Genomic DNA, 57,380 nt, shown 5'->3' on the forward strand with positions numbered 1-57,380 from the left:
AGCTCACGAACTTCGCCAGCCCCTTGTCCGCGCAGACCTTGGTCAAGGCTGCCGTCAAGGTCGTCTTGCCGTGGTCCACGTGCCCGATTGTCCCGATGTTCACGTGCGGCTTCCGCCGCTCAAATTTCGCCTTCGCCATACATCACGCTCCTTGTCAGGACACTGAAGGTTTGATCCCGGCGCGCATAACTTTCAACTCGCTCCGGATCGGGCTAGCTCTGCCTGGAGCCCACGACGCGGATCGAACGCGTGACCTCGTCCTTACCAAGGACGTGCTCTACCAACTGAGCTACGTGGGCGTTCCTCGTTAATCGTGAATCGCTATTTGTTAACCGCAAGACAAACCTTCCAGAAAGTTTCACTGGCCCGCTGTTTCACGTTTAACGAATAACGCCTCACGCTCCCCCATTGGAGCGGGCGGTGGGAATTGAACCCACGACAGCCAGCTTGGAAGGCTGGGACTCTACCACTGAGCTACGCCCGCCCATCGTTGAGCGCTGAGTAGTCAGTGCTGAGTTTGAACCATGATGTCCAATTCTCTCAGCACTCACTACTCGACACTCAGACCTTACCTGCATCCGGTTTTGGTGGGCAGGCAAGGATTCGAACCTTGGAAGACATAAGCCAGCAGATTTACAGTCTGCCCCCTTTGGCCACTTGGGTACCTGCCCAAACTTATGCGCGTGATTTCGTTGACACGAAGAATCATCACGATCTGCTGCTTCTGATCCTTGCAAAACAAGAGTAGGCCTGTCCACCCACAGCTCCCCCTCTCCTTTAAAAAAGGAGATAAATAATGAGCTGCGGAGACAGCTTTGTTCAGGAAACGCTCGATTCTATTGACGAAGTTGCGCGATGTCAAGCCCCGATGGCCAAATCTTCAAATTTTTTCTCTTCGGGCCGTCCTGTGAGAGGATCTTCGCGCAATTTGCCTTCGCAACATTCCCTCAGACCCATCAGAGACGCAGACCGAAAATTGAATCTAAGCCTCTGGAATAATTTCAGAATCCCGATCGCCCAGAACCGACTCACATATTTTATTCGCAGGTGGACTGCACTCTTGAGCGAGTCGCTGTGGAAGCAAGAACTTTCATGGCATCGCTGACAAGATTAGGAGGAAAACCAAGGGCGGTATCCATCAAGACCTTCGCTTCCTGCCGGGACAGTCGTGACGCAGGGGCGAGAAATCGTTTATGGGTGACTCCTCGCTCCGTCGGATCCTCCGGCTCATAATATCCGCGGAGCGTTCCTTCAAAGTCTGCCTCTTTCAAACGGCGCAGCCATTCCTCGCGTTGCTTACCTGACTTCATCACCGCACGTCCTGATCCCTTGGTAACATCGAGTTGATTCCATACCACCCACCCAATAAAAACTGCCCAGGTCTCATTGAGGGCCTCCCATGATTCGCGGTCCGTCAAGAACCGCTCCTCGGTTTCGGTCTTTCTCTGAACGATTGGCGTAATCAGTACCGTTCCATAGTGACACTGCTGTTGTGCGCGCGCAAACCTCAGGATCGGCTGTTGCTGAGACTCTGGTGACACCGATTCGGCGGCTGTAACGAGATAGTCGATGTAGGCGTGAAAGAGCTCATGATAGAGTGTCTCGATTTCCTTATGCGTCATCTGGCCGAGCGGTCGCAAGGTAGCTCCCGCTGCATTGAAGGAAAGCGATCGGTTCAGCACCATGCGATGGTCATCGAGGTGATACTCCGCTGCAAAGGTTTGCAAATCATCGAACTGGAACCGAATAAACTCCTGCGGAATTGCTCGCAAGAACCTGGTTGGTAATCCAAGCTTATCCGCTTCTCCAAGCAATTGCGCCCACATTCGTTCATAGGAGACAGCGTGGGTGTCGGCAATCACAAGCTCGGACTGCAACGCACTCATAGACACCAGCAGAACAACTGCCAGAAGCCTCCACCTCGCGGGAATTATCGAGCATCGTTTCATGGGATGAGCACTGTATACTGTATAAGGACCGAGGCATCCGATCACACCAGCCTCTGATCCGCAATTGACGCTCGTAACTAGTATCGGCTGTGATAGTCACCCCAGCCAGAGCGTTGGTCTTCCTCAACCAGTGTGAGCTGGTCAAACAGCGCCGGAGAGACATGGTCCAGGAATCGCGTGGGCTTCGACAGGAGCATGCCGCTACCTTTGTCGAAGACATTGATTGGATACGTCAGGTAGAGATACCGCTTGGCTCTCGTCACCGCTACGTAAAAGAGACGCCGTTCCTCCTCTAATTCTTCATCCGTGACGAACGAATAGGGGGAGGGGAACTTGCCATCGACGAGCCAGATCACGAACACACATTGCCATTCCAAGCCTTTCGCCGAATGGATGGTGGAGAGAACAAGCTGCTCGTCATCGCGATTAGGTGCCTCGACACTAGTCACACTTCCGTCTGGCGGTTCCAAGGCAAGATCTGAGAGAAACTCATCCACTCCCGGATAGCCTGCCGCGATGGTCTGCAAATGGTCGAGGTCCCTCGTTCTCTTGGGATAATCGTCGTACTGTTCCTTTAAGATCGGGAAATAATACTCGTAGATCTGGCTCACCTTCTCAGCTGGTCCGACATTCTGGGCCTTGGTCAAACTCTCAAGGGTGAGCGACAAACTCTTTAAGCCTGCTCCGGATCTCCCTCCGACCTCGCGAAGCACTCGGTAAGGCTCGTCTGATTTCACAAGGGCCGCGAGCAGATCCTTCACTTTCTTCGGTCCGACACCTTCGATCAGCATGAGCACGCGATGCCAACTCACCGTATCAAGAGGATTGACCACGACTCGCAGATGCGCCAACAAATCCTTCACGTGTGCCGTCTCAATGAACTTCACCCCGCCGCGCTTGACAAAAGGCAGCCCGTGGCGTGACAGCTCGATTTCCAGATCGAACGAATGAAAGCTCGAGCGAAACAGCACCGCTACTTCATCGAGAGGCACTCCTTCCTCTCGCAACTCTAGAATGCGCTGTGCGACGAATCGAGATTGCGCGTGTTCACCGGTCGCTTCCGCGAGTGCTGGAGGCGGCCCTTCAAGTTTTCTCGTAAATAGATGCTTGGTGTACTTCTCCGGCGCCGCATCGATGATCGCGTTGGCAAGATGTAAGATCGGCTGCGTGCTGCGATAGTTTTCTTCGAGTTTATAAATGACCGCTCCGGGAAAGAGAGACGGGAACTCCATAATATTCCTGAACGTCGCACCGCGGAACGCATAAATCGATTGCGAATCATCGCCAACCACCATCACGTTCTGGTGCGTGGCTGCGAGTAGGCGAATCAACTCTCCCTGCAAACGGTTTGTGTCTTGATACTCGTCGACGAGAATATACCGGTACAACGAGGCGATAGACTGTCTCGCCATATCATGCTGCATCAGCAGCTGCCGCAGCAGCACAAGTAAGTCGTCATAATCCACCAGTTGCTTCTGACGTTTGGCCGTCTGATATCCCTGCTTAAGCCGGTCCAGGTCATCAAGATGATCGGCAAAATGGCTAAACTCCTCCAGCAGGATTTCATCGAGCGGGCGCAGTGTATTTTCAGCCTTGCTAAAGATCTCGGCGATAGTCCCCTTCCGTGGAAACCGCTTGTCTTTTTCATTGAGCCCGAGCTGAGACCGGACCAGAGCGATGAGGTCCTCAGCATCACTTCGGTCGAGGATGGTAAAACCCGGCTCGAGACCGATCTGGCGACCAAATCGCCTGAGCAACGTATTGGCGACCGAGTGAAACGTGCCTCCGCAGACACGCTCGCTGCGCCCCCCGATCAGCGCTCCCACACGCTCAAGCATCTCCTGCGCGGATTTCCGGGTAAAGGTCAGTAACAGGATGCTGGCAGGATCCACACCCGAGTCGATTAAATAGGCAACGCGGTACACCAGCGTTCGAGTTTTGCCGCTGCCAGCGCCAGCGATCACGAGCGCCGGTCCGTCGCCGGCCGTCACCGCCGCATGTTGTTGGGGGTTCAACTCCGCCGCGTAGTTGATTGAAAGCCGTCGCGGTGTCGCCTCATCCGACGAACGCTTCAGTACATAGGGAGTAATATTTCGGCTCATGTCAATAATCAGGAAGTAGTCGCGCTGTATAACATACCACCCAGTGTCTTTCAACGAACAGTCGATGGACAAGGAGGAGAAGGTAGCAAATGCGGTCAGCAGCTGACGCAACAATTGATCATGGGGGCGCCCCTTGGAGACTCAAGCGGGACTTGTATATAATGATGACGTTTATCACGAGGGCGTAATGTCAGCCACAAAAAGTGCCTACAGCCCGCAACTTCGCACGATTGCCGAATTGATGCTCGCCGTGGCGGGGGAGTCCGTAACCATGATGAAACGGAATGCACCCCAACTGGCATTGAAGCTCAAGCGTCAAACCGAATGGAAAATCTATTTGGAATTCCTCAAGGTCATGTTTAATCTGACTGATCGCTTGTCAGTCCTACATGTCCCTCTCAAAGACCAACCGGAATTCATGAACGACCTGGAAGACGCCGTCGCGCTGCAGTTAAAAACCGTCCTCGAGCCCGCGTTCGCATCCGGCGCCGACCAGACAGAAATTATGCTGACCATCAGCGGAGCCGTGGCGGAGAGCCGTCAGACCTACGAGAAATATCGATTTCTGATCACCGAGGACAGGACCGCCAAAAACGATCTCTTGAAAGATTTTGGCGATCGTGTTGCTGATGTCATGGGCGCTGCGGGTGACGGGCAGGTCTCTTCTGCCGCAACACTCTGCGTCAGCGCTGTCATTCCAGCTCTTACGTCCATCTTGGCTGGCGACGCCCCGCCAACCCAAGACGCTTCGCAGGTGATTCAGAATCAGTCGTCAAGCCCAACTGAAAAGCCGGCGGCCTCGATTCCCAAAGGCCCCATCGGCAACGAAATCAAACTCGTCAGCGTGATGTCCAGCGTCGCCGGAGAAGAAGTGGAAACCCGATGGGGCCTCCATCCGCGATTCCGCCAGGATTTGAAACCGGACGAAGTCCAGCAGTTGACTAAACTGATGAACCGAGTTGCGAAAATCCTTGGCGAACGCTATGCCAGCGTGGCATTCTCCGATGAGTGGGCGTCATGGCATAAGGCCGGTCACGCCTAGTCGTACTCACCTCTGAACGTGACGCATTTCTTGTCTCACTGACACACGACAGGGAGGTTTCGTGGACAGCCAACATCAGACAGTATCTCTTCCGAACGGCTTTCCGTCCGGATTGACGCGTCTGTCGGAGCTCGCACAGAACTTATGGTGGAGTTGGACTCCTGAAGCGCGGCGGCTCTTTGAAGTGATCGACCCGACCCTCTGGGTCCTTTGTCACCACAACCCCGTCAAGCTCCTAACCGAGGTGAAGCCGGAGCGTCTCACGCAGCTAGCCGAAGATCCAAGTTATGTGCGTCAGTATTCGGCCGTGCTGAAACTGTTCGACCAGTACCACCGGAACGGACGGAGTTGGTTCAAGTCGCAGCACCCCGAGTTAGCCGATGCCACGGTCGCGTATTTCTCCGCCGAATTCGGACTCCATAGTTCTATTCCGATCTACAGCGGCGGTCTGGGAATCTTGGCGGGTGACCATTGCAAGGAGGCCAGCGACCTGGGTGTCCCACTGGTCGGAATCGGGTTTATGTACCCGCAAGGCTATTTCCGACAACGAATCACCGCGGAAGGGTGGCAAGAAGCCGCCTATGCCCCGTTCGATCGAGATGACTCGCCTATCCGTCCAGCCCTCACACCATCAGGTACTCCATGTCGAATCACCGTCGAGATGGGAGATCGAATTGTCGCGGCCATTGTCTGGAAAGTGCTCGTCGGTCGAGTCGCGCTCTATCTGATCGACACGGACGTACCGGAGAATAATCCGGAAAATCGTGCGCTCTCGGCCCGCCTATACGGAGGCGATCAAGAAATCCGGCTGTGCCAGGAAATTCTCCTGGGCATCGGAGGCGTCCGCTTACTCCGCACATTGGGGATCAACCCGACCGTTTGGCACGCCAATGAAGGCCATTCGGCGTTCTTGACGCTCGAGCGAGTGCGCGAGCTCGTCCAAAAGGGTCGGTCGCACGCCGAAGCGAGCGATACGGTTCGCCAGAGTACCGTGTTTACGACTCACACGCCGGTCCCTGCCGGCCACGATGTGTTTCCCCATCACCTGATGGATCGGTACTTCAAGGGCTATTGGGAACAGATCGGCTTGTCTCGGGATGAATTTCTCCGACTCGGGGACAGCCCGAATTCGCATCAACAAGGATTTAACATGACCGCCCTGGCAATCCGACTTTCGGCCAACGTGAACGGAGTAAGCCGTGAACATGGGCGTGTCACCCGTGAGATGTGGCAACATTTTTGGCCCGGATTGGCGATCGATCTGGTACCGATTCGGAGCGTCACCAACGGTGTTCATGCCCCCACATGGATTGCGGCGGAAGTCAGTCAGCTCTACGGGAAATACCTAGGCGTGGATTGGGTCGACAAATGCGACGACTCGGCGGTCTGGCAACGTGTATTGGATATTCCGGATCACGAACTCTGGGCCGTTCGTCAAACGATGAAGCGCAAATTGATGAGCTTCATCCGGGAACGGGCTCGAAGCGGATGGATGCAGGGACACCTGCAAGCCACGCAAGTGCTGAGCCGCGGCACTTTGCTCGACCCCGAAGCCCTCACGATCGGCTTCGCGAGACGGTTTGCCACCTACAAACGCGCCACCTTACTCTTTCGAGACCTCGAACGACTCAAACGTCTGCTGCAGAATCAGTGGCGACCCGTTCAACTCGTTTTTGCCGGCAAGGCTCATCCCGCCGATGAACCGGGACGCTATTTTATTCATGAGGTGCTGAGCTTCTGCCATGACCACAAGTTGGGAGGCCATGTCGCATTCGTGGAAGACTACGATATGCACATGGCCAAGTTCTTGGTCCAAGGCGTGGACGTGTGGCTGAACACCCCGCGATATCCGATGGAAGCCAGCGGGACAAGCGGCCAAAAGGCAGCGCTCAACGGGGTCTTACACTTCAGCGTCTTGGACGGCTGGTGGGACGAAGGCTACAACGGCGCGAACGGCTGGGCACTCGAACCCCTCACTGGAAGTCAGGACGTGCAGGCTCAGGATTCCCACGATGCGGAACAAATGTACCGTCTCTTAGAACAGGAAACGGTACCGCTGTACTATCAGCGGGATCTGGACGGAATCCCTCGTGGATGGATTCAACTCATCAAAGAAAGCCTCCGCACTGTCGCTCCTCGCTTCTGCACGAAACGGATGGTGAAGGAATACGTGAATACTCTCTACGCGTCCGCCATGGTACGCACTCCGTCGGCATGGTGAGCGACAGCCAGCCGACACCTCCCTCACCGATGCGTTTGCGGGTAGTCGTATACAGCCTGCTCTGTATTGATTTCCTCGCTGCCATCGTTTCAGCTCCCGCGTTGTACGCTGCAGACCCAGCCGTCACGGCCATAGAACGTGACGCGAACAGGGCCTTCAACAATTCGGACTACGACCTGGTTCTGGAACTGTGGCGCTCCGTTCCCGCTTCGTCACAACCTTCAAAGCCGTTTCTCCGACTCGTGTTCCAGAGTTTTCTGAAACTAGGGCATCCGGAAGACGCCTTTGTGATTTACCAACGGTTAGTTCCGTCAGACCAACCAGATGATCCCGTTCTCTTGAGGGCTGTGGCCCTCAGCATGCTCACGAGCCATGTACGTGACCCCAAAGAGCATGTGCGAATCGCTGCTTTTACGACTCTTGCAGAACTTGGCCTAAAAGAAACGCGGCCCGTGCTGGAGGACGGCCTCCTCGACACGTCGGTCATGGTACGTGCGCGTGCGGTGGAAGCCATCGGCAAAGCCGGTCTGGCCAAGACGTCCGGCCCTGTGCGCAGAGTACTTCAGGATGAGATGCCGGCCGTTCGTATTGCAGCCATGAACGCGTTGGGTGACGCAGGGGCCACGGACATCATTCCCCGTCTGATGGAAGTTGCAAGAAACGAGGACAGCCCCGAGGGTATCTTTGCCTACGCAGCGCTGTACCAACTTGGCAAACGCGATATGCTCGTGGACATCACTTCCGCTGCAACGTTACCGGACCCGGAACTCCGCATGGCGGCATTCGGGGTCCTGGGCCGGCTGAGACACCCCTCGAGTGCCGCGGTCCTGGCTCACGGGGTCTATGACCCGGAGCCGTCGGTGCGTGCCTTCGCCGCAGGCGCTCTAGGTGAATACGGAAAAGCCGATGGCGTGGCTCCTCTGACGCATGCATTAGGCGACGAAGTCGCTCGAGTGCGAGGGGTCGCCGCGGTCAGCCTAGGGCGACTGGGTGTGCGCGATACGCGTCCCTTGCTCCAGGCACTGCTTCGAGATCCGAGCATGCACGTGCGTGCCGGCGCAGTCGAAGGACTTCTTCGGCTCGAGGATACCTCCGTTTTCTTGATCGTCACCGATCTTGCTCGCCACCCCGATCCCTCAGTCCGCGCTGCGACCGCCCAGGCCTTAGGCGCGACGTCCGACAAACAGGGCTTGGCAATTCTCCAAACCCTCTTACAAGACCAGCAGCCGCAACCACGACTCGCGGCTGCAAAAGCGCTTGGGAAAGTATCCGGTACCGTGGTACCGTGGCTTAAGAGAGGGCTTCAGGATTCGGACGAAGCGGTTCGTCTGACGGTGGCTGGCAGTCTGATCCAACAGCTATCGCATACTCCAAAGCCGATGCCACGTCGTTCGTAGAAAGGAGCACCATGCTCAAGGCCTTCGCCATCATTGCGCTGGCTATCGGCTCGTTCGGAATAGGATTTTACTTCGGACAGCGCCCGGTAGGTACCTTGCAAAATACGATCTCTGACTTACAGCAGTCCATCAAAGACCTGTCGCGGAACGTCTTCGATACCACAATGGGAATCGAGCGAGACCTTCGACGACGCCAGGGTCTACTCGACACGAAAGCGCACATTGTCCAGGCAAAAGCGGATCTCGTTGACAAAAACCTCGGAGAAGCCGCCAAGGAACTGGCGGAGGCAGCCGACGGCCTGGAGAACGTCACAAAAGGAAGCAAGCAAGACGAGTCTGTCTTTGCGGTCAGAGCGTTGGTGGGTTCCCTCAGGGAAGTCAGACTGGAAATTTCGATGGGTAAAACGGTGTCGATAAAAAAACTCGACGAACTCCTGCATGAAGTCGACCGGCAGTTGAACAAATGAGGGAGTGTCGTTTATTTGGTTTATCTCGTGGCTCTGGCTTGTCTTGTTAAACCAGAAAAGCTAAACAAACCAGAGAAACCAACCAGCCCTAGGCATTGGTAGGCTGTTTTTTCCACTTTGCCAAGATTCGCTCGACTCTCATCCGAACGACCAGGTCTTGATCCTTCATTAACGGCTTAATCGCATCACGCCCCCGCTCATCGCCGATCGCTTCAAGCGCAGCCGCCGCGGTCAGTCGCGTATACCAATCGCTATCGGCCAGCATCGCAATTAACGGGTCGACGGCCTCGGCCTGCTTGATTCGGCCGAGTGCCAGCACGGCTTGTTTTCGGACGTTATCGTCCTTCTCTTTGAGTGCTTCGATCAAGCGCGGAACCGCTGGTTGGCCGACTTCGACCAAGGCGTTGGTGGCATATTCCTTGAATTCTTCATTCCTGAGTTGATGCATGAGGGGATCGAGCACACGTTCGTCACGAATTTTTCCTAAAGCGATGATCGCATATTTACGGACATCCCAGTCACGCAGCAATTTGATTAACTGCTCGACGGCCGGAGAGCCGATCTGGCCTAACGCATCGATCGCGACTTCTCGAACCTGCCAATCTCCGTCGTAGAGGGCGCGGCACAGCGGCTCTGCACACCGTTCGTCTCCCATTTCTCCCAAAGTAATGGCAGCCTCGCGACGGACAACCCAATCAGGATCCTTGAGCAGATCGATCTGAATGTCGATCTCATCCTTCGATTTTTCCTCTTCAAGCACAGCCGGTTCACCGGACCCCGCGGCGGCCTCGGGAGATGCGGTCTGCTCCCCAGTCAATTGAGCCGCAACCTGATCGGCCAATTCATCACTGGCTGTCTCCGATGACGCGGGCGTACCGTCATCGAAAAAGTCTTTCTCTTGTTCCTTAGAGGACATGCGTTGTTCCTTCATGAGTCGAGGTGACTAACCACATCGTTATCCTGCCGCCGGGGCGGCTACTTCGGAGGTCTTCCCTGTCGCATGCTTCTTTCGCAAGGCACGGGCGCGTCGTTTGCGCTGAACACGCTTTAAGCGCTTGCGCAACGTTCGGAGGGCGGCATCTCCTTCCGGCGACTTGTGCCCAGTCAATTGAGCTGCTACTTTTTTCTTGAGTCGTGCCTCATCGGATTCCGCGGTCGTCTTCTTCGCCATCCGGCTTCGAGCCTCCTTTTCCTTTGTCACGAGCCCCTAATCATGCTGTCTTGGGTGCGAATCGGCAGTCTAGTAGAGAGGTCAGCGCAGTGTCAACCTGGCTCCAACACCGGCCGTCTACTAGTCGATGATGAGCGCTGCAACTTCTGTATGAGCAGTATGGTCCGCCGCGAGGATCGCAGGAACCCGACGAAGTCGCCGTTGGATGAGAACATCACCTAACGGGAGACGAAGAGGCTGGGCGACCGATGAATCGGGACGGTTTAACGGGGTTGGGCCTAACTCATTTGAATTAGCCACGGGCTCGTCAGATTGAATTAGAAGCTTCGTGTTCAATGCTTCCTGCGCATCTGATGGGAGTAGAAGGTCCGGTCGACGGTCTCCCACAACCTCGACCTGCACGACCGATAGCCCCCCCTCGACCATGCCGAGATACACAGCAGCAGCGTGGGATAAGTCAAGGATTCGACCATTCACATAAGGACCACGGTCGTTGATCCGGACATGTACGTGTTTCCCGTTCATAAGGTTCACCACACGGACCATGCTTCCCAAGGGAAGGGTCCGGTGGGCCGCGGTCAAAGCCTCCATATCGAATAACTCTCCATTCGCCGCCTGCTTCCCATGGAACTGTTCTCCATACCAGGAGGCCACCCCACGGTCTTTTAATCCCACATCCAGTTGGACTTCACCCTTTGGTATCCATGAGCAGGCTGCGGAGACCGCCAAGGCGCTTGCAACTATGCAGAATTGGACTAACGAGACCTTTGCTGCCGCCTTCTTTCTATTTCCATTCATAGTGTTGTCCATCATTGGGGTTGAACCACCCTCGCGCTCAGTTCAGACTTTTGTCTGGATGCTCTCACCTTAAACGCTGAGCACCGGTCCAACAATACCGACCCGGTAGCCCCAACCCCTACCTTTGAATGAGTCGAAAATGAGCGCCTCTGTGGGAAAGATCACACAGATAAGAACCATAGGGGCGGGGTAAGATGCGTATGTAGTGCTTACTATATATAGGGACGCTTATCCCTTCGTCAAGAGGCAGGAAGAGGATGCTGAGCCAATCGCCTCACATACATACATAATGAACGACGAAGGCTCTTCTGCATTGATCGGCTGGCCGCGACACAGCGACTCCATTTGAGATCTTGCTCTGAGATGAGTGGTGATTGCTCGGAGGACTCAACCGGGAAAGGCCCGGCCTGTACGGTTTCGTGATCATTGTATTGACTGATTCCGGATGACTGAGTAAGATGCCAGCGGATTATACGTATATGAAGTCCCAACCTACCGCTAGCGGTCCTACGATCTAGTTAGTTATTACCCGCGCATGATCGACGTTCAGCAGGTTACCAAACGCTACGGACAACATACCGCCCTTGATCGCGTGACCTTTCGTGTAGCAAAGGGCGAAGTGCTCGCATTTCTCGGCCCTAATGGTGCCGGGAAAACGACAACCATGCGGATCTTGACCTGTTTTATGCCAGCCACCGAAGGATCGGCTAGCGTGGCGGGCTTCGATTGCGCCGACCAACCTTTCGAGGTGAAGCGTCGAATCGGGTATCTGCCGGAAACACCGCCGGTATACCAGGAGCTGACGGTCTCGGAATACCTCACCTTTGTGGGTCGATTGCGAGGCCTTGCAGGAAAGAAGCTTTCCGCCGCGATGGATCGGGAAGTTCAGCGGTTGGGACTCGGACAGGTACGATACCGCCTCATCGGAAACCTCTCTCGTGGCTACCGCCAGCGGGTCGGGCTTGCCCAAACGCTCTTGCACGATCCCGAGGTCCTCATTCTCGACGAACCAACCGTCGGTCTCGATCCGAAGCAGATCATCGAAATCCGGGAATTGATCAAGAGTTTGGCGGGATCCCATTCGGTCATCCTGAGCACCCATATCCTGCCCGAGGCCACAGCCGTCTGCCAGCGCGTGGTGATCATCAGCGGTGGCCGAATTGTTGCCGAGGACACGCCGGAGCAACTGTCCGCACGACTCCGTCACTCAGATAAGATCTCCATTACGCTGAAACATCCTTCCATTGATGTGGGTGAGCGATTCAAATCCGTTGCCGGGGTGCAAAATGTTTTCCCTGGCGGAAGTCCTGGAACATACCTCTTGGAATGCTCGCTTGATCAGGACGCGCGAGAAGAAGTGGCTCGACTGGCAGTCACGCAAGGATGGGGCCTGTTAGAGCTGAAATCGATCTCGATGACCTTAGAGGATGTCTTCCTCCAGCTGACCCGGCACGAGGACGGATTGTCACAGGACGGAGAACCGTCAACCGGCCGGCACGCCACCACGTTGGTCGAATCAATGGAACAGTCCACATGACACCGGTCGCGACCATAGTGTCGAAAGAGTTGCGGTCCTACTTCGTATCGCCCGTGGTGTACGTGGTGGGAGCAGTCTTTCTCCTGATTATCGGGCTACTGTCATACCTCTATGTCGTCTTCGCCGGAGCGCAAGCCATTCAGCTCATGCAGATGCAGGGAGGCATGGCCCAGCTTAATTTGAACGACCTGGTGTTCCGGAACCTGTTTTCCAGCATCAGATTCGTGCTGTTGCTCACCTTGCCGATTTTGACGATGCGCCTCTTTGCCGAAGAACGAAAGCTGCGGACCTTCGAGTTCCTCATGACCTCCCCCATCGGCATCAACGAGGTCGTCGCGGGAAAGTTCGTGAGCGTCTTCCTCGTCTTTCTCGGCCTCCTGGGACTCACCGGTCTGATCCCGGTCGTGTTGTCGATGTTCAGCGATTTCGACTGGTACCCCATCCTGACGGGCTATCTTGGGCTGGCCTTGCTCGGAGCTCTGTTTCTCTCGGTCGGCGTCCTCGCGTCCGCCCTAACGGAGAACCAAATCGTAGCCGCCTTCCTCAGCTTCGGCATCCTGCTCCTCTTCTGGCTCCTTGCAGGCTTGGGCTCTCTGCTCGGAGACACAGCGCTCGGCCAGACCATCTCATACCTTTCATTCATGGAACATTTCGATCATCTCGTTCGCGGCCTGATCGATACCAAGGATCTGGTGTACTTCTTCAGTGGCCTGGCTCTGATGCTGCTTCTGACCCACCGGGCAGTGGAAGCAGCGAGGTGGCGATGACCCTCAAGGACCTCCCGCTCGGCGTCGTTGGGACAGCCTTGGCTCTGGCCGGATTGGTCGCCTATAGCCTGGCACCGGACGCGCTCTGGCTCGTCACGTTGTGCGAAGGCCTGGCCCTCGTCTCTCTGATCGCTTTTGTGGTCCTCCACTTCGAGACGCTGAAAAGCTTTTCCGCCCGTCGCTCGACACGCATGGGCGCCAACAGCCTGGTGATTATCCTCCTCGTTGTTGGGATTCTTGTCATCGGGAATTTCCTGGCTGTTCGACATTCCCTTCGTTGGGATTTTTCAGAGAACCAGAATTTCACGCTCGCATCTCAAACGTACCGTGTCCTCCGAAACTTAGCCCACGACGTGAAAGTGACCGTATTTACCCGGGAGAAAGACCCAGGATTTCAGTCATACAAAGAACGCCTCGATAGCTATCGGCAAGCCAGTCCGAAACTGACCGTCGAATTTGTCGATCCTGAGCGACACCCGAAGGTAGCGCAGACCTACGGCATCACTAGGACCGATACGGCCATTTTTGAGAGCGGGAGCCAGACGGTCCGCGTGACATCGCCATCGGAAGTCGAACTCACCGGCGCATTGCTGCGGGTCTCGAAGGACAGCAAGAAACGGATCCTCTTCCTCGAAGGGCATGGCGAACGCGGACTCGACGATAAGGAACGGACCGGTTTCTCTATGGCCAAAGATGCCCTCACCAAACAAGGCTACGACGTCGGAACTCTGAGCCTCCTCCAAACCGCCGCGGTTCCGGAGAACACCGCCGTTCTCGTGCTGGCAGGTCCCCGTCGTCCCGTGACCCGTGAAGAACAAGAGCGGATTCAATCCTACGTGGATACCGGCGGTCACCTGCTCGCCCTGATCGATCCAGACTCACAGGCCGATCTCGACCCGATGCTCAAACATTGGGGGTTAGGCGTCGGCCCCGGCGTGCTCGTGGACCTGCAGGATCGATTGGCGCAAGGGGACCTCACCGCTTTGTTGGTGCGGACGTTCACGGAACACGAGATCACGCAGGACCTCACCTCCGCCGTGCTCTTCCCGTTGGCGCGGCATGTGACCTTCGATGAGCAGGTTGGAAAAGACTGGGACTACGTTCCGCTCGCAAGGACATCAGCCAATAGCTGGGCAGAAACCGATATCAAAGGCCGCGTCGTGAGTCTCAACGAGAAGGAGGACGTCAAAGGCCCCCTCCCAATGGCGGCCGCCCTTGCCCCGAAAAAACAACCGGAAGAAGGAAAGCCCAGTCCCGCGATCGTTGTCATCGGGAACTCCAGCTTCGCCGTCAACGCCTTCTTGAATTTTCCCGGCAACACGGATTTTTTTCTCCATGCAGCCGGGTGGCTCGCCGAAGAACGGGACCTCATCGCGATCAGTCCCAAGGAGCAGGGATTGCATCCGTTTATTCCGAATGCGGTCCAAGAACGAGCCCTCCTCTATCTGCAAGTGTTCCTTCTTCCGGCCGCAACGTTTCTGTGCGGCATGATGGTGTGGCGCAAGCGCCGCCGCCTATAACTCCATGCGAAACTGGCCGACTCTGGTTCTGGCACTTGTCTTCGGAGGCTTGGGCGCCTACCTCTATTTCGTTGAATTGCCCAGCAAAGAATCTCAGGAGCGTACCGCAACCGAGAGCGCAAAGCTGCTTGCCCTGGATCAGAATGAGATCACGGGGCTGACCGTGAAGACGGCCGACCGCGAAATCATCATGGTTAAGGACGTTGAAAAGGGGTGGAATATCACTGCACCTCTGCGTTCAGAGGCCGACCATCGGGCTGTAGACAATCTTCTGCGAGCGCTGGTCACCGGCAAAGTGATTCGAGTCATCGAGGACACCGCAACGGACCTTGCTCCGTTTGGACTCGATCATCCCGTGACGGTTGTCACAGCCTCAGCAGGAGCGAAACAAGACACCTTTTCAATCGGAGATAGCGGACCGCTCTCATCAACCCTGTATGTCTTACGACAGTCTGATCACAAAGTGCTGCTCACCGATATGGCGCCAAAGGATTTTGTGAATAAAACGTTGCTGACCTTTCGGCGAAAGGACATTCTGCGATTCTCGCAGAATGAGGTGGATCGCGTTCGTTTGACCTATCCCGCCACAGAAATCGTTCTGTACCACGTCGAGGAGAAACCCAAGGGTAAATGGAAGATTCGGTACCCGATCGAGGCCGAGGCCGATCAAACGGAAGTACGGACTCTGCTCTTTCGACTCGAAGACCTCAAAGCAATGGCCTTGATTGACCCGGGAGCGGAGCGGGATGGACTCGCGAAGACCCTCACCGCCCCAAAAGTTAAAATCACGCTCCACACGCCTCAAGGGGACCAGACAGTAAAGCTCTATCAGTCTGACCCGGCAAGCGGCGAAGCCATTGCGGAAACGACCGCTGAGGCCCCGCTTTATCGCATCGCTCCAACGGCCATTCGTGATCTCACCAAGGAACTATTTGCCTTCCAAGACAAGCGGCTCTTAGGCGTGGACGCGACTGACATCGCTGTTCTCTCGGTTAAAACACGCACTGAAAAGTATGTGTTGATCAACCAAACAGGCGAATGGGTCATGGAAGATCATCCCACCGAGAAGCTCGACCAGCAGACAGCCGATCTTTTCGTCAGTCGAGTGGTCAACGTGCCGGCTGAAGAACGTGTGACGAAACAGACTGGGCCGCTTGCCGCGTACGGACTTGTCGCACCGGCTGCCGAGTTCGTCGCCACAGGAAAAGACGGCAAGGTGGCCGGCAAACTCTCAGTTGGTAATCAGTCCGGTGGGTTGGCTTACGCGATCGGCCAGCGGTTTCCGGGCATCTTCCAAATCCGCGCCGATTTGCTGTCGCAAATTCCGACCGAGAACGACCTATTGGCGAAATCACCCGACAAGACCACGTCCGGTCATTGACCCCGGCCAGGAGGGTCACTGTTGCCTAGACTTTTCCAACCCCTTCCAGTATCGTAAGTTTTATGCCCCCGTAGCTCAGTTGGATAGAGCAGCGGTTTCCTAAACCGCGGGTCGTACGTTCAATTCGTATCGGGGGCACCAAACCTCCGTTTAGTCTATCCGCCACTTGCCCTGCTCCTCCGAGTCGATCATTCCCTGCAAGGCTTCAACTGTAACCGTCGTTGTAACCTTTTCCACCTCATAATATTCCGCAAGTTGCCGAGTCGCCGTCTGGAGGTCACATCGATCAACTCCGTCTCGCTCACGATATCGTACCGGTCAAAGACAATACGCCCACGATCAAAACAGCCCTAACACCGTTTCCTCTCGCACACATACCACGTCTTCCTGCTCCCGGTAATTACGTACCGCGAACCGCGGCTCTCAATGAGCGGTGCGTGATTCCGCCTACCTGAGAGTGCTCCCCGTACTGATCCGACGCAGTCGTGCAGAGAAGGCTGTCAGGCCTAGCCCTTCTTTCAGGGTAGCCCCAACAGGGAACGCGCCCGGACGATGGCGCTGGCATCCTTTGTATGTAAGCCGGAGGTCGGGACAATGACTGGGGAGAAGCAGGGATCGATCGAAGACCGCCAGGTGGATACAACGGGGAAGGACCGTCGAGGGCGCCGGTTGGCCCTGTCCTGCCGGCTGTTTGTCTTCGGTGAGGATGACTTTGAAACCGAAGGCACCCTGATGGATATTTCAACCAGTGGCTGTCGCGCTGTCTCAACCGTTCAGGTGCACCGTGGCATGATCGTCAAACTCTCGGTGTTCCTCCCGGATCACCGGTGGCCCCTTCGGGTGGAGGAGGCCATTGTGCGATGGACCAACGGTCCGGAATTCGGCGTGGAATTTACCAGTATTCGACTGGCACAACGGGAACGTCTGCGGGCACTGATCATGAAAGCCAAAATTTAGGAGGCCCTTTACAATCAAGCAGAGAGGTTCGCGATGCATATGCTGTCGACACTCACCGTCCCTGACTTTCTCCCTCACCTGGTTGGCATTTTGCTGCTGTTTTTGGTCTGGCAATACCATCAAATGCAGGTTATGGCCGGCCGCATTCAGGCGTTCGACGTTCTGGATCGATCAGGTATTCGGATGTATGTCTTTGCCACCCCGCAGCACGATCAGATCTGTGACGGCTGTCGTGCGGCCAATGGCACCGTGTTTCGGCCCACTCGGGTCGCCGAAGCGGGGTTCAGTCCGCTTGAGATCCCCTGCACTCGCTCGGGGAACTGTACGGGCGCGCTGGTCGGTCTCTACGGGGCTTGGTTAGAGGCGAGAGGTGTACTGGAACGGCTGCTCGCCGAGAAGAAGCACGGCCGAGTGAAACTCTCACTTGACGAATTGCGCGGCCTCCTCAACGGCCAGTGGGAACGCTGCGTCAGTGCGGCGACCGATCGGTTGGGGGTGCATATGTTGGAGGGCATGTGCTACGAAACGATCAATCCCGACCTGTCCATCCAAAGCTATCGGTACGTCGTCGATCAAGCCCGCGAGATTCGCCATCTCCTCCTGCTCGTCCCAGCCTACTTCCGGTTGGTCGAGGTGCTGGGTCGCGCAGCGCGGTATGAAGAGGCACTCCAGACGATCGAGCAATTTGAGAGCCGGTTCCCTCGGAATAAACGCGCGCGACACTTCCCCACCGAAGCACAACGCGGGCTCATGTCGCTGAAGAAGTCGCGCCTCAAGGTGGCCGAAGCACAGCAGGCATTGACTACTCCTTTGGCCGCCGTGCTCAATTCCAGTCGCTAATGGGTGAACCAGTACATATGCCGCTTCGCCGAAAGACTGACCGTGCACCACACTCTGTCCGCAGCGTGGGAGTTCCCCGTGGCTTCGTCTCCGTTCACCCACGGGATCTAGTCGGCCGATCGTGCGATGGATCCGGAGTTGATTATGCGCTTTTCCTGAGCACTACCGTAGATCGTTCCTGACTACTCTATCGCCGGGCTTCCCCTCCTCTCGACCAATCCCGCGCGGAACACCCCCCGTTCGGTTTAGCAGCACTTCGTCAGTAACCCCGATACCAATTGAACGTACGACCCGCAGTTTAGAAATTCGAGTCCGCCCAGGCTGACCAAGCCGGTGCCTGACTCCCATTGCAAATGGTGCAACTACAGCGGTCAGGGCACTAACCGCCGGTTTCTCCAACCGTCCCAACTTACGCAAAAGACCCCGCGTCTCCCTCCAATCATCCACTGCAGGCTTTCCTGTGTTTTCTTGCCACGTTGTAAGGGCTGGTCTAGACTGCTCTTCACACCTTATGGCACGCACACGATCAGCCGAACGGTCGCGATCGAAGGCCGTTGCACTGGAAGACATCGCCCGTGCAGTGGAGCAGTTCCAAGAGCTCCTCGCATTGGTAGAAGATTTCGGACGGGAGGGCTTTCCTTACCGCGACGCAGCCAGGGCCCGCGCGGAGCTTCGACTCCGTGAATGCATCCGGCGAGCCTTCGGAGACAAGTCTCCGGAATTCCAGACGCATCGCAACTACAAACTCCTTGTCGGCAACGCACAAGAAACCAAACAGAGCCTGTCCTTCATCAAGGCACTCATGGCGGCGCTGGAAGACAAGAAACTCGAATTGCAGGGGCTCAAGCCTATCCCGCCGCCGGAACCACCGGCGCCAACACCGCCTCCAATGCCGGCTCGTCCACCGCAGATGAAGTTGGTTCCGCCGACAACTCCAACAGCCCAGGTCACGATTACCCCAGCGGCCCCCGTTGTTCCTCCACCCATGACAGTATCCGTCGCACTGACGACCAATCTTGATATGGCGGCGGCTTCGCAGGCACCACCTCCGTCAGTACAGAGCGCGCCCGCTCCACCTGCAGCGACGAAGCCTAGTGCACCAGCGCCAACACCGCCGCCTCCTCCCGCTCCCGCGATGAAACCGGCTGTCGAGGCGAAATCGGCTCCACCTCCCCAACTGCCGGAACCTCCGGCCGTCCAACCGAGTGCCAAGCAAGCCCCTGTGGCACAAACACAGGCAGCGCCTCCTCCCGTTCAACCGCCAGTCACGCAGCCCAAGGCTGAGGCTCCGCCGGCACCGGCATCCCAACCAGCACCCTCAACCGAAGCCGCTTCGAAACCCACGCCGGCTGTCTTCCTGAGCAGCCAGGAAGCGCAGGACTTCGTCAAGCACCTCTGCAATCGATTTCACGCTGTCGCGCGTCAACTACGTCTGCGCAAGGAATACCGGGCCACGCTGGATGTCGAAGACGAATTCGACGCCCAAGATCTACTGCTTGCCATGCTCCGGCTTCAGTTCGATGACGTGGAGACGGATGAATGGACCCCGGAGTACGCTGAAGGGTCGCCGCGCAAGACGTTCCTCCTCAACCATGGCCGTCTGGCCATCATCGTCAAGAAAACGCGCCCGGGCCTCACGGCAAAAGAACTTTCCGATCAAATCAAGACTGACGCGATACGCTACAGCGGTCGCAACCGGTGTGCCGCGCTCTTGTGCTTCATCTACGATCCGGAAGGTCGCATCGGGAACCCCCGCGGCCTCGAAGCCGATCTCACGAGCGTGAGCGATCAATTCACCGTCGACGTCCTCGTCACTCCCAAATGAGGTGATATGAAAAAAGCTAGATCGGCCAATGCCGTGACTCCGCTTCCGACCTCGGACAAACCCTTGCCTTCATTGACAAGGGTATCGGGGGTCCGCTACGTTGACGGCCAACCGGTGATCTCATCCATACCCTGTACCATTCACACGCCGGTCGACGGGGGAATTGTCATGGCGGATCGGGCCTATGTGATGATCAACGTGCAACCAGGCCAAACGAGCGCGGTCGCGCGAGCCCTCGCCGAGATCAAGCAGATCAAGACCATCGACCCCTGCTGGGGAAAGCCGGATATCATCGTCGTCGTCGAGGTCTCGGACCAGGATGCGCTCAGCCAATTGGTCTTGAGCAGGATTCACGCCATCCCCGGCGTCACACAGACGGACACTCACCTCGTCTACCGACTCAAGGAGGCCGCGGGCAAGTGATCCGGTCATTTCGCCTGGCAGTTCTGATATCCCTCCTCGCCTCCGCCCTGGCCTGCGCCGGTCCAGCGATGCAGCATGAACCGGACGTCATCGACGTCACACTCCCTATTCCCGCAGATCAGGTCACAACCGCGGTCGTGCAGGTGCTGACGGATGGAGGATACGACGTGGACCGGAAGGATGATCAGACGCTGACGACCGGCTATCGAGAGGAAATGCCCGGGCCGTGGGATTGGCTATTGCGTTGGCGATTCGGCACGGGACGAAGTCGCGTGGAGGCGAATGTCACACCGGCCACCGAACAGTCGGCGAGGCTCCGGCTTTCGGTACAGTACGAAGGCAAAGACGGGTTGTTCACTCGATGGGAGGATTCTCCGACAGCGCTTCCTCAGAGTGCCGAGAACCAGTTGCGGCTGATCAAGAACGCGTTGCACATTCTCTAGAGTCAGCTTCCTTCCTTCTCCCCTCCGTCGGGATCATCTCCCAATTCCAGGCCGAAGCGCTCAGCCATCCGATACAACGTCCGCCGGTCGATCCCCAGAATTTTAGCTGCTTTCACTTTATTCCCTTTGGTTTCTTTCAACACGCGAATCAAGTGACGCTTCTCGACCTCCTCCAACGTCAGACAAACCTCATCATGTTGATCGCTCCCGTCGCTCTTGTCGCTCGCCGGTGATTCCGCCTGATGCAGCGCAGCCGGCAAGTCGTCCGGCGTCAACAAGGGACCGTGGCTCAGCGAGACGGCGCGCTCAATGGCATTCTCCAGTTCCCTCACGTTGCCCGGCCAGCGGTATTGCCTCAGTAGCGCCATGGTTTCGGGGAGAAAACCTCGCACTGCGCGCGCCGACCCACCAGCGTATTTCTGCAAGAAATGATGAGCCAGCATCGGAATGTCTTCTTTTCTCTCCGTCAATGTCGGAAGGGTGATGCGGACGACGTTCAGCCGATAGTAGAGGTCGTCCCGGAATTTCCCTTCTTTGACGAATTGCTCCAGATCCCGATTGGTCGCCGCGATGATGCGCACATCGACCTTGAGAGAGCTCGTGCCGCCCACACGGCGGACTTCGTGATCCTGCATCACCCGGAGCAGTTTGACCTGAAGTGCCGGCCCTAAATCGCCGATTTCATCCAGGAACAAGGTTCCGCCGTTCGCCGCTTCAAACAGGCCGGCTTTGGTCCCCGCCGCGCCGGTGAACGCCCCTTTTTCGTAGCCGAACATCTCCGATTCCAGCAACGTATCCGGCAACGCTCCGCAGTTGACCGGAATAAACGGCTTCTCGCGCCGCGGGCTGTTGGCATGGATCGCCCGCGCAATGAGCTCCTTGCCCGTTCCACTCTCACCTTGCAACAGGACGGTGCTGCGGCCTTCGGACACACGGGCCACCAGCTTGTACACTTCCAACATCGCAGGGCTGCTGCCCACCAAAGGAGACCAGTCTTCACGCCCTTTCAGTTCGTCACGATAGCGGGCGTTTTCACGGACGAGTTGGGAGTGATCCAAGCTCCGCCGAACGACCAGTTTGATTTCTTCTTTCTTGAACGGCTTGGCGAGATAGTCGTAGGCCCCCTGCTTGATGGCTTCGATCGCTCCTTCCAGTGAGCCGAAGGACGTGAGAAGCACGATTGACGTATCCGGACTGAATCGTTTGAACTCCCGCAGCACGGTCAATCCATCGACCGTGCCCATCTTGATGTCGGTGAGCACCACGTCAACTCGGCTGCGACGGCCCCGTTCGATGGCCTCTTCACCGTTCGAGAAGGCTTCCACCTCATAGCCCTCTTTCTTTAGGGCATCGGCAAGAAGATCCCGTGCGACGGCATCGTCATCGACCACGAGAATCTTGGCAGTCTCCATGGTTTCCTTCATGCGACAGGGACTGAATCAGAGAGTAATCCCGGCAGAGAAATAGTCACGGCGGTACCCCTGCCGATGGTGCTTTCCAGCGACAACAGGCCCCCGTGCGCGACCACGATCTCCCGGCTCAAGAATAACCCTAAGCCTGTTCCGGTGCCAACCGCCTTGGTCGTAAAAAACGGCTCGAAGGCTTTTTCCACATCCTCAGGCGGCATCCCGCAGCCCGTGTCACGCACGGTGATTGTCACCATCGTCGTCATGGCATCGGCCATCCGCCTGCCGCTCTCAAGTTCTTCAGCGGACGGCGACCTGGTTCCTCCTCCGACAACGACCGATCCCGCCGTCGGAGTAGCCGCGAGCGCATTCGTCAGCAGATTCACCAGGACCTGATGAATCTTTTCCGCATCGGCCCACACGAGAGGCAACGATCCGGTCCGCTCAACCGTCAGGCCCACACCCTTTGCATGAAACGCCGGCTCCATCAGGGCGACCACCGGATGGATCACTTGCTCCACCGGAACCCAGGTCGCCTCCGGCTTTCGCTGTCTGGTCGAAGAGAGGAGGTCTTGGATGATACGGACGACCCGACCGAGTTGGTCCTCGATGACGGACACCCGTTTCTTCATATCCGGTGTCACGCCTGCTTCCTCACCCAATGCCTGCACATGCCAGGCAATCGAGTGAAGAGGCGTGCCCACTTCATGCGCCACAGAGGCAACCATCTGGCCGACAGCAGCCAACCGCTCGGATCGATTCAATTGATCCTTCACCTCGACGAGTTGGGCATTCGCCCGAAGCAAATCCTCCGTCTGGTGGGCGAGCGCCGCCCGTGCCGCCTCTTCCCGCGCCTTCCGTTCTTCCCACGTCATTCCGATGTAGGCCACAACCAGGAGAACGCCCGCGACCACGGTGCGATTGATCACAGCGGCTTGGAACCGGCCCGGTTTGGTAGGTTGCATCAAGCCGAGGTATGTTGCGGCAAGACAGGCCACGACAGTCACCAACATCAGTGTGCGACTACGCAGCGTCGCGACCAGAAGAATCGGCAACACCAGGCCGTAGGCCCCGACGATATTCGCCGGCGCCACGGCTTCCAGAACGACGATCGCGAGAAACACCGTCGCCGCAATCGCCAACACGATACGATGTTGTTTGATCATCGTGCGAGAGAGCAAATCGCAGGACGCTCAAAATGCCGTCCAGCGAGGAAGCGACGCGTACTCGGTTCCGTACGTGGTGCCTCTGAGCGATGCGAGAACGAAGCCGAACGGTTTTTCAGCGTCCTGCTAGAAGCGTCTTACATGAGAGGGCGCACTGAACGCAAGGCATCTCCCAACTGGCCGAGCTGATCGTCGCGAACCAATTCACCAACCTGAATACTGTATTTCCGCGACCAATTGGGATGGCTTTCCACGGTCCCCGGCACATTGGTTTGCGAGAGATCGCCGAATGCGTCTTCGAGATTCGCAATAACGATCCAGGACGGCGTCTTCGCAAGATACGTGTGAATCGCCCGGCAAAGCTCCGGAGTCATCATCGGAACCGTCGCACCATTCTCAGTCATCCCGTCAGGAAGCAGCCCCTCTCGCTTGAGCGCACCGAGAATTATGGTCTTTTCGCGATCACGCTCCTCCCAAGCTTTCCGGCGCGCCGCCTCATCGGCAAAGGCTCCCAGTCCCGCGCGGACTCGGAGATCCTCGCCGGACCAATAACCGGTCAACGTTGGGAGATCGTGAGTCCCCACCACCGCCAGCGCTTGAGCAGGATATTGGGCAGGGGTCTTCCAAGAACCGTCCCACGACTGCTCGAAGTAGAAGACGCAATAGGACAGAATCTTGGCGTGAGCCAGATGCTCGCGAATCCAATCGGGCACGGTGCCCAAGTCCTCACCGATCACGACGGCTTTGGCCCGGACACTTTCCAAGGCCACGATCGCCAGCAATTCCTCGAAGGGATAGTGGACATAGGCCCCGGTCCGCGCCGGCTGACCTCTCGGAATCCAGAACAGGCGGAACAACGCCATCACGTGGTCGAGACGGATCGCCCCGCCGAATCGGAGATTATTCCGTAGTATCCGGATAAACATGTCGTACCGAGTCGCACGCAAGCGATGTGGATCAATTGGCGGCAATCCCCAATTTTGCCCTTCCGGCCCCAACGCATCCGGTGGAGCCCCACAGTCGGCCCCTAAGGCAAAGATCTGTTGATACATCCAGACATCAGCTCCCGTGCGGTCGGTTCCGAGCGCCAGATCGTGATACAACCCGACCGGCATCGGAATTTGTCCCGTCTGTCGTTTCAACTCACCCAGCTGCTCGGCGGCGACCCACTGGACATATTGGTGGAAGCGGACCCGCTTCCGATGGCGGCGTCCGTACTCGCGCACCGCGACGCCGGGAGACAGCAATTGTTTCGGCCAGTCGGGCCACACGCTCGACGGCGCGCGCAGCATGCGACGTTCTTCTTCGATCGTTTGGAATGTCGCAAACAGTTCGAGCGGCTCTCCCTCGGCCTGGATGAACCGCTCCAACAACCAGGCCCGCGGGGTCTGCGGTTTAAGATCCGGCTCCTCTCCGGTATAGCCCTCCTTTAAAAATTGTCGATACGCGAGGTCCAGCATCGAGCGTTTCGCCGCCGCGATCGCTTCGTAATCAACACGTCGATCCTCGCGCCACGTCTTCAGCTTGGCTTGGAACTCCGGCGATTGGTATCGCCGTTGCGCCTCGTCGGATCCCCAAAATTCCGGCAGTCGCTCAAGGTCGATATAGAGGTCATTGAGATACAATCGGCTGACCGGGGAGTATGGGCTGATGTGATGAGGGGCCCTATTGCGCAAGGCATGGAGGGGATTGAGCCCAATCACGCTGGCGCCGAGAGTTTCACCAGCCCACGAGATAATCTTGCCAAGGTCGGTAAAATCGCCGCACCCCCAGTTACGATCGGACGAGAGTGAATAGAGTTGCAGGGCCAGTCCCCAGACCCGAAAGTGCCCCTCGAAGATCAGGGGAAGATAACAATGGCGGGGCGCAACAATCAGACGAGCAGTGGCGAGTCCTCCTCCGACAAGCCCGTCCCCACGAACCGTCATATCATAGTAGCCAAAGGAAAGACCCTCCGGCGCCGGCACATCCACACGTATATGACGCCGCCCCTCGAGAAAACGCACGTCAACCGGCGTGAGCCCAGGACCAAGGTGACCGCTCTGAACGTCGGCACCATGCTCGTCACGCACCGTCCACTGGAGTAGACTGATGGACTCCTTCCCATCATCAAGAGCGAGAGTGCAGACTAACTTGACTCCCGCCTGTCCCTCTCGAATGACGAGCACCGGCTCGCAAGCCTGACGCCACTCACGCTCCTCCCACTCCCGCAGGGCCGTCGCCAACGCTTCCTCCGAATCGACACGAAATCCCATCGCGGTGAGGATGGCGCGCTTCGTCTCATCGCTCGTGACGTGCTTGACCCCGGCGATGTCGTGATAGTCCGGCTGGATGCCCACCTGTTCGGCAAGCTGGCTCAGAAGGGAATTCCCTGTCGGATCAAACATGAAAATGAGTGTGAGTGAAGTAACAGGGCATGTCAAGGCATCCTATTGTTCTTGCAGATAAAATTTGTACAATGCCGTCATGACAGTCCACCCCCGTGCGCGCTTCGGCACCAGCTCATGGGCCTATGAAGGATGGCAAGGATTGGTCTATCAACGAACCTATCCGAAAAGTCGCTTCAGCTCCGAGACGCTCGCCGAGTATGCGAGCTACGCAGTCGAAGGCCGACCATTGTTTCAAACCGTCGGCATCGATCATTCCTTCTATCGACCGGCTGGAGCGAAGCAGCTGGCCCATTACGCCGACCAAGTCCCTAAAGACTTTCGCTTCTGTTCCAAGGTGTGGGAGCAGCTGACCGTTCCGATCTACGCAAATCTTCCCCGCTACGGCAGCAAGGCCGGGAAAGCCAATCCGAGATTTCTGGATGCCGGCGCGTTCCAGGATCTCGTACTCGCGCCGGCGCAAGAAGGTCTGGGATCGAAGCTCGGTCCCTTCATCTTTGAATTCCAGCGATGGGGCTTGGAGCCGGCCTCGCTTCTGAAGGCGCTCGATGATTTTCTCGGGAAACTCCCATCCGGTCCGCAGTATGCGACAGAAGTTCGCAACCCCGCGCTGTTGGGGCCGCGCTATCGGGACATGCTACGAACCCATGGCGTCGCCCACGTCTATAATCATTGGACTTCGATGCCTCCCCTATCCGATCAACATCGTCTATTCGAGGACCGCTTCACGGCTCCTTTCGTTGTCATTCGGCTCCTCACGCCCCTCGGCCTTGCCTACGAAAAGGCCGTGGAGCGATATAAACCCTACGACCGGATCGTCGCCGAACAACCTCGTATGAGACAAGACACGATCGCCCTGGTTCAGCACGCGATGGCATCAGGTACCTCGCCCTATGTCCTCGTCAACAATCGCGCAGAAGGTTGTGCCCCGCTGACCGTCCAAGCCCTCACCGCCGCACTCCAAAGATAATGCTCTTCGCCTCAGAGACCCTTCGCCTTACGACTCACGTGTCACGTTCTACACCTCTGAAACTGTCAGCTACGGCTACTCTGTTTGGTTCACTGAACAAAAATAAACCAGAAAGGCTAACCAGACAAGCCGCGTCGCGCGCCCCCCCTCGCCTCTTGCCTCTCGCCAGTCCCGCTAGTCTCGCCAGTCGCGCGCGTCTCGCCTCTAGAATCCAATCTGATTAACACGTAATCAAAAATGATTCAGTTGAGAAAAAGGGGGTGAGAGACTGCGCCTTTCTGTCATCGGCCAGAACTCTCGAACTCACGAAAATTACACAGCTATTAAGGATGGAGAACCGCCCAGCGAGATGATGGCCACGTGGCATATCGATTGCTGAATAGCAGGAATAGAACACGCGAAGCGGGCAAACGATCTGAACGTTCGAAGCATAAAGGAATCGCGAGAATGGACTTTGGCGTCGTGTTGATCATCGCAAACAGTCTCCTGGCCGTGTTCATCTACTTCATCTTGAACTGGCTCTGGCAAGACTAGTGACTGCTTCTTACCGTTCCTCTCCCCCGTCTCGGGGGAGAGGTGAAGGTGAGGGGGAAATCATGACGCCAAGCAAAGTCATGCGGCGAAAGACGAGGAGTCGACCATTTTGTAATTTGGCCCACGCTTGAGAGCCCGATTACCGCCTAGTTCTGGTTCGTGCCCGTCCAGAACGCCCCGGTTGCCTCATCGTCGACGCCACTGGAGCCCCGGCTCCTCCATCACAGGAGCCGCGGCTCCACCGAAAGTGCGGCCCGTCGCCGTTCCTCTCAGCGACTGTCCGGTGCGCGTTACACTCCTCTCCCCGACTGGGGGAGAGGTGAAGGTGAGGGGGTGAGGCAGAGGAAAGATCGCATGGCAAAGCGCACCGACAGCATCCGATTCGTCTTTCTGAAGCCGAGACTTCTGAAACATAGGCAACTCGAAGAACAAGACTGCAGAGCGGTGCGTTCAACCAACTCTGCGTGAGCAGAATCGACTGCTTTAGAAGGTTCGTCCTTACATCAATCGACAAGGTCAGAAGGGATGAAGATTGTCGAACACTAGCGTATGCGATTGAGGCGTGTCGGACTTGATGATGAAAGTATTTTATGGCGAAGTCGAAACTTATGAATTCGGCTCATACGAGATAATACTCGAAGCAAAATTTGATTCACCACAAGATGTGCCCAACGATGATCCATTCACTGCTGAATATAGATTAAACGATAGAGGCTTTATCCCTTAGCCGAAAGTGGTATTGCCGGTTTCTCATTAAGAAGCCTACAAGAGGGCACCATTTTGTAAGCTAACACCGCAGAAGTCCGCAATCAGATTGGCTGAACGCCGAACGGGGGGGGGCTCGAATGACATTTCAGCTGGATCATTTGACTGAACTTTGTCGTTTTGTCAATTCCCGGTGGATTGACTTCATCTCTGTGCAACAACTCGTGGGAAAACTTTCTGACAATTCATCTCTTTTTGGTTAGACCCCAACTTACCACGGAGGCGTTCATGGCTACGACCCGGCCAAACCCCAAGAGCCAGCAAAATCACGGCCACGAAAAACCAACTTGGCCTGTCGGCTATACGCCGCGTATCGTTGTGAAATTTAAAGATGAGGCGGCTCAGAAGTTTCAGATACCGTATGACGAAAGGGTAGAGCGATCTCCGGATCAATATCTGGGTCCAAATTGGAGCCAACTCGCAGCACATTTCCCAGGCATTACACTTCAGAGGCTTATCACCTCACTAACTCCAGATCGAATCCGTGGGTTGGTTGAACGGGGTCAAAGAAGAAGGCCTGATTACACGTTCCCAAATTTCTCGACCTACTTTGCATTCCAGTGTCCCTCAAACGTCGATCCCTATTCGGTCTTAGAAGCGGTGAAGTCCTGGCAAATCGTTGAGCTTGCTTATGTCGAAAGCCCGCCCTTACCTCCTCCTAACCTCACTCTCAATCCGTTGGAAAACCCTAGTATGTCCGGACAACAGACATACCTCTGCGCGGCTCCCAGAGGGATTGACGCACAATATGCATGGACATTCACTGGAGGCGACGGGGGCGGCTCTTCCGTCGGTCTCCAATTTATCGATATGGAGCAAGGGTGGATTCTGGACCATCAGGACTTGCCATCAGGAATTCAGATCATTTGCGGCTACAACCGGCTATTCTTTGGTCACGGGACCGGTACTCTCGGTATCGTACTTGCGGTGCCCAACAATGTGGAAACAGCTGGAACGACGTCTATAAATACCAAGGTTGGGGTCACTCCCAATGTAAGCACAAACATGGTGACGTCTATGTGGCCGGACGCGACTAGCCAATACGTCAATAGGGTTAATGCCATTTTGGCGGCCGTCGCGGCGGCAAAGCCTGGCGATGTGATTCTGCTGGAGGACCACGTCTGGGCATATGGGTCGTATAGTGGCATCCCGAGTGGCACAGGGTGGTATCGCGTACCAATAGAAGTGGAGGATGCAAACTGGAACGCGATTAAAATGGCTACCGCAAATGACATTATAGTTATCGAGGCAGCAGGCAATGGAGGTATTGACCTCGACCTATTCACCCCCGCTGGCACTTACTACTCGGCGCAGGAGAACTCTAATGTAACCACTTCCAACTGGGGAAAGGATTCCGGAGCCATCATGGTTGCGGCAGCTGACTCATCTACCCATAGCCGAGGGTTAGACAGCAACTATGGAAGCAAGGTGACCTGCTGGGCGTGGGACAACAACGTCTGGACCACTGGATATGATGATGATTACCCACCGCCGGCTGATGTTAGCACGAGCGATTTCGCTTTCTCGGGAACGTCCGGAGCTGCCGCCATTGTTGCAGGAGCTTCGATGGCGATTCAGGGAATCGCGCAGGCACACAAAAAAGGCGATCTATCAAACTACCGCTTCTCGCCGGACGCCTTGCGTCAATTCCTCATAGATCCATCCCACATCTACAACGGGACGCCCTCCAAGCCGGGACCTTCGTCACCGGGGGGAGCTGCCGATAAGATCGGCTTGATGCCAAATTTGAGAGGAATCATTAATCAAGGATTAGGCCTTAAGCATCCTGTCTGGGATATTTCAGAGATAGTAGGGTCCCTTCCCAACGAACCTATGGCTCCCCCCTGATCCAGGACCCGACGGAGTGAAACATGGGACAGGACATACACTGAAGTAGTGGCTTTCGTCGCAAACCTTGAAGTCCTTAAAGAGATATTGTTCGAAGAACCACGAAGCTGAGTGCAATGTGTGCGAGGAAGTCAGACCAACAAAAGGAGGGCAGAGATGACGGAACGAGAGGGCTTGTCGCGAGTGCGTATCCACCGACTGTTCATTGTTTTGCTTTTTGCGACCCTTGTGGGGGGGTGCATTACGGTCCAGTGCCCAAATTGTCAGGCACCTTGTCCACCATCTCAAAACGGTGGACCACCGGGATCATGCAACGGGATTTCAATTACTCAACGAACGGTGCCCGGGTGTACCAACCCCGCCGGCTCTGTTTGTCCGAAGGAAGGCCTGGGGTGTAGTGCTACCGGTCATTGCACAACAGTTCATGATCAAAATGATCCAACACTGTGTCTTTGTCGTTGTCTATGAGGACAAACGTTGCATAGCACAAGCTACCGCTCAACCGAGCCGGATGTGACGCTATATCTGGCTCGGTACGGTTCAACCGTCAGAACTAAACAGTTGTACTTTGGCGAGAAGTCTCGGCAGGCAGCAGGAAGAGGGAGACCAAAAGGCCTCGCGTAAAGATCCTTCATCGCAACGCAGGGAGGATTCATGATGAGAGATACGATGCTGAATAAAAGAGCGCCGTTCGTCCCTCTCCTCTGTGTCGTCCTCCTACTCTTCAGTGTTGTTTTCTTATCATCTCCCAGCCTTCGAAGTGCCATTGCCGCACCCCCCCCCGTCACCACCGCTATCACTGGGAACACCGTCACGGGAAACTTCAGCACGCAGATCCTACCGCCGCCACCAGGTGGAAAAATCTATGGCATTCAGGGTGGCCAAACGGTCGGCAGCAATCTCTTTCATAGTTTCGCTCAATTCAATGTCGGTCCTGGGGATGTCGCCCAGTTTCAGACATCGAACCTTAGCCAAAATACGGTGATCAGCAACATCCTGGGCCGAATCAATGGTCAGCAAAGTCCGTCCAGTATCTTCGGCACGATCGACAGTGCCACCTACTATCCTGCCGCGAACCTGTTCCTGATGAACCCCTACGGTTTTCTGTTTGGACCCAAAGCGACGGTGAACGTGGGCGGGATGGTGGCCTTTTCCGGTGGGGACTATCTGCGGCTGCAAGGAAACGGCGGGAACGGGATTTTCTATGCCGACGCGGCACAGACGAGTCTATTGACGAGCGCGCCGGTTGCTGCCTTCGGCTTCCTGGGGTCGAATCCGGGAGCGATCACCGTTCAAGGCAGTCAATTGTCCGTCGCACCGGGGCAGAGCCTCTCCCTGGTCGGCGGAAACATAACGATTCAGTCCGGCGCGCTCGACAATGGAACGGTCCAGTCAGCGAAAGTTTCGGCAAAGGGTGGGCAGATCAATCTTGTCAGCGTTGCGTCGCCGGGAGAAGTGCTCTATCCCAGCCTTCAAACAGGACCGAATGTTAATGGGCAATCCTTTAGCAACATGGGGAACATCGCCTTATCACAAGGGTCGGTGCTCGACGTTTCCGCTGATGCCGCCGGGACAATCAGCATCCATGGGGGCCAATTGGTAATAACAGACGGAATGCTGTTGGCTGATACTGGCAATACCAACGGGGCACAAGTTGCGATTGACATCAACGTGACTGGCAATCTGTCCATCTCTGACACACGCGGGGTTCCAGCCATTACCGCACGAACATTCGGGAGTGGCGATGCGGGGGAAATAAAGATTACTTCCGGCAACCTGACGGCGACATCGAGTTTCTCAGACCCAACTTTCAATCCCTTTACCCTGATCGACTCCCATACCGAGGGCACCGGAAAAGGCGGGAACGTGACGATCACCGCGACGGGGGCTCTCCAGTCCTCCGGTCCCCAGGACCTAGGTTTCGCTTTTACGCTCATCGATAGCGGCACCGCAGGCCCCGGACACGGCGGGAACGTGACGATTACGGCACAGAACATTCAATTGGATTCGACGAATATAAGCACAGGGGATTATGTTGCTCGTAACATCCTTCTGGACTCCAGTGGTGTCAGCGGGTCGGCAGGAAATCTGACGATCACCGCAAACAGTCTAAGATTGAACAACTCAAACTTTACTACTGAGGCATTTGCGGCTTTTCCTCAACTGACCCAGCAGGGTGGCGATATTACTCTCAATGTTGGTGATATCAATATGCTCAATAGCCAAATTAGTTTAGACGGCATCGCACGCAGCGGTGCACTCACCATCAACGCGAATACCCTTCACACCGACTTTACGTTCTTTGAAACCGCCACGGTGTCTGGGCCGGGAGGAGGAATCACCGTCAACGCTCGGTCGGTCGAGTTGATCAATGGAAGCGCCTTCCTCAGTAGCACGCAGGGAGATGGCAACGCGGGGGATATTCATATTACTGCTACCGATCACATAAGCCTTCTGGGTGACGTAGGAACCAACCCTCTTGCCGTCTTTCAACCAAGCGGATTGTTTAGTAACTCGTCGGGAGATGCTGGCAGTCAAGGGAATGCAGGCAATATCTTTGTCACTACCCCGAGCTTGAACATGGTCGGTGGCCGGATCAACACGGTGACACAGACCAGCGGACACGGTGGTAATGTCACCATCACCGTACCGGGTTCAATCTCGATGTCCGGCGAATTTTTATCGAGTGCCTCGGAGGTACCTTCCATTTTTGATATCGGCCCTCTCGCCCCGAGCGGAATCGTGACTTCAACGATTGGTGGTGCGTGTTCGGGCCCCTGTGGCAACGCCGGAAATATTTCGGTCACGACCGGGTCTCTGAGTATTCAGAACGGCGGGCGTATTGACAGCGGCACCGGGAGCACGGGCCTGGGAGGTAACGTCACCATCGCTGCAGCAAATACGATCTCATTGTCCGGAACCTTACTTGATGGGACCCCGGTCGGGATATTCAGCCGATCAATCGGCACCACCCCCGACGCAGGCACAGGCGGCAATATATCTCTTACAGCTGGGCAATCTGTGGCAATCTCGAATGGCGCGTCCGTCTCAGCCAGCAGCATCGGCCCCGGTGCCACGGGCAACATTCAGATCAATGCCGGCAATCAATTCACGATGATGAACAGCACGGTCACGACGGAGGCCAGCCAGTCGCGCGGCGGCACGATCAAGATATCGACGAATCCCAACGGCACGGTGCAACTCATCGATAGTAAGATCAGCGCGTCGGTCCTCGATGGCACGGGCGGGGGGGGGAGCGTAAGCATCGATCCGCAGTTCGTCCTCCTCCAGAACAGTCAGATCCTGGCCAATGCCGTCTTTGGACCGGGTGGAAATATCTTCATCACGACCAATCTCCTATTGCCGGATTCGACCAGTGTCATCTCAGCCTCGTCGCAATTTGGCGAGAACGGCACAATCACGATTCAATCGCCGATCGCGCCGGCGAGCGGCAAGATCCTGCCGTTGCCACAGAAACCGCTGATCGCGACGACGTTGCTCAGTCAGCGCTGCGCGGCCCTCGCGGGCGGGAACTACAGCAGCTTTACCGTCGCAGGGCGGGACAGTCTCCCCGCTGAACCGGCTGGCTGGCTCTCGAGTCCGCTCACAGCCTTGGGGGAAGGCACGGGGCGAGGGGCGAGGGGCGAGAGGGTGGATGCGAACACGCCGGGCGCGGGCGAGGAACCAGAGACGAGAGGCGAGGGGGAGGGTTTGTCTGGTTTAGTACGTTTGTCTGGCTCATCTGGTTCATCGGACCAGCAGCACGAAACAAACCAAACAAACGAGCATCCCGTTGTGTCGTTGCGGAGGATTGCCCCGCCGGGGTTCTTAACCCAGAGCTTCGCCGCGGACTGGTCCGCAGGCTGCGCTTCATGACCCATCGCCTCGGGAGGCCCGCGCTTCTCTGTGCCACTCGGTTTACTCGCCAACTTCTGTTTTGCATCGGCCTCGCCTTCATTACCGTCCTGACAGACACTTCAGCTTTTCCGCAGACGGTGATCGATCCGACTGGACGATCCGGGCAACCGCCCGGACCCTTGAAGGAAGAGTTTCAACGGCCCCAGCCGCCTCCGAGCCCCGTGCTCCCGATCGTTCCGCTTCCTCCTGAGGGCGAAGCGGAGAAACGGCCGGGCGCCGTGCGGGTCTTCGTGCATGACATTCACGTAGTCGGCAGCACCGTGTTTACTGATGCCGAGATCAACGAAGTCATGGCCCCGTTTAAGAACCGCGAGCTGGTGACCGAAGATCTCGAGCGGCTCCGGCTCTCCCTCACCCTACTCTATCTCAATAAAGGCTACCTGACCTCGGGCGCAATCATCCCCGATCAGGACGTCACGTTCGGCGTCATCAAGATCCAAATCATCGAAGGGAAGTTGACGCGGATCGACATCGAAGGCAACAAGTGGTTCAATTCCTCCTACTTGCGCAATCGTTTGGAACTCGGCGTCCGCACACCGGTGACGTTTCCCCCGATCGAGGAGCAGATGCAACTGTTACAGCAGGATCGACGCATCGAGCGCGTGACCGCGGAGCTGCGACCCGGTGATGCGCCGGGGGAGGCTACGCTGGACGTGAAGGTCGCGGACAAAAATCCGTTTCATGCCGGGATGGAGGTCAACAACTATCAGTCGCCGCTGGTCGGCGAGATGCGCGGAATCGGCACGCTGACCCACGACAACCTGACGGGTCATGGCGATCCGCTGAGCGTCAGCTATGGCCAATCGAGCGGCGCGTTCCCGATCGTCTACGGTTCGTATGAGCTGCCGCTCAACCGCTATGGGACGACGTTTTCACCGTACTACAGGCGCTACGACTTCAAACTGATTGAATCGCCGTTCGATCCGTTGGGCATCAAGACCAATACCGAGATCATCGGCATGAGTCTTCGCCATCCGATCTATCGCACTGTCAACGACGAAGTTGCTCTCTCGATCATCGGCGAGCATCTGTTTACTCAAAGTTTTATCTTCGGCGATGTTCCATTTAGCTCCTTCCCGGGATTTCAGAACGGCGCAGCCACGGTGTCCGCCCTCCGTTTCGCACAGGACTGGACCCATCGGACGATTGATACAGTTGTCGCCCTGCGCTCGCGATTCAGTGTCGGCTTGAACGTACTGGGCGCGACGATCAATTCTAATTCCGACACGCCGGACGGGCAGTTCTTCTCATGGTTGGGCCAGGCGCAGGCGATTCAGCAATTTGGCGAGAAACTTCTCGGCATGCAGCTGCTCAGTCGCATGGACCTGCAGGTCACCAACTCGCCGCTGTTCCCGCTCGAGCAAGTCGCGCTCGGTGGGCGATACACGGTGCGAGGCTACCGAGAGGTGACGATCTTACGGGATAATGCGTTCATTGCCTCAGTGGAGTCGCGCTTCCCATTAATTCGCTTTGCAAGCGGCGAACCGATGATCCAGTTCGCCCCCTTTGCGGATGTCGCCCATGGGTGGAATATCGGTGCCAATCGGCCCTCCCCCGTGGCTCCCGTCACGACCTTCCCCGACACCTTGGCAAGCGTAGGTCTAGGGCTTCGATGGAATATTCTCCCGAAAGATCGCGCGAGTTTCGAAGTGTATTGGGGCCAGCAACTCAATCACGTCACGTTCAATCAGAACACACTCCAGGATCATGGAGTTCATATCGGTTTTGTGGCCAACCTGTTCTAATGGAATCGGGGGGGGAGAACCTCGATTTGAAGAATTTCTTAGTTTTGGAGCGAGCATGGAAGATCGATTCAGAAAAGAGGAGCGGTCCACCTCCCCCTTTCCCCCTCCTTAATAAGGAGGGGTTAGGGGAAGTGGGTCGAACAAGTTCCGTTTGGCACACGACATGCACAATTCTCACCGTATGATTATGACAACGAATCTAAGCCGACTCTTTCTCATATTCATCGTGGCAGCCGGTTTGATGCTGACGAGAACGTCAGGAACGGTTGGTGCGGTCGAGCCCTCTCCCGATACGTTGATGAAGCAGGGACTTCAAGCGTATCAGCGGGGGGCGTTTGAGCAGGCGCTTGCTGCGTGGAAACAGGCAGCCGGGCTCTACGAACAAGCCGGCAAAGTCAGGGAACAGAGCCAGGCACTGGTGCAGGCCGCTCACGCTTCCGAATCCATCGGACAGGTGAGTCAGGCGCTGCAGGAACTGGAAGTGGCATTGGCCCTTGCTCAGCAAACCCAGGATCGCGCATGGATCGCCACCGTGCTGGAGAATCTCGGACGCACTTACCTGGCGGCCCGACAGCCGGAGGCAGCGACGCAGCATTTGACACAGGCCTTGGAGATGGCCACCGCCGAGGGAAATCCGAGTTTGATTGCCGCAATCCAGAACGACCTCGGCCTTGCCCAGGTTTCCCGGCACCAGGACACCGAGGCATTGGCTTCGTTCACCGCCAGTGCGCAAGGCGCCATCGCAGCGGGCGAACGGCCGCTGGCCGTCCGCGCGCAAGTCAACGCGGCCCGAGTCTCGCTCAAGTTGGACCAACCGGATGCCGCACGGAACTGGCTGGATCAGGCCCTCAATGGACTGAAAGACTTCGAGCCGTCGCATGATAAGGCGACCGGTTTAATCCAGCTCGGATTGGGCTACCAACAACTCTTGCCGGCAATGGAGACCCTCCATGCGCCTTTGCTCTTGCGCGCGGCCGGCGCCTTTGTGGAAGCAGACACGGTGGCGCGGAAGATCGGAGACACACGGACGCTTTCTTATGCTGAAGGGTATCTCGGCCACCTTTACGAGACCGAACATCGCAACGACGAAGCCCTGCAACTGACGAGACGAGCCGTGTTCACCGCTCAGTCGGCCAACGCGCCGGAGTCGCTCTACCGCTGGCAGTGGCAGTTGGGGCGTTTGCTCGCCGCAACCGGGAAATTGGACGAGTCCCTCGCTGCCTACAACTACGCCATCGAGACGCTGCGTCCCATCCGGATGGAAGTCGCCTCAGCCTTGTCGACCGGCTCTCTCTCCGGAGAAGAATCGGTGCGCTCCCTCTTCTTTGAGCTGGCCGATCTGTTGCTGCACCGGGCCTCGCTCACGCCGGATGCGAAAGTGGCCGAAGACTACCTGCGCCGCGCGCGCGATGCAATCGAATCGTACAAGGCCGCGGAGCTGCGGGATTACTTCCGCGATGAGTGTGTGGATGCGCTCCAGGCAAGGCTCACGAAACTCGACACGGTGTCGCCAACCACAGCGGTGATTTACCCCATCGTGTTTGCCGATCGGACGGAGCTGCTGGTCAGTCTCCCCACCGGCCTTCAGCGTATCTCTGTTCCCGTCACGGCGCCTGAGCTGACAAAAGAAGTCCGCATATTTCGAAAGCTGGTAGAGAAACGGACGACCCGTGAATATCTCCCCCATGCGCAGCAACTCTATGACTGGTTGATTCACCCCCTTGAATCGGAATTGATACGGCAGAAGATCGAAACTCTCGTGTTCGTCCCCGACGGAGTGCTCCGCACAATCCCCTTCTCCGCCCTGCATAATGGGACCTCGTTCCTCATCCAGAAGTATGCGGTTACCATGACACCCGGGCTCTACCTGACCGACCCAAGACCGCTAGATCGTGAGAAAATTCGCTTCCTTGCGGGCGGTCTTACGAAATCGGTCCAGGGTTTTCCTTCCTTGCCCTACGTCGCAGAAGAGATGGATACGGTCCGCTCGCTCTATCAAGCCGACCAATTACTGAACCAGGATTTTCGGACCCCTCTCCTGGAACAGGAATTGCGTGAGAGCCGGTATGGGATTCTCCATATCGCCACGCACGGGAAGTTTTCAACCGATGCGAATGACTCGTTCCTCCTGACGTTCGACGGGAAGCTTACGATGAGCAAACTCGATAGTTTGATTGGACTGTTCAGGTTCCGGCAAGATCCGCTCGAATTGTTGACCTTGAGCGCCTGTCAAACTGCCGTCGGGGATGATCGAGCCGCTCTGGGCTTGGCTGGCGTGGCGATCAAGGCCGGAGCACGCAGCGCGCTCGCGACGCTCTGGTTTATCAATGACGAGGCATCGGCTGCGTTGATCGGCGAGTTTTACCGGCAACTGCGCGATCCAGCCATATCGAAAGCGACCGCGCTTCAGCGCGCGCAGCAAAAACTTCTGGGCGATCGGGTCTATGAACATCCGGCCTATTGGTCGCCGTTTCTGTTGTTGAACAACTGGCTATGATTCACCGAATCACTATGCTACCGTTCGCGCGACATTCTTCGGTTGAGTCTGGCAAGGAGGGCGCCGTGAAAACATTCGTGGGGCTCATGCTGATGGTGGGAACCGGCTTGACATTGGTGTGGTCCGGAAGCGGTCCGATTGACGCCGTGGCAGAGCAGTCGGTCGTGTCACCGGATGATCCCTCGAAACCACTCTATGTCCCGCCTAAGAAGTATGCACCGCGCGCCCGTGTAGGCGGCGAATTGCGCGGAACGGATGAGAGCGATCCTGAGATCGCAGCCCTAGTGCCCGATCACGTGGCATTGACGGCTAAAAAAACCCCTTCGCTGAACTGGTATCTTTCAAAACCGACGAAACATCAAATTCGCTTCACGTTCGTCGACAGCCGGATCATCAAACCGATGTATGAGGCCCCTATTTCTACGCCAGGAGATGCCGGCATTTATACGATCAACCTCAAAGATTTGGGACTGAACCTGGAGCCGGACGTGCAATACCGGTGGTACGTCTCCGTGGTGCGAGACTCCAACTCGCACGCATCGGAGTTGGTAGCAGGTGGTGTGATCGAGCGGTGCGATTTATCCGCGTGTTTCGATCCCGTCCTGACCTGCGACAACCATCAAAACGTATTAGACAACGCGCGCCGAGGATTTTGGTACGACGCGATGTCGTGCGTCTGCAGCCTCATCGACAAGAACCCCGGTGACCCGGGCTTGCGAAGAATTCGCGCTCACCTGCTGAAGGAGGTTGGCCTTCATGGAGTAGCGGAGTGGGACCTTCGAATGATCCAATCCGCGCTTCACTAATTGCTGTGCTGACAGCAGTCAGTTGGTTTGCTGTGCTCGCTTCCCTTGATCCGCAGATCAGCCGGCCATCTTGCTGACCTGATTCATTCCTACAAACGTGGGTCCAAAGGCGCTTTGCACGGTCCGGCCGGGGTTAATCAATTCCGATCCACCACGAATCTATTTCGATTCATCAAAACCCATCCTATCTCTCTCCATCGCAATTCCTTATCTCATATTATTGGCGTGGGAACTTCTATTTGCGCGACGTTTTGGGCAGATGGCGGGTCGACACGAACTGGCATACGCTTTGCTGATCTCTTATGCGTGGACGCCCTCGCAATCCCGTGGGTATTCATTGGGCGTAGAGAGAGGGAGGGACCCGATGACTCAGGAGCTGATTCTTGGAGCGCTGCTCATTGGGATCATAGGGCTGATTTGGGCCTTAACGTGTGCGATCGTTGGTGAGGATCACCGTACGGACACTACTCGCGAAGACAAGCCCATGATTGCGCCTGCTGAATCCCGGCGGGTTTGAGGGCACCGTGCTTCTGCCGCGGGTAAGAAAACCTAACACCAAAACCTGAGTACAAAAGACTTGTATGCCTGATACCATTCCATCCAACAACGGCGTTCATGGGACTGGACTTCCGCAGTCGCCACTTCCTCGCACTCAGCCTGCGAGACAACGAGTGACCGTGTCCCTTCCCACGCCATTAGTGGAGCGACTTCGCAATGCAGTGTATTGGACGGGGCACTACACCCTTGCGCAAACCATCGTGGATTCGCTTGAAGATACCCTGACCGCCATGGAGCACGCCAACGGGGGGCCTTTTCCCGGACGGCTGGCTCCTCTCAAATCAGGGAGACGTCCCCGCAAGCCCCCACCTTCCCACCTCATTGCGACCGAATCTTCCTCCGGGGCCTGCGTCGCCAGTTGACCGCTCGCGCACCTATCGAGCGGTCTCTGCTCGCACTCAGAGTGGAGACACTGTCTTGTATTTCGAACATTTTCACGAGTAGGCTTTTATGCGGGCGTTCATAACCAGCATATCTTTTGCAGTATTTGCGGGTGTCCTTGCCGACTCTCGGCTTCTCAGCTGTGGAGGGCACCCGTGGCACAACACCGACCGTCTGGACATGCATGTCGTTCGGCCGCGTTGATTGCGGTGTTGTTCACCACTACACCACACTCGGGTCACACCGATGAATCGGTCATGCCGCCGGACCATATGCTCAGCGACGAGTTGAAGCTGCTCAAGGAAGAGCAGCCCTTCTCCCCGTCGTCTTCAGAACCCTACGTGATGACCGAGGATGACATCAGGGAGTCCGGGGCTGCGGATCTTCCGGAGTTGTTTCGGAAAATCCTTGGAGTTGACGGTCCACAGACGGGCAGAACGGACAGCGACCGCCGCACTCGTTCCGACAGTCAACGCATTGCCAACAGCTTCCTCGTTGAGGTGGATGGACACCCGACGTACGCCGATGCATCCGATTCTCTCACGTGGGTGAATATTCCCGTGACCTTGCCCGAAATCAAACGACTTGAATTGTGGAAGGAGTCGGCCTCTTCCCCTCATGGAACGATCGAGTATCGCATCGTGCTGAAGATCACGACAAAGACGCCGGGGAAGTGAGGCCGGGAGGAAATTATGGCTGTTTCAACGTCACAGCATACGGTCCTCGTGGTGGAGGATACCCAGGACATCGTGATGGGTTTAAAGGATTTCCTCGAACATGACGGCTACGCCGTCACCGTGGCCAGCACTTGTGCGAGCGCTATCGAGCACGTCCGGACACGACACCTGAACGCCATCCTGCTGGACTTAACGTTGCCGGATGGAGACGGAATCGAGGTCATGAAGGCGGCGCACAGTCTGGACCCCAACCTCCCTGTCATTATCGTCACTGCCAATACCTCCCCTGACAAAACCGTCGGCTCCTTGACCCGTGGGGCGTTTAATTACTTGATCAAACCCTACAATAAGGAAGAGCTCCGGCAAACCCTTCGGCGCGCCATCGGCGTCAAAGAACTTGCCGTCAAGGTAGAACGTGTGCAGCACCTCCTCACGGAGAGTGAAGATCGCTTCCGCTCGCTGGTGGAGTCGGCAACGGACGCCATCATCGTGGCTGATGGGCGCGGGAAGATTATCTCCTGGAATCGATCTGCTTCCGTACTGTTCGGGCGTACGAGCGAAGAAGCCATCGGACAGCCGCTGACCATCCTCATGCCGCAACGGTACCGGGACGCGCACGAGCGCGGCCTTGCTCGTATGGCGTCAACGGGAAAGGGTCGGGTGATGGGATCTGTCGTCGAGCTGCATGGGCTCAAACAGGACGGAACAGAATTTCCTATCGAGCTCTCCCTGGCCACCTGGAAAAATTCGGAAAGTACATACTACAGCGGGATCATCCGAGACATCTCTGAGCGAAAGAAGGTCGAGCGCGTGTTGCAAGACAGTCAGGAGCGCTTTCGACAGCTGGCCGAACACATCGGAGAAGTTCTCTGGATGACCGACCCGACAAAGCAGCAGATGCTCTATATCAGTTCGGGGTATGAGAGGATCTGGGGACGATCCTGCGAGAGTCTGTATGCCTCGCCCCAATCGTGGCTCGACTCGATCCACCCCGAAGACCGTCCCCGTATCCTCGAAGCAGCTACCCGTAAGCAAGTGGACGGAACCTATGATGAACAGTATCGCATCATGCGACCGGATGGAACGATCCGGTGGATTTCTGATCGGGCGTTTCCGATCCGCGATGCCTCCGGAGCCGTTTACCGCATCGTCGGGTTTGCCGAAGATATCACCGACCATAAACGCACTCAGGAATCCTTGCGCGCCAGCGAAGAACGCCTGGAGTTCGTGATTCAAGGGTCCAGCGATGGCTTCTGGGATGGAAGAATCCGTCCAAACGAACCGTGGAACTCTCCGCGCACCCCGGTGTGGTGGTCGCCTCGTGTCAAAGCCATGCTGGGCTATACCGATGAGGAGTTTCCCGACGTTTTGGAGAGCTGGAAGTCTCGGCTCCACCCTGAGGATGTCGATCGCGTCTTTGCCGCCCTCGCAGCCCATATTCACCGTCGTGTCCCCTATGATGTGGAGTACCGGCTCCTCACCAAGGCCGGAGAGTACGAATGGTTCCGCGCCCGAGGCCAGGCCGTCTGGAACGAAACCGGCCGGCTTGTCCGCCTGTCCGGTTCTCTCCAGTGCGTGACGGATCGCAGGCTCGCCGAGGAGACACTTCAGCGGCACCAACAACTCCTGCGGGACGTGATCGACAACACGACCGCCGTGATCTACGTGAAAGACGCCGACGGCCGGTACGTCCTCACAAATCGCCGGTTTGGGCAGCTATTCAACCTCACGACGGACCAGATCATCGGCCGTACTGATTATGATCTTTTCCCAAAAGATTTCGCCGATGCGTTCCGTGCCAACGATGTCAAGGTGTTGGAACAGAACGCCACTGTGGAATATGAGGAATACGCGCCTCATCCGGATGGTCCTCACGCCTACATCTCAATCAAATTTCCGCTCTGTGCCCGTACCGGCAAACCCTATGCGACCTGCGGCATCTCTACCGACATTACCGAACGAAAACGCATCGAAGACCAACTGCGCTCCAATGACGCGCGAGCCCGCCTTGCTTTGGCCACTGGATCGGGAGGCATTTGGGACTGGGATCTTCACTCCGACCAGCTCTTTTGGTCGCCAGAGGTCGACACATTACTCGGGATCACGCCCGGCTCGTTCAGTGGCACTGAGCGAGACTGGATTTCGCTCGTCCATCCGGACGATCGTCAAGCGATCCGGCTCGTCAAGCGTCGAGTATCGGAGCGACACCGCACCGAGGTGTGTTTCGACCACCGCGTCCTGTGGCCGGACGGTACCATTCATCGACTCACGTGGTCTGGCCACATTGTTCGCGATCAGAGAGGGGAACCAGTGCGCATCTTAGGAACTGTCCGTGAATAGACGAAACGCAGTGGAAGACGAGTGTCACCACGACCTTGCGGTGTGACGGGTCCAACGGGCATGAGAATATTTGACCACACCGGCAGAGTCTTCAACGTGCGGCTGAGGGCCATCGCCCCGTCCATCCTTGGACTGACAGCCCTGCTCTGCTCGCTGAGCCTCTGTGTTTCCTTCGCCGCTGCCGCAGACATTGCCATCCTGAAATCTTCCGAGATCGCCGCCTACGACGATGCCGTCAAGGGATTCTTGGCGACAGCTCCTACTGGAGCGACCTATACGGAATACAATCTCCGAGGGGATTTGGACCTCGGAAAGAAACTGGCCAAGAAGATTCGCGCCTCTGATACCTCCTTGGTCGTGGCGGTCGGTCTGAAAGCGGCCCTGACGGCAAAGCAGGAAATCAGCGACATCCCTATCATCTTCATGATGGTCTTGGACCCGCAGAAGCATCAGCTGAACGGCGCCAACATGACCGGCACGTTGTTGGAGATTCCGGCCGACCGTCAGCTTAAACTGCTCCGTACTTTCCTGCCGACCAAGCATCGGCTCGGCGTCCTGTATGACCCCAATAAAACCTCCGCCCGAATCAAGGATGCGGAGCCCCATGCCGCCGCGAACGACTTTCAACTGCAAGGTTTTCCGGTCGCGAGCGAGAAAGACGTCCCGCAACAATTGCATGCCCTTCTCGCGACGGGTGAGGCGCTCTGGCTTCTGCCCGACTCCACGGTGTTGACGGACGAGTCGATCCGCTTCATCCTCGAGTCGGCATTGGCCCAGCGCGTACCTGTGATTGGATTCTCACCGGAGTTTACGCGTCTCGGCGCCCTGCTCAGCCTCTCCGTCAACTACGGCGAGGTTGGTCGCGAGACAGGGCTGTTGGCCAAGCGCATTCTTGATGGTGAGCGGATCATGCCGCTCAAACCCGTACCGGTCGAACGGGTGAAGATCACCGTCAATCTCAAGACCGCGCGATATCTGGGCATCATGTTCCCGAAGGAGCTGAACAGCATCATTGATGAAACGTATTAATTCCGACATGGAACGACCAGCGTCACAGCAGCCTCACGAACATCGTCCCGCCTCTGCGCCGGCACGCCGTCCGTTCATCAGTCTGCGCACAAAGTTCGTCGCCTTCTTCAGCCTGATTCTCGTCCTCACCATTTCGGCGTTGAGCTGGTACTTCGTCGAAACGCGACGCAAAGCCATGACCGACAACCTGCAAGAACTCGGGACGATCCTCCTGACCAATACCGTGAAGAATAGCCGTTTTGCGTACGGAGGCCTCGTCGCAGAAAACATTGACGCGCTTCATGAGTTCGCCGACAGCCTGATTGCCGTGGACCATGTGGTGTATGTGATCATTACTGCCTCTGATGGGCGTATTCTGGAACGACAAAGCAAACGATCGAGGATAACGTCCGGTGATTCTGCACAAGGGACCCAGCAGTCGTTCTATCCGGACGAGCAAATCGTCAAAGGCTTATTGACGAGGCCGCCGGAGAGTCCCCAGGTCACTCGTCTGGTCCTTTCACGAGACCAAGCCCTCATCTCACAAGTCGACACGTCGGAATGGCTCTTACCCTTCTTAGTGTGGCATGAAACCATCTACGATTTTGCGATTCCAGTTTTTCGAGAGCAGGAAGCGAAGACTTCGTTGCCGCATTTTTCGGTCGAGCACGAAGAACGAGTCGGTCCGAGCTCCTCCATGACCCCGTCGGTCCTAGGGGCGCTTCAAATCGGCATTACAGATGCCGAGGCGAAGCGAGCTCTCCTCATCATGATCCGCAATGTGTTGATCCTAACAGTCCTGCTGATCGGAGCCGGTATTCTCGGTGCCCACGTGCTCACGTTGCGGATCACGACACCCCTGCGCAGCCTTGCCGGTGCAGCCCGGCAACTGGCAGAGGGCACCGAGCCCTCTGTGCCTCTCGTCGCATCGACGCATGACGAAGTCGGTCAACTGACGAATCTCTTCAATGAGATGACCCGCTCGCTCCACGAGCGAAGCCAAGCGATTACCGCCAACCTCGACACCATCAGAAAGCAGGTCGGTCAACTGACCACGTTGCATCAGGCCAGCGCTGCCATTGCCAGCACGCTGAACATGAATCAGCTCCTCGACAGTGTGCTTCAACTTCTCGTGGACAACTTAAGTTTTTCACGCATGGTGCTGGTGCTCCGTCATGCTGAACAAGATACGGCTTACGTTGCCCAGATTACCGGGGTCTCGCCCGTCATCGCAGAGGCGGCTCGTCACCTCGAAATTCCCATTAAAGATGACGGCGGCCTCACGGCCGATCTCATCATCCACGGCAAATCCTTGCTCATCCACGATATCGAGGCCATTACCGAGCGTCTGCACCCACCGGTGCTCGAACTCCTTCGCCGATCGGGCGTACGGTCGTTTGTGTGTGTGCCGCTCCAAAGTCATAACCAAATACTCGGTTACTTGGCTGGCGACCGGGACTCACAGCCCTGTACGGACGAAGATCTTCATATCCTGCTGACGATCGCCAGCCACGTGGCTGCCGCAATTGACAACGCCAGAGCCTATTCCTCGTTGGCGGAGCTCACACAACACCTCGAACGGCGTATCGAGGAGCGCACTCAGGAGTTGTCTCTCGCCAACGCACAACTGCAGGAGCACGACCGGCAGCGAACAACGTTTCTTTCCGTCGTGTCGCACGAGTTGCGGACGCCTATGACCGCCATTCGAAGCTTTGCCGAAAATATGCTCGACGGAGTCACCGGCCCTTTGAACGAACAGCAAACCACTTATCTGACTCGCATCGAGCATAATGTGGCCCGGCTCGCTCGCATCATCAGACAACTGCTCGATTGGTCCCGATTGGAGAAGGACCCGCTGCACCTCGAATCGGTCTGCATTCGTGAGATTGCCGCACTTGCAGTGGGCAGCTTGCAGCCGTTGGCCGAAGAAAGAAAGTTGTCGCTGGAAATAACACCTGTCGATGCTCTTCCGCCGGTCCGGGGCGACCGCGACAAACTCGAACAGGTGCTCGTGAATCTGATCGGCAATGCGATTAGATTCACGCCAGCCGGTGGTCGCGTGACCATCGAGTTTTGCCCAACCTCGACCGGATTCGTTCAGACCTGTGTCGCCGATACCGGCTGCGGGATCGACCCGGAACATCTACCGAAGATCTTCAATGAATTTTCAAAGGTTCCGTCTGCCATGCCTTCTTCACAAGGCACGCAGCTTGGGCTCTTTATTACAAGAAGCTTCATCCTTCGACATCGCGGAGATATCTGGGTTGAAAGTACGGTCGGTGCCGGCACCCGATTTTACTTCACGCTACCTGTCGCATCTCGCAACGGCGCAGAAGAGGCGGTATGAGACATTTTCTCATCCCACGCGGCTCCCGCCTTTCGGTTCCGGCTTCTCGCAGCGGAGGAGTATATTTTCCCTCGTACATGACTTACAATTTCCGCTCGTGAGCAGGAGGCTTCGGACCTATGCGAGCCAAAATCCTGATCGTCGACGATAAGCAGGATATCCGGCTGGGGTTGCAGGATCGCGTTACCTGGATGGGACACGACCCCATCACTGCCGACAATGGCAAAGAGGCGCTGCGCCTGATTGAACAGGAAGAACCCGATCTTGTGCTTTTAGACTTGGAACTTCCGCTCCTGTCAGGGCTCGAGGTCTTGCACCATGTCCGGGAGAAAATGACCAAAGAGTCCCCGCTCGAAGAAGGAGCTTCTGCCTCTTATACCACACCGCTCATCGTCATCTTGACTGCATTCGGCACGATCGAGCGTGCCGTCCAGGCCATGCAGCTGGGCGCCTTCGACTTCCTCACAAAACCCTATACCGCCGACCATTTGACTGTGGTGATCAACAAGGCGTTATCCACCCTCACGCTGCACCGCCAAGTGGAAGTCCTTCAAAAGGAAGTCAGTCGTCATTACGATCAGATCGTGGGGACCAACCCCAAGATGGCCGCACAACTCACGGTCGCCAAACAGACTGCGCCGTCGAACGTCACCGTCCTGCTGCTCGGTGAAACCGGCACCGGCAAGGAGGTCGTGGCGCGGGCCATCCATCAATGGAGCCCACGCCGGTCAAAACCTTTCATCGCCGTGAATTGCGCCGCTCTGCCGGAAACTTTGCTCGAGAACGAGTTATTCGGCCACGAACGAGGTGCCTTCACGGGAGCGGTCAAGCGCGAGCCCGGGAAAATCGAAGTGGCGGAAGGAGGGACGGTCTTCCTCGATGAAATCGGCGACATGCCCCTCCCCATGCAAGCCCACATGCTTCGAGTGCTGAATGACCAGACGTTCTATCGGGTCGGAGGAACCCAGGCGGTGCGGGCCAATGTGCGTTTCATCGCCGCTACAAACCGGGACTTGCGACAGGCGGTCCGCCAAGGCACCTTCCGCGAGGATTTGTTTTACCGTCTCGCCGTGATTACGGTGATGCTCCCGCCTCTGCGTGAGCGGTTGGACGATCTTCCCGCGCTCGCCAAGCATTTCCTGACTCGCCCGGGGAAACTAGGCACTCAGAAGCACTGTTCGCTGAGCGATAGGGCCTTGCGGATGCTGCAACAATATCAGTGGCCTGGAAATATCCGAGAACTGGAAAATGTGCTGACGCGAGCTCTCATCCTTTCTCCTGACAAGACGATCGAGCCTGAGCACCTCTCCCTGTCCGCCACCGCAGAATCGACTCAGCATGTAACCCAGGTTCATATTCCTTCCGGGCATTACCATGAGTTGGTGGAAGCCTATAAAAAGAGGGTCATCGAAGACACCTTGCGCAGGAACGGTTGGAATCAGACCAAAGCCGCTGAGGAGCTCGGCCTTCAGCGCACGTACCTCACCAAGCTCTTGCGTCAGATGAATATTTCCGGACGCCCTCCCAAAGGACCAGACTCCGAAGGAGGAGGTCTCCTCCAGTAGCCCCATTCGGTTACAAAATCGCCTTGGTGACCGGTCGGCCGTCATCACTCCGTCGTTCACGCTCGTGGAGATACCGTACGAAGCGGTCCGGGGGAAGGTCACACCGGCTCTCTCAGGAGATTCACGCACTGTGGAGGGAGAACCATGTCCGATCGGGGAAGGCGTGATGAAAACGATTCGTGGACACAACGTTCAGAATATGCCGGCCTGCTTCTGGAGCCAGCGAATATATTTCACAATCTGATCGACGTCCTCGGGAGTTACGCCCTCGATTTTCGGCATATTGCCAAATTCCCAATGGTGAGCGCGAACGCCGTTTGCCGCGGCCAGTTGAAAGGCCGCATCGCCATGATGGCTCGGCTCATAGATTTTGTGGACCAGCGGCGGGCCATGATCAGTCCCGGAAGCTCGTTGGCCGTGACACACCGAGCAACTGACGTTGAACTTCGCTTCACCACTCTGAAACTCAGCGGGAACAGGTCCCTCATTCATCGCCTGTTTCGACGAGGAGGCATCGCACGCCGATAGAAGACCGGCCACCAAGAGGACCATAAGCGGGATTGGTCGCGTCATCATGGAAGCCCGGTACGTCATGCGCGGGGATTCGGTTCGTTTTTGTTTCCGACCGAATTCCCAAACTGCTGCCGTAACATCTTCTGTGTCTGCCGAAGGGTCATTCGACGGTAGATACGGGCCCCGATCGGCGCAAGAACGATCAACCCAATCGTCAGGTACATGAAGAATTCTTCGGGAGACATGGTTCGCTCTGCACCTCGCACGCTCGGGAGCCCGGTTGGTCCTCATCCGCGAGCGAGCCGTGCGCGACGGGCTGGACTCGCGCGAACGGCAACTGCGACCCTTCTCGCCTTTCTCGCGAGTCTCGCGAGTCTTGCTGCTTAGTTCGCTACCCTACCGCATAGGCGATGGGATCGGCAACTCCGGCCTTCGCAAACCCTTCCCGACGAATGAGGCAGCTGTCGCATCGCCCGCAAGCCAGCACACCAACCGGATCGTAACAACTATGCGTCAGCTCAAAGGGGACGCCTAATTCGATACCCTGGCGGATGATGTCGGCTTTGGTGCACATTAACAGCGGCGCCCTGACTTGAAACATCCTCCCCTCTGTTCCCGCCTTGGTCCCTTCATTGACCGCCGCTTCGAACGCACGAATGAATCCAGGCCGGCAGTCGGGATAGCCGGAATAGTCGAGAATGTTCGCACCGAAGTAAATGACTGACGCCCCCACCACCTCTGCATGGCCCGCTGCGAGCGAGAGAAAGATAAGATTGCGTCCCGGAACATAGGTTGCGGGAATTCCGCCGGTTCGATCCTTGGTCGCCCGATCTTTCGGCACCTCAGCTCCCGTCGTCAAGGCCGACCCTCCAATGGCACGCAGGTCAAGGTCCAGCACGAGATGATTTGCCGCGTGTAAGGCCTTTGCCACTTGACGAGCCCGTTCGATTTCCACTCCATGTCGCTGCCCATAGGCTATTGTGAGGAGGAACAGCTCATAGCCGTCGCTCCGCGCTAATGCCGCGACGACTGTGGAGTCCAATCCTCCACTGGCCAGCACAACCGCTCGACTGCTTGAAGGAGACACTGTCGGCATGACGCGGCAAGCTTACCAGGAGCGAACGAGCAAATCCAAACGCCTGGCCGCCAGACCTGGGACCCCTGAATACCGACAGCATAATGTCACATGATCGAGAAACGCACTGGGGAAGGAGCGGGGGTGGTGGCGCGACAACTACTCGCGTTCTTCTTCTTTCTCAATCTTCTCAAGCAATTCCTGCCGAGACTGGCATTCGACGCAGAGCTTCGCGAACGGAACGGCCTCTAACCGTTTCTCGCTGATCTCCACGCCGCATTCCGCACAAATTCCGTAGGTCCCTTCGGACAATCTGGTCAGTGCCTCATCGATTGCCTGTCGTCGGCGGTTACGCATCTCCATCAACGAGATGCCCAGTTCTCGATCGAGATCCATGAGGGCTTGATCCCCGACGTCGCGAGCCGACTCAAGCCGCCGTTGCTGATCTTCTGTCAGAGACTGTCCGAGGCTCCCCTCGATCTCTTTCAAAATTTCTTGCCGTTTCCGAAGCAACATCCGATGCAAGGCTTCGCGACGGCGCTCCCGTGCCTCGCGTTCCTTCGCCGTTTCTTTCGGTTTCGCGGCAAGCGGAGAGATCGCTACGGATACGGGTGTTTCCAACACAGCGGCCGCGGTCGCTCGGGCTTTGCCAACGCTCTTTGACGGCGTCTTTGTTTTTGCGACTGGTTTCTTTTTCGCTTGTGCTTTCGTCGCCATGACGACTCGTTCTCCATGGGTGAACGGCGTGCGGCCAAAAAAAGTTCGGCATTCATAACACGGAGGCCGTTCGTTTGACAAGGGGTTGGGGGGAGAAAAAACAAGCCCTCTACGGGTAGAGGACCGTCGAATGCACGGCGTACCCAACCAGCTTTTCACGCCCCTGGAGGCCCTTCAGCTCCACCAGGAAATCCAACCCGACGATTTCACCTCCGAGCTGCCTCACGAGCATCACGGTTGCGGCTGCGGTTCCCCCGGTCGCGAGCAGATCGTCCACGATCAAGACCCGTTCGCCTTGCTCAATTGCATCGCGGTGAATGGCGAGCGAATTCGCGCCATACTCAAGGCTGTACTTGACCTCGAAGCAATCGGCAGGAAGCTTCCCCGGCTTCCGAACCGGGACAAATCCTGCGCAAAGCCGATAAGCGAGCACTCCGCCGAAAATGAACCCGCGCGATTCAATGCCCACCACCTTCGTGATGTGCTGGCCGCGATAATAGGCCGTCAATTCATCGGCAATGGCGGTCGTCGCCTGCGGATTCTTCAGCAATGTCGTGATGTCGTAGAAGAGAATGCCGGGCTTGGGAAAATCAGAAACTTCGCGAATGAGCGATTTATAATTGATGGCGGCCATGCACTCAGAGCAAATCTGACTGGGTCATCGTTTTGCGCTCGATGGTATGCCGAAGGCGACTCAGGGCGGCCATTTCGATCTGCCTGACCCGTTCTCGGGTCAGTCCCATCTCGCGGCCGATTTCCTCCAGGGTTCTCGCCTCACCACCATCGAGTCCAAACCGCGACACAATAACAGTTTGCTCCTTCTCAGGCAACTCCCTCACCCACCCCATCATTTCCGTACGTCGCAACACTCCTTCCGTGGCATCAGCCGGTGAGAGACAGGACGGATCTTCAATGACGTCGCGCAAACAGGTATCGGCCCCGTCATTGATCGGGCTGTCCAACGAGCAGGTGGTCCTGACCAGCTGCTTCAGATCCAAGACTTCTTCCTCTGCCGTCTTCATCTTTTTCGCGACCTCGAGTGCGGTTGGTTCTCGCCCGAGTTCCTGAACCAGTTGTTCGACTTTCCCGAGGTATCGGTTGAGTCGTTCGACAACGTGCACCGGTAGACGGACCAGTTTTCCTTGATTGATGATCGCCCGCTCGATGTATTGCCGAATCCACCACGACGCATACGTACTGAAGCGAAACCCTCGCTTGTAGTTGAATTTCTCGACTGCCTTGATGAGGCCCAGATTCCCTTCCTCGACGATATCGGAGAATGGAAACCCCCGATGCATATACCGTTTACCGATACTGATCACGAGTCGAAGGTTGGACTCGATCATCTGCTGGCGGGCCTGCTCATCGCCCGCCATGACCCGCTTACCGAGCTGCTGTTCTTGCTTGAAATTCAGAAGAGTGGACCGGCGGATTTCGCGCAGATAGCTTTTGAGGGTATCGAGTCCCTCCGACCGTCGACTTTCCTTTTCCTCTCCGGCAGAGCCGCCGTCCGCTTCGGCTGACTCACCGACTTCGTCGTCGTCCTGGTCCTCGACGTGTCGACGCGCCTCGTTCAGCTCTTCGTGCTCGTCACTCTGACGTGCCATCTGACCTCAACGCCAACGTTCGCCCGCTTAGTACCACACCAGAAAATCCTCAAACCGTCCCGTTGCTTCACTCCATTCCACATCAACCGTCGTCACACGAGCTGCCGGAGGACCGATTTTAAGGTCTCCGATGAGCGCAAGAATGAGATCGCGTCTTCCTTCCACTTCGAGCTCCACCCGGCCATCATCAAGGTTCTTCACTCCTCCGGAGAGTCGTCGTTGTGTTGCGACCCGGACACAAAACGCTCGATACCCCACACCTTGCACTCGTCCCGCCACGACGATTCGTGCTCGAACGGGGGTGTGTGCAGTTGACTCACTCATGAGATCAGCTGCTTAAGAGCACGCCAGCTCGCTCTACGAACGGATACTCTCATACCTCAACAGAACCGTCACGCGTTTTGCAAATTGGCGCTGGAGAAATGTCCTCGATGGCCGGAGAACATAAATGAACGTAACAGAAGGAACCACTTCTGAGTCGGTCGGGATGTCCTTCCCGTCGCCTCAATAGAAGAGGAGGCTCCGGGTCGAGCAAGCTTGGTTTGGTCGGGGCGAGAGGATTTGAACCTCCGACCCCTGCGTCCCGAACGCAGTGCGCTACCGGGCTGCGCTACGCCCCGACATGATCAGCAGGAACAAGAAACGAGGGTGGGATTGTCTTACAACAGAGGGTCGAAACGCAAGCCGTGTGCTTCGGCCACCGCGCGACAGGTGACTTTCCCTTCCGTAAGATTCACACCTTTGGCGAGGCCGGCGTCAGAACGGAAAGCTTGTTGGACACCGGCAGCAGCCAAACGGGAGAGGAACGGAAAGGTAGCATTCGTCAGCGAGACAGTGGATGTGCGCGGCACGATTCCAGGAATATTTGCCACACCATAGTGCAATACGCCACCGACCAGATAGACCGGATCTGAGTGTGTCGTCGCCTTCGTCGTTTCGAAACACCCGCCTTGGTCCACGGCGACATCCACGACAACCGATCCCGGCTTCATTTGTCCGACTAGAGCGCGCGACACGAGCCTGGGAGTGCGTGCGCCAGGTATCAACACCGCCCCGATCACCAGATCGGCGTCACGAACGGATTGTTCGATGGCGCCAGGGGTGGAGGCACGCGTGACGATCCGACCTTGGTACAAATCATCCAGATAGCGAAGCCGGTCGAGATCGAGATTGATGACGGTCACTCGAGCGCCCATCCCCACCGCAATCCTGGTCGCCGCACTGCCGACGACGCCGGCACCCAATACGACCACGTGCGCCGGCTCGACACCCGGCACTCCTCCTAAGAGGACTCCGCGCCCTCCTTGAGTTTTCTCCAAGCACCGCGCGCCGATCTGCACCGACATCCGGCCGGCGATCTCGCTCATCGGTTTCAACATCGGAAGACTCCCGTCTCGTCCTTCCGTCGTCTCATAGGCGATCGCAGTGACCTTGGCCTCCAGCAGAGCTTTCGTCAGATCCGGCAGCGACGCGAGGTGGAGATACGTAAACAGGATTTGTCCAGGCCGAAAGAGAGGACACTCGGACAGCAGCGGCTCTTTCACTTTCACAATAAGCTCGGCCTTTCGAAAGAGCTCCTCCTTCGATCCGGCGATCACGGCACCGACCCGTCTATACTCGTCGTCTGAATAGCCGCTGCCGAGACCGGCTGACGGCTCGACCCAAACTTGATGCCCTCCGTGCGTCAACGCCTCCACTCCGTCCGGCGTCACACTCACACGATATTCGTGATCTTTGACTTCCTTTGGGACCCCGATAATCACCGCCCGCCTCCCGCTGAGTGATTGCGTATCTCTACTTGCATTATATACGCTCACAACAAACCTGTCCTTATCTTCCGCATTCCGCCTTGTGGACAGTGCGTAAAGCCCTGGTGTAAGATTCGCTCGTCTCACACACCATTGTATGACTCTGGAGGACGGCCCATGGACGCAACGGCTGGTTCCTGCAATGCCTGCGGTGCTACCGGCACGGCACTGATGAAATTTTCTCTCGGCCGGGATTTCTTCGGTCGATCGTACGATCGCCTTTCCCCATCCGCCGATCAAAGCCCCAAATGGTACTGTGAGAGCTGTTCGATGCAGAAGAACCTGCAACGAGACTTTCGCGATATCCGCGCCGAATACGACAAGTTGAGTGCCGGTCAAGGCTCTGCTCTCTCGAATACCGACGAGTTCCGACGCGCCTCGCTGCGACTGCGCGAGATTGTGACCATCCTTGACGCTGCCTCGAGTCCGTCGCCCCTGATTGCAACAGCAGACGTTAAGCTTCTCCTGGATCGGCTCAGCACCGCAACCATGCCGGTCTAACGCTATTGCTTTATGCCTCCGTTCCAGCGTCATATTTTCGTCTGTATCAATCAACGACCAAAAGACGATCCGCGAGGCTGCTGTGCAAACCTCGGCTCAGAACGGCTGCACGCTCATTTTAAGAGTGAGACGAAACGTCTCAACCTCAAGGGGTTGGTCCGAGCCAATAAGGCCGGGTGCCTCGACCATTGTTCGATGGGACCCAGTGTGGTCATCTATCCCGAAGGTGTCTGGTACTGGGTCGGCAATGAAGCCGATGTCACTGAGATCATGGAACGACACATTCTGAAAGGCGAGATCGTGACTCGATTGCTGATGCCGGATCATCCTGTGCCGGCGAAGCTCGCGCCGCTGAAGATAGACTAGCTTCTTCAGCGATCACCTTCACCATGCCAATCGAAGACAAATGGAAGGCCAACATGGAAAAGGTGGCCTTCATGAAACGGTTTCCCGGTCTGCTGAATTCGTGGGACTCCCTGACTGGAAAATCCGTCGAGGCCGTCATCGAATTAAAGAGTAAATCCGGGTCAGCTGTCGTCGTTTTTACCGACGGATCCTTTATCATCGTCCCTCCTCCGTCCGCAGAGGCCTACGAACTGGGTGAGGCCTTGACGGCCGCTCGCCAGTATCTTGAACTGAAGCATCCTGAGGCCTATGCGGAGCATGATCGCCTCGTGAAGAAGGACAAAGAGGCGCAGAAATCGGCTCGACTCAGCAACATTCTGGGTGCCATTCGGAATAACGTGGATCAGATTCCGGAACTCAAAGACAAGCTGAAAGCGCTTGTAAAGGAGTGGAAGTGAGTAACCAGCCCGAAAAAAACATGTTTGAGATCTTTTCTCAAGGTCTCTTCGAAGGAGTCAAACCCATGATGGTCATTCGCGATCACCTTGTCCGGCATCCCGATCGTTGTACGCATCAAGCCATCTGCGTCCCCATCTGCCCAACGGGAGCCTGGCTGTCGACGCCGCCGTTCAAGTTCGACGCCTCCCGTTGTTTGGAGAGTTGCCGCCTCTGCTTGGATGCCTGCCCGTCACAAGCGATCTATGGGGTCTTCAAGAAGGGGGAAAAGCTGCTGGAGCCGCAGAAGAAGAAGTAGCGAGCGCAGTCTCGTCAATCGCCTGTGCTCGCCGACCGCGCACACAAGAATTCGATCGGATTTGAAACTGCGGGCGGTGCTCGGTCCATGCGCGCAGTTGGCGACTGACGAGACTACTCTAGAAGGAACCGCTCACAGGGTTTAGTCATTTCCCAAAGTATCTTTTCAAACATACCTCGCCTGTTCCGCACCTCCGGCGAAAGTCAGCGCCAAGACCCCGACACACTCCATCCAGCCCACGAGACGGCCGCGGCTGACAGCAATGGCGAAAGGGGCGATGTGAAAAGCCTAAACCGACAGCAGTAACACACTGATCTATGTCAAATTGGCAAGGAGTGTAATGAACAGAAGTCGGATTGCAAAATTTCGAGACCAGCCACAAATGCCTGTCGCTCAGTACTTTGATTCTTGGGCACTCCTAACATTCGAAGCAAGACATGCCCTAGGTTTCCAAGAGAATGACCGATCACGATGTGGCTCCGTGACTCTATATAATCTGTTTTCGCAAATGTCCCCAGTAAGCCGCGCCAATATAACCGCAGGCGCCGGTCAAGATGGTCAAGGCCATCACTTGATAGACACGGTAACGGGGCACCTTGATGTTGACAGCGGGGTCAAGAATGTCCGGTGAGATTGCTACACGTTTGAGGGTTTCGCCGGCGAGCAAAATCGGCCACATACAGGAGAGTCGGAGTCGAGTTTCCCTTCTCGGAATCTGCATGGTATAGGCCCAACCCTGGTCGAGGTGATCGACGGCAATTTTGAGCAGCCATGATAGCACTTGTCGATAGCGAATGACATTCTCTTTTTGAAGAAGATCCGCTGGGGTCAAGCCGGCTTCCCTTAAGATGACTTCAGGAATGTAGCAGCGTCCTCGCCGCAGGTCTCGAGGCAGGTCTTTCAGAATATTCGTGAGCTGGAGGCCCTTCCCAAATCGGACGCCGATGGCGGACATGTGAGCAATATCCCAATGGGACAGCGACGGCATGTGGGCACACATCATTCCGGTCCAAAATTCACCGACACAACCGGCGACGTAATAGATATACCGGTCCATGTCATCCGTCGTCTGAAGAGCGGTGAGTGTGGCTGCTGACTCGCCAGGGAACTTCGTGAGATCCATCTCCATTCCATTTGGCAGTGTGGACATGAGAGTACGAATCCGCTGGCGGTCTTCGACTGTGTATTCCTGATAGAGACGGAAGCAGTCTTCAAGCCGCGTCAACAGAACACGTTCCGACGAATGTGTCTGATGTGGGAGCAACGACGTCTGGATGGACCGGACCTCATCCCAGTGAATGGCATCTTCTGAAAACTGATGGCGAAATTGCTGGAGGTAGAATAGTCGCCGACTACGGTCGATCAAGTCCGTATCAGCGATCGTATCAACGGCACGGGCGAACAGGTAAGACAGGCCAACCTGACCACGTACGTTGGAGGGCAACACCGTAAGCGTGAGATAAAATGAGCGGGAGACCTGTTTGAGAACATCGCGGAGGAGTTCGTGCCTGGAGGAATGAGTAGCCGTGGGACGATCCTTATCTGACTTCCAACTTTCCTTCCATGCCCTTGTCTCGATGGCTTGGCAGCGGCCAGAGGCGTTTATCGCAGTAGATGGGGAATGTCCCAGCGTGAGTGGGCGTGAATTTGACGATGACTGTCTTGCCCGCACTCACATCCTGCTCAACGGAGAGGCTCCCTGCTGGATCTTTGATGATGAAATTGTGCGGAGTGATAGTCGTGACACTGGTCAGGGTCAACTCGACCGGCTTCCCTGCCTCGACAATCAGATGATTCGGGGTGTAAGAATAACTGTCGAGGATCACCGTTGTCCGTTGGACTCCGTCGGCAGACAGGGGAACGACAACCGGTTCGCTGGGCTCTGCTGCATAAACAGCTAGTTGCAAACCAATAGTCCCGCTGATCAGCACAAGCACTCTCACAACCGTGAAGAAAGCGACGCTCCGGTTCATCGCGGTGACTTTCTAACAGAAGGTGGACATCCGGTCAACTTTCACCGTTCAGATCAAGTACTTGGGCGGACTTGACCGCACCGTGAAAGGCCTTATCTTATCGCTCACAGGAGAGGGAGACCAGCAATTGGTTTTTCTCCCGCCCATTTTCAGTTTGTAGTTTGTATAATGTACAAGTTGCGGATTCACAGCCCCCGCTAAGGAGGAAATCAATGAAGTGGATTAAGGGTATTGGGTTGTTCCTGATCGCGAACATTCTCATTTATCTCACCCTCTCAATTACCGCCAACATCTTGATCAATATCATTCTTCCGATGTTTGGCATTGAT

General features: G+C 56.6%; 49 protein-coding genes and 5 tRNA genes. 31 read left to right on the forward strand and 23 right to left on the reverse strand.

Going from position 1 to position 57,380, the window contains the following annotated elements; all coding sequences use genetic code 11:
* The 6 genes from VEI50_01860 to VEI50_01885 all read right to left on the reverse strand — a co-directional run.
* Positions 1-139 (reverse strand): GTP-binding protein (locus VEI50_01860; protein ID HXX73855.1); only part of this gene is annotated, 139 nt, incomplete at its 3' end.
* 84 nt (positions 140-223) lie between these two features.
* Positions 224-299 (reverse strand) — tRNA-Thr (locus VEI50_01865).
* A gap of 110 nt (positions 300-409) precedes the next feature.
* Positions 410-484 (reverse strand) — tRNA-Gly (locus VEI50_01870).
* 101 nt (positions 485-585) lie between these two features.
* A tRNA-Tyr gene (locus VEI50_01875) sits at positions 586-671 on the reverse strand.
* 366 nt (positions 672-1,037) lie between these two features.
* On the reverse strand, positions 1,038-1,886 hold the full coding sequence (locus VEI50_01880; GenBank protein HXX73856.1) for a hypothetical protein: 849 nt from the start codon (positions 1,884-1,886) through the stop codon (positions 1,038-1,040).
* Between the two features lie 140 nt (positions 1,887-2,026).
* Positions 2,027-4,051: an ATP-dependent helicase gene (locus VEI50_01885; GenBank protein HXX73857.1), complete on the reverse strand. Its 2,025-nt coding sequence runs from the start codon at positions 4,049-4,051 to the stop codon at positions 2,027-2,029.
* Between the two features lie 187 nt (positions 4,052-4,238).
* On the opposite strand from VEI50_01885, the gene VEI50_01890 reads away from it, so the two are divergent.
* The 4 genes from VEI50_01890 (at position 4,239) to VEI50_01905 (ending at position 9,178) form a co-directional block, all read left to right on the forward strand.
* Positions 4,239-5,093 carry a hypothetical protein gene (locus VEI50_01890; GenBank protein HXX73858.1) on the forward strand — a complete coding sequence of 285 codons (855 nt, stop codon included), beginning with the start codon at positions 4,239-4,241 and terminating at the stop codon, positions 5,091-5,093.
* A gap of 61 nt (positions 5,094-5,154) precedes the next feature.
* A complete protein-coding gene (glgP, locus tag VEI50_01895) occupies positions 5,155-7,314 on the forward strand; it encodes an alpha-glucan family phosphorylase (protein HXX73859.1) in 2,160 nt (719 codons plus the stop codon).
* Positions 7,315-7,343: 29 nt separating this feature from the next.
* On the forward strand, positions 7,344-8,711 hold the full coding sequence (locus tag VEI50_01900) for a HEAT repeat domain-containing protein (GenBank protein ID HXX73860.1): 1,368 nt from the start codon (positions 7,344-7,346) through the stop codon (positions 8,709-8,711).
* Positions 8,712-8,722: 11 nt separating this feature from the next.
* Positions 8,723-9,178 (forward strand): hypothetical protein, encoded by a 456-nt coding sequence (locus VEI50_01905; GenBank protein HXX73861.1) that lies wholly within the window; start codon positions 8,723-8,725, stop codon positions 9,176-9,178.
* Between the two features lie 88 nt (positions 9,179-9,266).
* On the opposite strand, the gene VEI50_01910 is transcribed toward VEI50_01905, so the two are convergent.
* From VEI50_01910 to VEI50_01920, 3 genes are all read right to left on the reverse strand, one after another.
* Positions 9,267-10,094, reverse strand: a complete 828-nt coding sequence (locus VEI50_01910; protein HXX73862.1) for a HEAT repeat domain-containing protein — start codon at positions 10,092-10,094, stop codon at positions 9,267-9,269.
* A gap of 39 nt (positions 10,095-10,133) precedes the next feature.
* On the reverse strand, positions 10,134-10,349 hold the full coding sequence (locus VEI50_01915) for a hypothetical protein (GenBank protein HXX73863.1): 216 nt from the start codon (positions 10,347-10,349) through the stop codon (positions 10,134-10,136).
* Between the two features lie 120 nt (positions 10,350-10,469).
* Positions 10,470-11,147 (reverse strand): septal ring lytic transglycosylase RlpA family protein, encoded by a 678-nt coding sequence (locus VEI50_01920; GenBank protein ID HXX73864.1) that lies wholly within the window; start codon positions 11,145-11,147, stop codon positions 10,470-10,472.
* 535 nt (positions 11,148-11,682) lie between these two features.
* Between VEI50_01920 and VEI50_01925 the strand changes: the two genes are divergently transcribed.
* The 10 genes from VEI50_01925 to VEI50_01970 all read left to right on the forward strand — a co-directional run bounded on the left by VEI50_01925 (position 11,683) and on the right by VEI50_01970 (position 20,840).
* Complete coding sequence (locus VEI50_01925; protein HXX73865.1) at positions 11,683-12,684, forward strand: ATP-binding cassette domain-containing protein; 1,002 nt, start codon at positions 11,683-11,685, stop codon at positions 12,682-12,684.
* Positions 12,681-13,451: an ABC transporter permease subunit gene (locus tag VEI50_01930; protein HXX73866.1), complete on the forward strand. Its 771-nt coding sequence runs from the start codon at positions 12,681-12,683 to the stop codon at positions 13,449-13,451. Before VEI50_01925 ends, VEI50_01930 begins: the two co-directional genes overlap by 4 nt.
* A complete protein-coding gene (locus tag VEI50_01935) occupies positions 13,448-14,971 on the forward strand; it encodes a DUF4350 domain-containing protein (protein HXX73867.1) in 1,524 nt (507 codons plus the stop codon). Before VEI50_01930 ends, VEI50_01935 begins: the two co-directional genes overlap by 4 nt.
* Before the next feature lie 4 nt (positions 14,972-14,975).
* A complete protein-coding gene (locus VEI50_01940) occupies positions 14,976-16,352 on the forward strand; it encodes a DUF4340 domain-containing protein (GenBank protein HXX73868.1) in 1,377 nt (458 codons plus the stop codon).
* A 64-nt stretch (positions 16,353-16,416) separates the two neighbouring features.
* Positions 16,417-16,493 (forward strand) — tRNA-Arg (locus VEI50_01945).
* 453 nt (positions 16,494-16,946) lie between these two features.
* Entirely contained in the window at positions 16,947-17,309 is a 363-nt protein-coding gene (locus VEI50_01950; GenBank protein HXX73869.1) for a PilZ domain-containing protein, read from the forward strand.
* Positions 17,310-17,348: 39 nt separating this feature from the next.
* On the forward strand, positions 17,349-18,149 hold the full coding sequence (locus VEI50_01955; GenBank protein HXX73870.1) for a hypothetical protein: 801 nt from the start codon (positions 17,349-17,351) through the stop codon (positions 18,147-18,149).
* 511 nt (positions 18,150-18,660) lie between these two features.
* A complete protein-coding gene (locus VEI50_01960) occupies positions 18,661-19,974 on the forward strand; it encodes a hypothetical protein (protein ID HXX73871.1) in 1,314 nt (437 codons plus the stop codon).
* A 6-nt stretch (positions 19,975-19,980) separates the two neighbouring features.
* Positions 19,981-20,397 (forward strand): Lrp/AsnC ligand binding domain-containing protein, encoded by a 417-nt coding sequence (locus VEI50_01965; GenBank protein HXX73872.1) that lies wholly within the window; start codon positions 19,981-19,983, stop codon positions 20,395-20,397.
* Positions 20,394-20,840 (forward strand): hypothetical protein, encoded by a 447-nt coding sequence (locus tag VEI50_01970; GenBank protein HXX73873.1) that lies wholly within the window; start codon positions 20,394-20,396, stop codon positions 20,838-20,840. The genes VEI50_01965 and VEI50_01970 overlap by 4 nt, the downstream gene beginning before the upstream one ends.
* Positions 20,841-20,842: 2 nt before the next feature.
* On the opposite strand, the gene VEI50_01975 is transcribed toward VEI50_01970, so the two are convergent.
* The 3 genes from VEI50_01975 to malQ all read right to left on the reverse strand — a co-directional run bounded on the left by VEI50_01975 (position 20,843) and on the right by malQ (position 25,799).
* Positions 20,843-22,264 carry a sigma-54 dependent transcriptional regulator gene (locus VEI50_01975; GenBank protein HXX73874.1) on the reverse strand — a complete coding sequence of 474 codons (1,422 nt, stop codon included), beginning with the start codon at positions 22,262-22,264 and terminating at the stop codon, positions 20,843-20,845.
* The gene (locus VEI50_01980) at positions 22,261-23,412 is read right to left on the reverse strand and encodes an ATP-binding protein (protein ID HXX73875.1); all 1,152 of its coding nucleotides are present in this window, start codon (positions 23,410-23,412) and stop codon (positions 22,261-22,263) included. The genes VEI50_01975 and VEI50_01980 overlap by 4 nt, the downstream gene beginning before the upstream one ends.
* Positions 23,413-23,549: 137 nt before the next feature.
* Complete coding sequence (gene malQ, locus VEI50_01985) at positions 23,550-25,799, reverse strand: 4-alpha-glucanotransferase (protein HXX73876.1); 2,250 nt, start codon at positions 25,797-25,799, stop codon at positions 23,550-23,552.
* A gap of 79 nt (positions 25,800-25,878) precedes the next feature.
* On the opposite strand from malQ, the gene VEI50_01990 reads away from it, so the two are divergent.
* From VEI50_01990 to VEI50_02050, 13 genes are all read left to right on the forward strand, one after another.
* Entirely contained in the window at positions 25,879-26,769 is an 891-nt protein-coding gene (locus VEI50_01990) for a DUF72 domain-containing protein (GenBank protein ID HXX73877.1), read from the forward strand.
* Positions 26,770-27,129: 360 nt separating this feature from the next.
* Positions 27,130-27,303, forward strand: a complete 174-nt coding sequence (locus tag VEI50_01995) for a hypothetical protein (protein ID HXX73878.1) — start codon at positions 27,130-27,132, stop codon at positions 27,301-27,303.
* A 993-nt stretch (positions 27,304-28,296) separates the two neighbouring features.
* Positions 28,297-29,916, forward strand: coding sequence for a S8 family serine peptidase (locus tag VEI50_02000; protein ID HXX73879.1), 1,620 nt, complete (start codon positions 28,297-28,299; stop codon positions 29,914-29,916).
* Between the two features lie 654 nt (positions 29,917-30,570).
* Positions 30,571-33,792 (forward strand): filamentous hemagglutinin N-terminal domain-containing protein, encoded by a 3,222-nt coding sequence (locus VEI50_02005; GenBank protein HXX73880.1) that lies wholly within the window; start codon positions 30,571-30,573, stop codon positions 33,790-33,792.
* Positions 33,789-35,579 (forward strand): ShlB/FhaC/HecB family hemolysin secretion/activation protein, encoded by a 1,791-nt coding sequence (locus VEI50_02010; protein ID HXX73881.1) that lies wholly within the window; start codon positions 33,789-33,791, stop codon positions 35,577-35,579. Before VEI50_02005 ends, VEI50_02010 begins: the two co-directional genes overlap by 4 nt.
* A gap of 181 nt (positions 35,580-35,760) precedes the next feature.
* Positions 35,761-38,076 carry a CHAT domain-containing protein gene (locus VEI50_02015; protein ID HXX73882.1) on the forward strand — a complete coding sequence of 772 codons (2,316 nt, stop codon included), beginning with the start codon at positions 35,761-35,763 and terminating at the stop codon, positions 38,074-38,076.
* Between the two features lie 65 nt (positions 38,077-38,141).
* The gene (locus VEI50_02020) at positions 38,142-38,882 is read left to right on the forward strand and encodes a DUF928 domain-containing protein (protein ID HXX73883.1); all 741 of its coding nucleotides are present in this window, start codon (positions 38,142-38,144) and stop codon (positions 38,880-38,882) included.
* A 581-nt stretch (positions 38,883-39,463) separates the two neighbouring features.
* A complete protein-coding gene (locus VEI50_02025; GenBank protein HXX73884.1) occupies positions 39,464-39,802 on the forward strand; it encodes a hypothetical protein in 339 nt (112 codons plus the stop codon).
* 174 nt (positions 39,803-39,976) lie between these two features.
* Positions 39,977-40,498, forward strand: coding sequence for a TonB-dependent receptor plug domain-containing protein (locus VEI50_02030; protein HXX73885.1), 522 nt, complete (start codon positions 39,977-39,979; stop codon positions 40,496-40,498).
* A 15-nt stretch (positions 40,499-40,513) separates the two neighbouring features.
* Positions 40,514-42,838 carry a PAS domain S-box protein gene (locus VEI50_02035; GenBank protein ID HXX73886.1) on the forward strand — a complete coding sequence of 775 codons (2,325 nt, stop codon included), beginning with the start codon at positions 40,514-40,516 and terminating at the stop codon, positions 42,836-42,838.
* A 60-nt stretch (positions 42,839-42,898) separates the two neighbouring features.
* Positions 42,899-43,867, forward strand: a complete 969-nt coding sequence (locus VEI50_02040) for an ABC transporter substrate-binding protein (protein HXX73887.1) — start codon at positions 42,899-42,901, stop codon at positions 43,865-43,867.
* A gap of 7 nt (positions 43,868-43,874) precedes the next feature.
* Positions 43,875-46,193: an ATP-binding protein gene (locus VEI50_02045; GenBank protein ID HXX73888.1), complete on the forward strand. Its 2,319-nt coding sequence runs from the start codon at positions 43,875-43,877 to the stop codon at positions 46,191-46,193.
* A gap of 119 nt (positions 46,194-46,312) precedes the next feature.
* Positions 46,313-47,758, forward strand: a complete 1,446-nt coding sequence (locus tag VEI50_02050) for a sigma-54 dependent transcriptional regulator (protein HXX73889.1) — start codon at positions 46,313-46,315, stop codon at positions 47,756-47,758.
* A gap of 192 nt (positions 47,759-47,950) precedes the next feature.
* Here the strand turns inward: VEI50_02050 and VEI50_02055 are convergent, their stop codons facing one another.
* From VEI50_02055 to ald, 9 genes are all read right to left on the reverse strand, one after another.
* The gene (locus tag VEI50_02055; GenBank protein ID HXX73890.1) at positions 47,951-48,334 is read right to left on the reverse strand and encodes a cytochrome c; all 384 of its coding nucleotides are present in this window, start codon (positions 48,332-48,334) and stop codon (positions 47,951-47,953) included.
* A 14-nt stretch (positions 48,335-48,348) separates the two neighbouring features.
* Positions 48,349-48,495, reverse strand: coding sequence for a hypothetical protein (locus VEI50_02060; protein HXX73891.1), 147 nt, complete (start codon positions 48,493-48,495; stop codon positions 48,349-48,351).
* 167 nt (positions 48,496-48,662) lie between these two features.
* Positions 48,663-49,367 (reverse strand): 7-cyano-7-deazaguanine synthase QueC, encoded by a 705-nt coding sequence (gene queC, locus VEI50_02065; GenBank protein ID HXX73892.1) that lies wholly within the window; start codon positions 49,365-49,367, stop codon positions 48,663-48,665.
* 138 nt (positions 49,368-49,505) lie between these two features.
* A complete protein-coding gene (locus tag VEI50_02070) occupies positions 49,506-50,063 on the reverse strand; it encodes a TraR/DksA family transcriptional regulator (protein HXX73893.1) in 558 nt (185 codons plus the stop codon).
* A 109-nt stretch (positions 50,064-50,172) separates the two neighbouring features.
* The gene (locus VEI50_02075) at positions 50,173-50,697 is read right to left on the reverse strand and encodes an adenine phosphoribosyltransferase (protein HXX73894.1); all 525 of its coding nucleotides are present in this window, start codon (positions 50,695-50,697) and stop codon (positions 50,173-50,175) included.
* A gap of 4 nt (positions 50,698-50,701) precedes the next feature.
* Positions 50,702-51,670, reverse strand: coding sequence for a sigma-70 family RNA polymerase sigma factor (locus VEI50_02080; protein ID HXX73895.1), 969 nt, complete (start codon positions 51,668-51,670; stop codon positions 50,702-50,704).
* A 27-nt stretch (positions 51,671-51,697) separates the two neighbouring features.
* The gene (locus VEI50_02085; GenBank protein ID HXX73896.1) at positions 51,698-51,994 is read right to left on the reverse strand and encodes an acylphosphatase; all 297 of its coding nucleotides are present in this window, start codon (positions 51,992-51,994) and stop codon (positions 51,698-51,700) included.
* Between the two features lie 219 nt (positions 51,995-52,213).
* Positions 52,214-52,290 (reverse strand) — tRNA-Pro (locus VEI50_02090).
* 39 nt (positions 52,291-52,329) lie between these two features.
* Entirely contained in the window at positions 52,330-53,433 is a 1,104-nt protein-coding gene (gene ald / locus VEI50_02095; GenBank protein ID HXX73897.1) for an alanine dehydrogenase, read from the reverse strand.
* 162 nt (positions 53,434-53,595) lie between these two features.
* On the opposite strand from ald, the gene VEI50_02100 reads away from it, so the two are divergent.
* The 4 genes from VEI50_02100 to VEI50_02115 are packed head-to-tail and all read left to right on the forward strand — an operon-like array spanning position 53,596 to position 55,078.
* On the forward strand, positions 53,596-53,979 hold the full coding sequence (locus VEI50_02100; protein HXX73898.1) for a hypothetical protein: 384 nt from the start codon (positions 53,596-53,598) through the stop codon (positions 53,977-53,979).
* A 12-nt stretch (positions 53,980-53,991) separates the two neighbouring features.
* The gene (locus VEI50_02105) at positions 53,992-54,345 is read left to right on the forward strand and encodes a (2Fe-2S) ferredoxin domain-containing protein (protein ID HXX73899.1); all 354 of its coding nucleotides are present in this window, start codon (positions 53,992-53,994) and stop codon (positions 54,343-54,345) included.
* 23 nt (positions 54,346-54,368) lie between these two features.
* The gene (locus VEI50_02110; GenBank protein HXX73900.1) at positions 54,369-54,782 is read left to right on the forward strand and encodes a hypothetical protein; all 414 of its coding nucleotides are present in this window, start codon (positions 54,369-54,371) and stop codon (positions 54,780-54,782) included.
* On the forward strand, positions 54,779-55,078 hold the full coding sequence (locus VEI50_02115; protein HXX73901.1) for a hypothetical protein: 300 nt from the start codon (positions 54,779-54,781) through the stop codon (positions 55,076-55,078). The genes VEI50_02110 and VEI50_02115 overlap by 4 nt, the downstream gene beginning before the upstream one ends.
* A 487-nt stretch (positions 55,079-55,565) precedes the next feature.
* On the opposite strand, the gene VEI50_02120 is transcribed toward VEI50_02115, so the two are convergent.
* A complete protein-coding gene (locus VEI50_02120; protein ID HXX73902.1) occupies positions 55,566-56,708 on the reverse strand; it encodes a phytoene/squalene synthase family protein in 1,143 nt (380 codons plus the stop codon).
* The gene (locus VEI50_02125; GenBank protein HXX73903.1) at positions 56,617-57,051 is read right to left on the reverse strand and encodes a cupredoxin domain-containing protein; all 435 of its coding nucleotides are present in this window, start codon (positions 57,049-57,051) and stop codon (positions 56,617-56,619) included. Before VEI50_02125 ends, VEI50_02120 begins: the two co-directional genes overlap by 92 nt.
* Positions 57,052-57,380: the final 329 nt, after the last annotated feature.

It is taken from the genome of Nitrospiraceae bacterium (assembly GCA_035623075.1).
Lineage (GTDB): Bacteria > Nitrospirota > Nitrospiria > Nitrospirales > Nitrospiraceae > DASPUC01.

Bases quoted from the DNA above. Each gene is read 5' to 3' on its own strand.
- VEI50_02015 (HXX73882.1), top strand. From the start codon at position 35,761: ATGATTATGACAACGAATCTAAGCCGACTCTTTCTCATATTCATCGTG.
- VEI50_02100 (HXX73898.1), top strand. From the start codon at position 53,596: ATGGACGCAACGGCTGGTTCCTGCAATGCCTGCGGTGCTACCGGCACG.
- VEI50_02060 (HXX73891.1), bottom strand. From the start codon at position 48,495: ATGTACCTGACGATTGGGTTGATCGTTCTTGCGCCGATCGGGGCCCGT.
- VEI50_01980 (HXX73875.1), bottom strand. From the start codon at position 23,412: ATGATCAAACAACATCGTATCGTGTTGGCGATTGCGGCGACGGTGTTT.
- VEI50_01955 (HXX73870.1), top strand. From the start codon at position 17,349: ATGCTGTCGACACTCACCGTCCCTGACTTTCTCCCTCACCTGGTTGGC.
- VEI50_02070 (HXX73893.1), bottom strand. From the start codon at position 50,063: ATGGCGACGAAAGCACAAGCGAAAAAGAAACCAGTCGCAAAAACAAAG.
- VEI50_02025 (HXX73884.1), top strand. From the start codon at position 39,464: ATGCCTGATACCATTCCATCCAACAACGGCGTTCATGGGACTGGACTT.
- VEI50_02055 (HXX73890.1), bottom strand. From the start codon at position 48,334: ATGATGACGCGACCAATCCCGCTTATGGTCCTCTTGGTGGCCGGTCTT.
- VEI50_02035 (HXX73886.1), top strand. From the start codon at position 40,514: ATGGCTGTTTCAACGTCACAGCATACGGTCCTCGTGGTGGAGGATACC.
- VEI50_02010 (HXX73881.1), top strand. From the start codon at position 33,789: ATGACCCATCGCCTCGGGAGGCCCGCGCTTCTCTGTGCCACTCGGTTT.
- VEI50_01990 (HXX73877.1), top strand. From the start codon at position 25,879: ATGACAGTCCACCCCCGTGCGCGCTTCGGCACCAGCTCATGGGCCTAT.
- VEI50_02005 (HXX73880.1), top strand. From the start codon at position 30,571: ATGATGAGAGATACGATGCTGAATAAAAGAGCGCCGTTCGTCCCTCTC.
- VEI50_02105 (HXX73899.1), top strand. From the start codon at position 53,992: ATGCCTCCGTTCCAGCGTCATATTTTCGTCTGTATCAATCAACGACCA.
- VEI50_01910 (HXX73862.1), bottom strand. From the start codon at position 10,094: ATGTCCTCTAAGGAACAAGAGAAAGACTTTTTCGATGACGGTACGCCC.
- VEI50_01940 (HXX73868.1), top strand. From the start codon at position 14,976: ATGCGAAACTGGCCGACTCTGGTTCTGGCACTTGTCTTCGGAGGCTTG.
- VEI50_02080 (HXX73895.1), bottom strand. From the start codon at position 51,670: ATGGCACGTCAGAGTGACGAGCACGAAGAGCTGAACGAGGCGCGTCGA.
- VEI50_01950 (HXX73869.1), top strand. From the start codon at position 16,947: ATGACTGGGGAGAAGCAGGGATCGATCGAAGACCGCCAGGTGGATACA.
- queC (HXX73892.1), bottom strand. From the start codon at position 49,367: ATGCCGACAGTGTCTCCTTCAAGCAGTCGAGCGGTTGTGCTGGCCAGT.
- VEI50_01900 (HXX73860.1), top strand. From the start codon at position 7,344: ATGCGTTTGCGGGTAGTCGTATACAGCCTGCTCTGTATTGATTTCCTC.
- VEI50_02125 (HXX73903.1), bottom strand. From the start codon at position 57,051: ATGAACCGGAGCGTCGCTTTCTTCACGGTTGTGAGAGTGCTTGTGCTG.
- VEI50_02075 (HXX73894.1), bottom strand. From the start codon at position 50,697: ATGGCCGCCATCAATTATAAATCGCTCATTCGCGAAGTTTCTGATTTT.
- VEI50_01880 (HXX73856.1), bottom strand. From the start codon at position 1,886: ATGAGTGCGTTGCAGTCCGAGCTTGTGATTGCCGACACCCACGCTGTC.
- VEI50_01975 (HXX73874.1), bottom strand. From the start codon at position 22,264: ATGAAGGAAACCATGGAGACTGCCAAGATTCTCGTGGTCGATGACGAT.
- VEI50_01915 (HXX73863.1), bottom strand. From the start codon at position 10,349: ATGGCGAAGAAGACGACCGCGGAATCCGATGAGGCACGACTCAAGAAA.
- VEI50_01890 (HXX73858.1), top strand. From the start codon at position 4,239: ATGTCAGCCACAAAAAGTGCCTACAGCCCGCAACTTCGCACGATTGCC.
- VEI50_02040 (HXX73887.1), top strand. From the start codon at position 42,899: ATGAGAATATTTGACCACACCGGCAGAGTCTTCAACGTGCGGCTGAGG.
- VEI50_01920 (HXX73864.1), bottom strand. From the start codon at position 11,147: ATGAATGGAAATAGAAAGAAGGCGGCAGCAAAGGTCTCGTTAGTCCAA.
- malQ (HXX73876.1), bottom strand. From the start codon at position 25,799: ATGTTTGATCCGACAGGGAATTCCCTTCTGAGCCAGCTTGCCGAACAG.
- VEI50_01960 (HXX73871.1), top strand. From the start codon at position 18,661: ATGGCACGCACACGATCAGCCGAACGGTCGCGATCGAAGGCCGTTGCA.
- VEI50_01925 (HXX73865.1), top strand. From the start codon at position 11,683: ATGATCGACGTTCAGCAGGTTACCAAACGCTACGGACAACATACCGCC.
- VEI50_01935 (HXX73867.1), top strand. From the start codon at position 13,448: ATGACCCTCAAGGACCTCCCGCTCGGCGTCGTTGGGACAGCCTTGGCT.
- VEI50_01965 (HXX73872.1), top strand. From the start codon at position 19,981: ATGAAAAAAGCTAGATCGGCCAATGCCGTGACTCCGCTTCCGACCTCG.
- VEI50_01930 (HXX73866.1), top strand. From the start codon at position 12,681: ATGACACCGGTCGCGACCATAGTGTCGAAAGAGTTGCGGTCCTACTTC.
- VEI50_02045 (HXX73888.1), top strand. From the start codon at position 43,875: ATGGAACGACCAGCGTCACAGCAGCCTCACGAACATCGTCCCGCCTCT.
- VEI50_02050 (HXX73889.1), top strand. From the start codon at position 46,313: ATGCGAGCCAAAATCCTGATCGTCGACGATAAGCAGGATATCCGGCTG.
- VEI50_01885 (HXX73857.1), bottom strand. From the start codon at position 4,051: ATGAGCCGAAATATTACTCCCTATGTACTGAAGCGTTCGTCGGATGAG.
- VEI50_02000 (HXX73879.1), top strand. From the start codon at position 28,297: ATGGCTACGACCCGGCCAAACCCCAAGAGCCAGCAAAATCACGGCCAC.
- VEI50_02085 (HXX73896.1), bottom strand. From the start codon at position 51,994: ATGAGTGAGTCAACTGCACACACCCCCGTTCGAGCACGAATCGTCGTG.
- VEI50_02110 (HXX73900.1), top strand. From the start codon at position 54,369: ATGCCAATCGAAGACAAATGGAAGGCCAACATGGAAAAGGTGGCCTTC.
- VEI50_01905 (HXX73861.1), top strand. From the start codon at position 8,723: ATGCTCAAGGCCTTCGCCATCATTGCGCTGGCTATCGGCTCGTTCGGA.